Raw genomic sequence first — 43,817 nt, forward strand, 5'->3', positions numbered from 1 at the left:
TTAATATACTGAATATCAATATAATAAACTAAAATAAAAACACTTTTTTCTTATCCGAGATTCACGTTAATTACTTTTATCAAGTTAAACGAAAAAACATCAATTGCAAAATCTTTTGATTATAACAATTGATGTTCTTTATGTGAATTGATTAATAGCACTTTAATTTACAATTATTTATGCTTGATTTATCAATTTTTCGATGAAATGCCATTATAAAAGATTAAACGTAGTACGTTTTTTTTAAACAAATTTATCGAAAATCTCTTCAATAAAGTCTTACGCTACTTAGGCTAAATGCTAGTTATTAAATACGATATGGGAAAACTCGTTTTGCAACTGTTTTTTTTTAACCTCAAGATTTTTAAGAAATTTTTGATGCGCTTCAGAGTTATGGTTAAAGGGCTTATGTAACAGCCCTTTTTGTACGGCTTCCACCTTGTCCATCGTCTTAGTAGCTTCATCGACAACCCAAGTAGCTTTAAACTTCTCCCAAACGTAATCAATAGCTACTGTGTTAGGATGCAACATATCTTCTTTATAAAACCGATAATCCCTAAGTTCGTCCATAATGATTTCATAGGACGGAAAGTAAAACGATTTGCTTTTGGAAATAGGTTCCTGACTATTTAAAAATTGATGTATTGCAGTTATCAAATGTGCTTTGCTTTGCATATTTTCAATAAAACCATCTTTTATATGCCTAACTGGAGATACCGTAAATACAACCGTTGTATTCTGGTTTATTGAGTGTATGGCAGACATCATACTTTTTAATGACTTTATAAGCGAGGTAACCGACATTAACTCTTTCTTAAACTGTTTCTGGGGTACTTTGTGGCAATTAGCCACTATAGCATCGCTTGCAATAAAACGATACACCCAAGCCGTTCCCAAAGTAATTACTATGTGCGTTGCATCACAAAGTCGTTCAAATGTTATTTTAAGATTTGTGTTTAACTCATGTAACAATAAATCCTTAGAGGCATGACTCAATTTAGAATGCGCATCAAAACAGTGCCATTGCTCGTTATGTAAAAACACATCGTCTTTGGTATATTCCCTTTTATTAACAGCGTCTCTAAGTAAATTTTCGATTGCTTTTGGATGAAATAAAATACCAAATGGGTTTTGGGTACTCTTAAATTTAAAGTAATCTAATTTCCCTCCAATATTTTCAACAAAACACGACCCCAAGAGAAGTACACTAGATGTATAGTCTATTAGATTATTTGACTGTTTTTCTAAAGGTATTTGTGTTTGCAGCTTCATATGCTCGCCAAGGTGCTAAGGTCTCAAAATATTTTTAACGAAAAAACCATAAACCGTTTACTTACTATTCTAGTGCTTCCAGATTTAATCAACGGGCTATTAAAATTAATCAGCAAACCTAACTTTAAATTAGTTAATTTCAAATAAGTTAATAATTGTTTGGGATGAACTGGGTGAATCTCCATTACAGATTTTATTTCAACTATTACTTTATTCTCTACTATTACTGTTCTAAAACTGAGATCCAACTTACGTTCCTTTCAAACAACAGGCTGCCACTTTTGTCTTTCAAACTTCAGAATGTAATATCTTCATAATCCGACTCTAAAAACCCTACTCTAAATTATTAAGAGCACCAAGCTTAGTCTTTTATACCCATAGCCTTTGCGATTTTTTGCCTCCACAAGTTCAATTGTTTCATAATTGAATTGACCCTGCTAAGACGGCTTTATACTCTAGCGAGTCAATTATGTCAAGAATTCCTTAGCTGCCTCCAAAGCCTGTTCAATGCCATCAGGGTTTTTACCTCCTGCTGTAGCAAAGAAAGGCTGTCCGCCACCACCACCTTGAATAAACTTACCTAACTCACGAACTACTTGACCTGCATTAAGCCCGTTGCTAGCCACCAATGCCTTCGAAATATAGCAAGACAATAACGCCTTGCCGTTTTTAACAGTCGCCAACAACAAGAATAAATTATCAAATTCATTGCCCAACTCAAAGGCCAAATCCTTAATCCCTGAGGCATCTAAATCCAATTGCTTAGCCAAAAACTGCACTCCATTTATTGTTGTAAGTTCATTTTTAAGCGTTCCTTTCATATCCTTTGCCTTATCTTTCAATAAGGCTTCGATTTGCTTTTTTAAATCGGCATTTTCGCTTTGTAAACCCTGAAGTGCCTTAACAGGTTCTTTTGCATTATTCAAAAGCATCTTCATTTCAGAATAGGCCTTATTATTTTCTAAATAAAAATCTTTAACGGCTCTATTGGTTATTGCTTCAATACGACGAATACCTGCTGCAATAGCACTTTCTGAAACAATTTTGAAATGCCAAATATCGGCAGTATTCTTGACGTGTATTCCACCACACAATTCAATGGATTGTCCAAAACGAATGGTTCGCACCGCATCTCCATATTTTTCACCAAACAAAGCCATTGCACCTTCTTCTAGGGCCTTATCCATAGGGATGTTTCTATGTTCAATTAAAGGTAATTTGCCTTCTATTCGGGCATTCACAAAATCTTCAACCTCTGTTAATTGTTCTGGCGTCACTTTAGAAAAATGTGAAAAATCAAAACGTAGCCCTTCTGGTTTTACCAAAGACCCTTTTTGTTCCACATGATCCCCCAAAATGGTTCGCAATGCTTGATGCAATAGGTGCGTTGCTGTATGATTACTGGCAGACAACTCTCTAAGATCGTTACTTACAACGGCTTTAAACGTTTCATCAATACGATTTGGCAATTCTTTAGTAAAATGAATAATTACATTATTCTCTTTCTTCGTATCTATAATATAAATAACTTCACCATGTGTACTCTCTAAATACCCCTTATCACCTACTTGTCCACCTCCTTCAGGGTAGAAAGGTGTTAAATTGAAGACCAGCTGATACATGTCTCCTTCTTTTTTGGAAGTCACTTTTCTATATCTTGTAATTTTTACATTGGTTTCAAGATAATCGTATCCTACAAATTCCTGTACTGCATCATCAATTAAAACTGTCCAATCACCTGTACTTACTTCACTGGCAATACGCGAACGTTTTTTTTGTTTTTGAAGTTCTTGATTAAAGCCTTCTTCATCTAGTTTCAAATCTTTTTCAGAAAGAATAAGCGCTGTAAGGTCAATAGGAAATCCATATGTATCATATAGTTCGAAAGCCTTTTCTCCCGAAACCGTATCGCCCTTTGTTTCTTCTACAATTCTGTTTAAAAGCACCAAACCTTGATCCAATGTTCTTAAGAAGGACTGTTCTTCCTCTTTAATAACGTTTTCTATAAGCTGCTTTTGTATTTTCAATTCGGGAAAAGCTGCCCCCATTTTATTACTCAACACCTCAACTAATCTATAGATAAAGGGTTCTTTTTTATTCAAAAAGGTAAAACCATAGCGCACAGCACGTCTTAAAATCCTACGAATCACATAGCCTGCCCCATTATTACTTGGCAACTGCCCGTCTGCTATAGAAAATGCTACAGCGCGAACGTGATCGGCAATTACGCGTATGGCAACATCTACTTTATAGTCCTTAGCATATTGGGTATTGGTAATCGTTTCGATTTCTCTAATTATGGGTGTAAACACATCGGTATCGTAATTGGACTGTACGCCTTGCAACACCATACACAAACGTTCGAATCCCATTCCTGTATCGATATGTTTTTCTGGAAGATTTTCTAAACTGCCATTAGCTTTACGGTTATATTGCATAAAAACCAAATTCCATATTTCCACTACCTGTGGGTGGTCTTTATTTATCAAATCTTTACCTGGGACCTTAGCCTTTTCCTCAGCAGAACGGATATCAACATGAATTTCACTGCAAGGCCCACATGGCCCTTGATCCCCCATTTCCCAAAAATTATCTTTCTTGTTACCGTTTAAAATCCGTTCTTCAGAAATGTGTTCTTTCCAATAGTCGTATGCTTCGGTGTCTTTAGAAAGTCCATCCTCAGCACTTCCTTCAAAAACTGTTACGTACAATATATCTTTATCGATGCCATATACTTCGGTTAACAGCTCCCATGCCCATGCTATTGCTTCTTTTTTAAAGTAATCACCAAAACTCCAGTTTCCAAGCATCTCAAATAGTGTATGGTGGTAGGTATCGTAACCCACTTCTTCCAAGTCGTTATGCTTTCCAGAAACGCGTAAGCACTTTTGAGAATCTGTAATACGCTTACTCTTCGGCTCTGCATTCCCTAAAAAGTACTCTTTAAAAGGAGCCATCCCTGCATTTATAAACATTAATGTTGGATCGTCTTTAAGCACCATTGGTGCCGACGGAACTATACTATGACTTTTACTTTCAAAAAAACTTAAAAACTTCGATCGTATATCTTGTGACTTCATGTATCTATTTTGAAACTCTTGTTTCTGTTAAATTACTATTAAAGCGAAACATTTTTTATCTTTACCGTGCAAATTTATTTTAAATTTCGGACTGAGTAAACCAACTTAGAGAATATTATCGAATCTTACTGTAATAATATTTTATAGTTTTGTTCGTTAGATTAAAAATTAAAACATAACAAGGCTTATAACTTCTTGCAAAAATAGCATAAATTAAGGAATGAGTAAGGTTAAATATTATTACGATTCTGAATCGCTTTCTTACCGAAAAATAGAACGTAAAAAGCGCACAACACTTAAGTATGCGACAGTATTTATACTGGCCTCAGCATTGTTTGGTTTTTTGTCGGTTTTTATAGCCAGTCAATACATTGAATCCCCAAAGGAAAAAGCCTTAAAAAGAGAGTTGCAAAACATGCAATTACAATTTGAACTGCTTAACAAGAAAATGGGACAAGCTGAAGCTGTACTTGCCAATATTGCAGATAGGGACAATAACATATATCGTGTTTATTTTGAGGCCAACCCCATACCTGAGGAACAACGAAAGGTAGGCTTTGGTGGTATTAACAGGTATAAAGATTTGGAAGGTTTTGATAATTCCAAACTCATTGTTGAGAGTAACAAACGCATAGACATCTTGCAAAAACAAATTGTAATACAGTCAAAATCCCTAGATGAGATAGCTAAACTAGCTGAAGAAAAAGAAAAACTCTTGGCTGCCATTCCGGCTATTCAGCCAGTAAGTAATGAGGATCTTACTAGGATGGCCTCTGGCTACGGTATGCGCTCTGATCCCTTCACCAAAGTAAGGAAAATGCACTGGGGCATGGATTTCACAGCTCCCAGAGGCACCCCTATATACGCAACTGGCGACGGCATTGTTAAACGTGCTGATGCTGGTGCTACCGGATACGGGAAACACATAAGAATTGACCACGGTTACGGATACGTAAGTTTATATGCCCATTTGTACAAATACAATGTTAGAAGAAACCAAAAAGTAAAACGTGGTGACCTTATAGGCTTTGTAGGTAGTACTGGACGTTCGCAAGCCCCGCACCTCCATTATGAAATTTTTAAAGATGGTGCGCGCATTAACCCTATTAACTTCTACTATGGAAGTTTAACAGCGGAAGAGTTTAATAAGTTGTTAGAACACGCTTCTTTAGAAAATCAATCTTTAGATTAATAAAATGCATATAGAACTTCCAGAAAAACGCTATTATGGTATTGGTGAAGTGGCTCAAGCTTTTGGTGTTAATGCATCCTTAATTCGTTTTTGGGAAAAAGAATTCGACATCCTTAAACCTAAAAAAAATGCAAAAGGTAATAGAAAGTTTACTCCCGAGGACATCAAAAATCTCAAATTGATTTTTCATCTTGTTAAGGAACGTGGCTTTACGTTGGAAGGAGCTAAAATCCATTTAAAAGAAGAAAAACAGAAAACGCTTAATAATTTTGAGATAATAAACAAACTGGAAAACATAAAGAACCAACTCTTAAAGATAAAGGAGCACCTTTAAAATTAAGGTTATTATAAAAACAATTCTAATTATTGTCGTAAGCCCAGATGATTGAATTTAAATTTGCTTTCATCTAGCTCGACTTATATCAGGGATGCAGAGCAACTAACAAAATTACTTCTTACGCATGTACACACTTATGGGTACACCTTTAAAATCGAAATGCTCTCGTAATTTATTTTCCAAAAAGCGCTTATAGGGATCTTTAACATACTGCGGAAGGTTACAGAAAAAAGCAAACTGAGGCTGTGGTGTTGGTAACTGCATGATGTATTTTATCTTTACATATTTAGCCTTGTAAGCTGGTGGCGGGTAACTTTCAATAACAGGCAGTAAAACCTCATTTAGCTTGCTCGTCTTTATCTTTTTGGATCGGTTTTTATAGACTTCCACAGCTGTTTCTATCGCTTTGTATATGCGTTGCTTAGACAAAGCCGATATAAATATAATCGGCACATCTGTAAATGGTTCAATTTGCTTCCTGATAGCCTTTTCATATTCTTTTGTCGATTTATGGTCTTTTTCTACCAGATCCCATTTATTAACCAAAATCACAACGCCTTTGCGATTACGTTCGGCCAACCAGAAAATATTTTGTACCTGTCCGTCAAAACCACGCGTAGCATCCAGTACTAACAAACATACATCGGCATGCTCTATGGCACGAACGCTTCTCATTACCGAATAAAATTCCAAATCTTCCTTTACCTTAGATTTACGTCTTATTCCAGCCGTATCAACCAGATTAAACTCAAATCCAAAGCGATTGTATTTGGTATCTATAGCATCGCGGGTTGTTCCTGCAATGTCCGTAACAATATATCGGTCTTCACCTATCAAGGCATTAATAAAAGATGATTTTCCTGCATTGGGTCTTCCTACAACAGCAAAACGTGGTAAATCCTCCTCTTCTTTCTCTTCTTTTTCCGGCAAGGCAGCTACCAAGGCATCCAGCAATTCTCCAGTACCACTACCATTAATACCAGCTATGGTATAATATTCCCCCAATCCTAAAGAATAGAATTCAACAGCATCTTCAGCCCTTTGTCCATTATCTACTTTATTTACAGCTAAAAACACAGGTTTGTTTACTTTACGAAGTAATTTAGCAACATCCTCGTCCATTCCCGTAACACCAGTTTCTACATCAACCATAAAGATAATAGCATCGGCTTCTTCAATCGCCAATTCTACTTGCTTGTCGATCTCTGCTTCAAACACATCATCACTTCCCAGAACATATCCTCCAGTATCTATAAGAGAGAACTCTTTACCGTTCCAATCACTTTTTCCATAATGGCGATCTCTTGTTACACCACTAACGGCATCAACAATGGCTTCCCTTCGTTGAATTAAACGATTAAAGAATGTCGACTTCCCTACATTTGGACGGCCTACTATGGCTACTATATTACTCATAATCTTGACTTGTAACGGCTTAATGCCGATTGTATTTCTTTTATCTACACGAAATATTCTGCAAAAATAGGAAATATAACCAATGCCGAGCTTTTTTTCGGCAAAGATTAAAAGTATTTATATTTCAAATAAAAATAGTACTTTACTGTACTTAAAACATTTACTAAATGCCAGCAACCCAAGACATCATTTTGCGTCCTCGGTTTAAATTTGAATTACCACAAAATAACCAAACCATTCTGGAAGCCTTTCAAAAAACAAAAACAACGCAATCGGACTTTATAATAACACGTATAGACGATCATGTGTTTATTAAATTCCCTAAGCACAAGCAACATTTTTGGTCGCCACAATTACATTTAGAAATCAATGAAGTAGATGATTACAACTGTATAGTTTATGGCTTATTTGGTCCCAACCCAACTGTATGGACACTATTCATGTTTATCCACTTTTTAGTAGCTGGCTTATTTATAGCTTTTGGTATTTGGGCTTATACTAATTGGACATTACAATCATCGTACGCAATACAAGTTGGCATGATGTTATTAATGGTGATTATTTGGATTGTTTTATACTTAGGAGGACAAATTGGAAAATCTTCTGGCAAACAAGAAATGGTTTCCTTACGGAATTTTATGAACGGGATTTTAAATGATATTAGCCAAACTTAAGATCAACAAAAAAGCCCTGATCGAATTCCCTGTCAACCAAAGCTTTTTAAACTAACTCAAATAATTCTAACTAACATTGGCAAATGTCCTTCTTTTGCTTTACGTTAACGTTATGGAATTAAAAAGTTAGTATTATATTATTTATTGTTATAACCAAAACGCCTTAGTTGATTTTGGTTACTTCGCCAGTTTTTATTCACTTTTACATAGAGTTCTAAATGAAGTTGTTTCCCAAAGAATTTTTCCAGATCCTTTCTAGCTTCTATACCCACACGTTTTAAAGCACTTCCTTTATGCCCTATTATTATACCTTTTTGAGTTTCACGTTCTACCATAATCACAGATCGCACCCTAATAATACTCTCTTCTTCTAAAAACTCTTCTGTTAGTATCTCTACTGCATAAGGTATCTCTTTCTTATAGTGCAATAGTATTTTTTCGCGTATGGTTTCATTTATAAAGAAGCGTTCTGGCTTATCGGTTAATTGGTCTTTTGGATAAAAGGCTGGGGATTCTGGCAACAAGTCTACAATACGATCGAAAACTTCCTTTACCTGGAAGCCCTCTAATGCAGATATCGGAATAATCTCGGCATTAGGCACTTTTTGCAACCAAAGCTGTACCTGAGTCTCTAACTGTTCTTGATCGGACTTATCTATCTTATTTAAAAGCAGGAGTACTGGGATCTTAGAATTAACTATCTTATTGAAAAAAGCTTCATCTTTTAATTCCTGTTCGCCAATCTCAACCATATACAACAAGATATCGGCATCTTCAAAAGCCGATTTTACGAAATCCATCATCGATTCCTGCAACTCATAAGCTGGTTTGATAATCCCAGGCGTATCACTAAATACCACTTGAAAATCGTCACCGTTTACGATACCTAAAATACGATGCCGCGTGGTTTGCGCCTTCGATGTAATAATAGACAACCGCTCGCCTACAAATGCATTCATTAATGTAGATTTGCCCACATTTGGATTTCCTATAATATTTACAAAACCTGCTTTGTGCCCCATATATTTTCTTATTAAAAACGCTGCAAATTTACAACCTTGAATTGTTTATCCTACTATATATTAAGATTATAAACAAAAAAAACAGGAAGCTGAGCTTCCTGTTTTTAACACTTAAAATATCATAAATCAATTTTACTTGACAATCTCCAATAATTCAACTTCAAATATTAATGTTGAAAACGGCTTGATCTTAGCTCCTCTTTGTTGGTATCCATAAGCTAATTCCTGAGGAACAAAAAACTTATATTTAGATCCTACAGACATTAACTGTAACCCTTCGGTCCATCCTTTTATAACTTGTCCTACTCCAAATTGAGAAGGCTCTCCTCTATCTACAGAACTATCAAATACAGTACCGTCTATTAATGTACCGTGATAGTGCACTTTTACTTTAGAAGCCGCTTCTGGTTTTTCACCGTCACCTTCTTTTAAAACAATGTATTGTAAACCACTAGCCGTTGTTACAACACCATCCTTAGTCATGTTTTCCTCTAAGAACTTTTCACCTTCTGCTTTTTCATTAGCATAGGTCTCTTCTGCCTTCTTCTTAGCCTCTTCTTCCATTTTATCACGTTGCTCCTGTTGCTTTTTCATCATATAGGTTCTTATAATCCCTTGTGCCGCTTCTTTGTCAATTAGCACTTCAGAAGAATCTACTGCAGACATAAAGCCTTGAAGAAATAGGTCGTTATCAAACTCGGAAAAGTTAGCTCCAATATTACGAGCTACATCCATCCCTATGGCATAGCTTACAGAATCAACTTCCGTATTCAGCGATTTTTTCGTAAATCCACCTTTATTACATGAGCTAGCCAGTGCAGCCACTAATGCGATACTTAAAAACTTAGTTATTTTCATGTTGAATTTTGTTTGGTTTAAATTTCAGTTGCCAAAAGTAGCGATTTTTACTTCACTATAAAAGGACAGATGCGTTATTATAAGCTAACGCTTCCTTTATAACATTATTTTTATTAATAAACTTGTAATTTACAAGATTTCATCAAAAAAAAATCCTAACCAAAAACGATTAGGATTTACAATTAAGTTGGCCCACTAGGGCTCGAACCTAGACTCTTCTGGACCAAAACCAGACGTGTTGCCAGTTACACCATGGGCCAATAACCAATTGAGGCTGCAAATTTAAAACAAAGTTTTATTTCTACAAGAATTTTTTAAAAAATTATTTTGAAAACTTAAGGTTTACTTAAAAACATTTTGGATAACATATTTATTATTAAATTCGCCAAAGCAATAAACATAGATTTATTATGACACAGTTTAACTTTAAAAAATGGAATACCATCTTAGGATGGTTCTCTTTTTTAATAGCACTCATAACATATAGCTTAACCGTTGAGCCCACAGTAAGCTTCTGGGATGCTGGAGAATATATTTTAACTTCGTCAAAATTACAGGTAGGCCACCCTCCTGGTGCGCCTTTGTTTCAAATGCTAGGGGCTTTCTTTTCTATGTTTGCTTTCAAAGCTACGCAGATTGGTTTTATGCTAAACATGATGAGTGCAGTATCCAGTGCATTCACTATTTTATTTATGTTTTGGACCATTACCCTGCTTTTAAAAAAGTTGGTCGCTTCAAAAAATGATATCAATCCATCACAAGCTATGGCCATTTTAGGCAGTGGTCTTGTTGGTAGCTTGGCCTTTACATTTACAGATTCATTTTGGTTTAATGCTGTTGAAACTGAAGTATATGCCATGGCCACTCTTATTATGTCCGTATTATTTTGGTTGGGCTTACGATGGGAACAGGACATGAACACACCACGAGGCAACCGTTGGCTCATTTTAATTGCTTTTATAATTGGCCTTTCTTTTGGAGTCCACTTTATGGGGCTCCTCACTATTCCTGCTCTTGGCCTTATTTATTACTTTAAGAACTACAAAACCATTACCGTTAAGAACTTTATTATAGCCAATGGCATTTCTATAGGTGTTCTGTTATTTGTTTTTAAACTTTTAGCTCCTAACATCCTTAAGTTTTTTAGTGCTTTTGAAATATTTTTTGTGAATACTGTGGGACTCCCTTTCAACTCAGGATCCATAATTGCGGGTATCGTACTGGTAGCTGCAATACATTATGCCCTTAGATATACAAGAAAGAAACAGTATGTCCACATCAATACAGGAATCCTCTGTATTACGTTTATTATTATAGGTTTCTCGACATGGCTCATGTTACCCATTCGTGCGAATGCCAATGTTGTGATTAATGAAAATAACCCATCCAGTGCAAGAGAGCTATTAGCATATTACAATTTAGAACAATACCCCGAAACCCATTTATTTTACGGGCCTTTATTTACCGATCAATACGCCTATTTGGATGAGAACAATCCTTACAGTGACGACAAACCCAAATATGAGAAGGATGAAGAAAAAGGAGAATACGTTATTGTAAACGATTACAAAAACGCCAAACAAAACTACAATTCCAAACACGCCTCCATATTACCTAGAATGTGGAGTCCCGAACACGCCGAGAACTATATGATGTTTACCGGATTTTTAAACTTTAAGTTAAAACCAGAGCATCAAATGGACAACAATTACCGTTCTGCCATAGCCAATTTTAAAAATGAAATTGCTCAAGGTAATATTGATTATGAAGATTTCAATAACTTTTTAAAACAGTTTAAAAGCATATTAGATATTGAAAAACCATCTTTAGGCAGTAACATAGCCTACATGTTGGAATACCAGTTAGGTTACATGTACTGGCGTTACTTTATGTGGAATTTTACGGGAAGACAAGATGATATCCAAGGACGTTATGACAATCACGGTAACTGGATTAGTGGCATTAAACCAATTGACGAATGGCACTTAGGGTATCCTCAGGAGAATTTACCTAGTGATGTAAAAAATAACAAGGCCAGAAACACCTATTATTTCCTACCTCTTATTTTAGGACTTCTTGGCTTTTTCTTTTTGTTTAATACCGACAAGAAACTGTTTTGGACTATGCTGGTGTTTTTCCTGTTTACAGGTCTGGCCATTCAGTTTTACACCAATGTACGTCCTTTTGAACCAAGAGAACGCGATTATTCGGTAGTAGGCTCATTTTACGTTTTTGCACTTTGGATTGGCTTTGGCGTATATGCTATTTTTGATACACTAAAAAAGCAACTGCCACAAAAAATTGCCGCCCCAATAATTACTATTGTTTGTTTAGTTTTAGTACCTGGTATTTTAGCTGCCAACAATTGGGACGACCACGACCGATCTGATAAATACACAGCTCGATCAATGGCAAAAAAATACCTGGATTCCTGCGCCGAAAATGGCATCTTATTTACCATTGGTGACAACGATACGTTTGCCCTTTGGTATGCCCAAGAGATTGAAGGTTATCGAACCGATGTTCGCGTGGTTAATACCAGTTTATTTCAAACGGACTGGTATATAGACCAAATGAAACGTAAAGCTTATGAAAGTGACCCCATACCGTCTCAACTAAAACATGAACATTATAAATTTGGCACCAACGAATACGTAGTGAAAGACCCTGTTATTCAAGACACTTTAGAAATTAAGGAATTCTTAAGCTTTTTCATAGAAAGTAACAGCCCTAAATCCAAATACAAGTACATTTTGCAACAACAAGGTGTCGATATTTCTAATTTAAGAAGCCAAGATTTAAATGCACGTTATTTACCAACCGAGGTTTTACGCCTTCCGGTAAATAAGGAAAATGCTTTAAAATCAGGTATCGTAAAACAAAAAGATGCAGACAAGATTGTACCTTATATTGACATTAAGATAAAAGAAGGTGCTATTTATAAAAACAGATTATTAATGCTAGATGTTGTTGCCAATAACAATTGGGAACGCCCAATTTATTTCACTGGAGGAAGCTTTGGTGACGACGATTACATCTGGATGAAAGACTATCTGCAATTGGATGGTTTGTGTTACAAATTAGTACCTATTAGAACACCTGTAGACAAAGCTAATCCGTTTGAAATGGGACGTGTTGACACTGAACTTATGTACGAGAAAGTAAAAAAATGGGATTGGGGCAACAGTGGTAGCCCAAATATTTACCACGATCCAGAAACCCGTAAAAATGCGATTACCTACAGAAGTAATTTGGCACGTTTAATAGAAAGACTTATCAACGAGGACGCATTGGAAAAGGCAGAAGAAATTGCGGATATTGCTATGACCAATATGCCTGTAGACTACTTTGGGTACTACACCCTTTTAGAGCCTTATATTACTGCTTATTACGAAGTTGGCAACAAAGAAAAAGCACAACAACTGTTTAAGGAGGTAGCAAAAAAATATCAGGAAAATCTAAGCTATTACAGTCACTTAACAATAGACAAGCAAGAACGTTTGTTTGAAGACATTTACACCGATATACAACGCTACAATAGCATTGTAGAAGTATTAGTTAAACATGATCCTGAATTTGCTGAAACTGAAGGCGACATATTTAACAACTACTTAAATTTGTTTAGTAGCTTTTATGGAGGCCAACCAAAAGAAGAAATGGCTCCCAGAACAGACTTAGACCTTCCTATTGAAGACACCAGTATCCCCACAGAAGAAAATCCAGACGACACGATACAACAACAATAATGGGCTTAATACCCGCAAAAACACCGTTAGCGATAAAAAGGATGTTCCCAAATTACACTTGGGACATCCCTAATGCTAATAAAACGATCTACCTAAGCTTTGATGACGGCCCCACTCCAGAAATTACTAATTGGACACTAAAAACCTTAAACGACTTTAATGCGAAAGCTACATTTTTTTGTATCGGTAAGAACATTGAAAAACACCCAGAAATATTTACGAATATATTAAGCAATGGACATGCTATTGGCAACCATACCTACAACCACTTGAAGGGGTGGAAAACCCCAATTAAAGATTATTTAAAGAATGTTTTTGAAACCCAAGAAATTATGGAAAAGGAAGTTCTGAATTCTAAATTCAAAATTCAGAATTTATTCAGGCCTCCTTATGGTCAACTAAAATCAAGTCAAGGAAAAAAACTTATCACTTTAGGCTACAACATCATTATGTGGGATGTATTATCGTTTGACTGGAAAAAAAGCATAACGAAGGAAGATTGCCTAAAGCATGTATTAAACAATGCCACAAATGGCAGTATTGTTGTATTCCATGATAGCGTAAAAGCTTCAAAAAACATGCAATATGCATTACCAAAAACGTTGGAATATTTCGGCGATAAAGGCTATTGTTTTCAAACGATACCTACAAAACAGATAGCTTAGGTTAAAGGTATTTTTGAATAATCCCTATAAGGGTATTGGCATCTTGTTCTCCACTTTGACGCCACTTCATCTCCCCATCTTTATAAATAATTAATGTAGGCAAACCCTTTACCCGTAAGGCTTCAGCAAGCTCTTGATTTTTATCAACATCAATCTTAATTACTTTTGCTTTATCACCAAGTGCTGCCGCTACATCTCTAAGTACTGGGTGCATGGCTGTAGACTGCTCGTTCCATTCTGTGTAAAAATCTAACAGAACAGGAACATTAACATCAATAAGTTCCCCAAATTTTGACATATTTTAAAAGTTTTAGTCAAACAAGTATTACAAACCTACAATTTTTATCCTTTAATTAAAAGTAGTTAAAAATGGTGTAGATAGGTTACTTCTTGGTAATAAAAATAAGTTTTTTTTGCAGTAAATATAATATTTCCATACAATTATACTTCTTTTACCGCTTTTTTAAGCTCTATCACAGTTATTTCAGGCCAAATGCCAACACGCCCGGGAAAGGCCAAATAACCAAATCCCCTATTAACATTTATATATTGTTCCATTTCCTTATAAACCCCAGCCCAATATTTATAGCGCCACTTAACAGGACTCCATTTAAACCATCCCGGGATTTCAATACCAAACTGCATACCATGCGTATGGCCACTTAAAGTTAAATGATAATGGTAATCGTCGTGAATTACTTCTCGTTCCCAATGAGAGGGATCGTGACTCATCAACACCTTAAAATCATCTTTATCGACATTCACCGACGCTTTTTTTAAGTCACCCGCTTTTTTAAATCCACCAGCACCCCAGTTTTCTACACCCACTAAAACAATGCGCTGGCCATTCCTTTCAATAAAGCGGCTATCATTTAGCAATAAGTCAAAACCTATTTGCTTTTGATAATTCTTTAAATCTATTAAATTTTGTGCCTTTGCTTCTTTAGACCCCCAACCAATGTAATCGCCGTAATCATGATTCCCCAACACCGAAAACAAACCATCTTTAGCCTTTAATTTGCTAAAAGTTTCTATGTAGGGTTTTAACTCATCTGCACTATTATTTACTATATCCCCAGTAAACAATATCACATCACTCTGCTGGGAATTAATCAAATCCACACCATAATTAACCTTATCAATATTATCAAAACTCCCGGAATGAATATCACTAATCTGGGTTATCTTATATCCATCAAATGCTTCAGGCAAATCTTCGAAAGACAAGGTATATTTTAAAACTTTATAGTTGTACTTTCCCCTATACATACCATAGATAATCGATGCCAATGGTATGGCTGCAATACCCAACGCTACTTTACTTAGAAACTGACGGCGTGCAGCAAAATAGTTCCCTTTAGCTGTGTCGCCTTCAGTAAAATAACGATAAATGGCCTGAGGCACCCTAAACACGTCTTCACCAAACATAACAACCAAAAGCACCATTTTAGGAATTAAAAGCGCAATAAGAAAACCAAAAGCATACCCATGTGCCTGTGTAAAACCATCGCTTCTGTTAAATCCATAATAATGAAATACAAAATTGCCTATAACCAAGACGGTAATGAGCCAATATAGTATTAACAACCAATTATTTTTAACTACCGTCTTAAATGCCTGAAAGGCATAAAGGTCTATAATTCCAAAAAGAACAAGAAAAAATATCCAACGAAGCATAGTAATTTTTCACCAAAGATACTTCATTTTAAAACAGCATAGTAAATACTCAAACAGATTTAACGCTACCTTAAGAATTGATACAATGCAATTTAGAAAACACTAACCAGAAGGATTCGTTTGCTTTAATATCTTTTGAATGGTAGCAACATCGGAATACGAACGAATAGTTTCATCAAAAAACTTATCACTGTTCATAGGAACCTCAGGTCTTTCACTAACCGTTTCTATGGTTGAGGCAGATACATGTATTTCTGAAAAATTGGCATTTTTAAACAATGCAGCGTTTTCTGGTTTAATCCCCCCTCCCGGAAGAATCCCTATACCATCTTTAGCTAAGGCATTTAACGTCTGTAGTAATTCAACACCCTTTTCGGCAGACGCTTGCTGACCGGATGTGAGCACACGATTAGCTCCCATTTCCATTAATTGTCCTAAGGCCAATTTGGCATCAGGAACCCAATCGAATGCACGGTGAAACGTAAAATTTAAGGGGCTTGAAAGCGCGATGAGTTCTCGTGTACGCGTAATGTCTATTGTTTGATCTTTATTTAAGACACCCGAAACAATTCCAGCGCAACCTAATTCTTTACACAATATGATATCTTGCTTCATTATTTCAAACTCACCCTCATTATAAGTAAAATTGCCACTTCGTGGTCTAATCAAAACAAATACAGGAATCGATAACGCTTCTGTTACTTTTTTAATCAGTCCAAAAGACGGCGTTACACCTCCAACCGCCAATTCCGAACACAGTTCAACTCGGTGCGCACCTGCTTTTTCTGCATTTACAGCCGATTCTAATGAATTTGCACAAACTTCTACAACCATAATTCTAAATAATCTAAGACAAATATATGAATACGCGTTCATATTAGTTAGCTAAAAATAAAATGAGATTGTAAAATTGTAAGTCAATTAATTTCTAAGAGGTCATAACTTTTTGTAGTTTTATAAACTTCAAAAAAAACAATACATGTCAGATCAAAAACGTCTTTTTTTAGTCGATGCTTATGCGTTAATCTTCCGTGGCTACTATGCCTTTATTAAAAATCCGAGAATCAATTCCAAAGGTGTGGACACATCTGCCATTATGGGCTTCATGAACTCGCTTTTGGATGTTATAAAACGGGAGCGCCCAGATCATTTAGCTGTTTGCTTTGACAAAGGCGGTAGTACCGATCGTGTGGACATGTATGAAGCTTACAAAGCAAACCGCGACGAAACACCGGAAGCAATAAAGGTAGCCGTACCATATATCCAAGACATCTTAAAGGCTATGCATATTCCCATTATGGTCAAAGAAGGCTATGAAGCAGACGATGTTATAGGCACACTATCTAAACAAGCCGAAAAAGAAGGCTATCAAACTTTTATGGTTACTCCAGATAAAGATTTTGCCCAATTGGTTTCGGAAAACATTTTCATGTACCGTCCAAAATCATTTGGTGGCGGTTACGAAACTTGGGGCATTCCAGAAGTACAGAAAAAATTTGAAGTCACAGACCCCCTGCAAGTTATAGACTTTTTAGGCATGATGGGTGATTCCAGTGATAATATTCCAGGACTTCCTGGTGTAGGAGAGAAAACAGCCAAAAAGTTCTTGGCGCAGTATGGCAGCATGGAAGGTTTATTTGAAAACACCCATGAATTAAAAGGCAAAATGAAAGAAAAAGTTGAAGCCAATAAAGAATTAGGCTTACTTTCAAAGAAACTGGCAACTATTATGTTGGACGTTCCCGTGACTTTTGACGCCAAAGATTTTGAGCTTGAACAACCAGACATCCCAAAGGTTACAGAAATTTTTCAAGAACTGGAATTTAGAAGACTTATCGATAATTTCACAAAGACCTTTACCGTTACGGCTTCCGAAGAGAACCAAAGCGCACCTGAAACAAAAGGAGACAACAAAGCAACACCTAAAGAACAGGTAGCAGCCGGTGCTGGACAGTTTTCGTTGTTTGGTAGTAACGACTCTCCTGAAAGCTCAACTGAAACCGTATCAGAATATACCAGAAAAACGGCCACTACTACATCTCATTTTTATCAAAGCCTTACATCGAATCTAGCTATCAAATTGTTTCTAAAAAACTTAATGAACCAAAATAGCGTCTGTTTTGATACTGAAACTACCGATATCAACCCTTTGGCTGCAAGCTTGGTAGGCATTGCTTTTTCATGGGAATCTGGTAAAGGTTTTTATTTGCCGTTTCCAGAAGATAAAGCAGCAGCACAAGAACTCATAGAACAATTACGCCCTTTCTTTGAAGCTGAACACATCGAAAAGATTGGCCAGAATTTAAAGTATGATATTAAAGTTTTAGCGAAATACAATATTACAGTAAAAGGCAAGCTATTTGATACCATGCTAGCGCATTACCTGATCAATCCTGATATGCGCCATAATATGGACGTACTGGCCGAAACATATTTAAACTACACCCCTATTTCCATTACTGAACTTATCGGCAAAAAAGGAAAAAACCAGTTATCGATGCGAGAAGTACCTGTTGAAAAACAAACGGAATACGCTGTTGAAGATGCCGATATCACATTACAACTTAAAGAGCATTTCGCTAATGAGCTAGGTCAGGCCAACACCCAAAAATTGTTTGACACCATAGAAGTTCCACTACTAAAGGTATTAGCGGCTATGGAGTTAGAGGGCATAAATCTAGACAAAGACTTTCTGGCTTCTTTAGCCGAACAATTAAATAGTGACATAAAGACTTTAGAAAGTAAAATATATGCTGAAGCTGGAGAAGAGTTCAACATTGCTTCACCAAAGCAATTAGGAGATATCTTATTTGATAAACTAAAACTGGTAGACAAGCCTAAAAAAACCAAAACAGGACAATATGCGACATCGGAAGACATCCTTTCCTATTTAGCAAAAGACCACTCCATTATTCAGTATATTTTAGATTTTAGAGGACTTTCGAAACTAAAAAGCACTTATGTTGATGCTTTACCGTTACAAGTAGACCCCACAACAGGCAGGGTTCATACAGACTATATGCAAACTGTAGCCGCTACTGGCAGATTAAGCAGCAACAACCCCAATTTACAAAACATCCCTATTCGTACAGAACGCGGTAGACAAGTACGTAAAGCATTTGTTCCCAGAAACGAAGATTACATACTACTGGCTGCCGATTACTCTCAAATAGAACTGCGCATTATTGCGGCATTAAGTGAAGAAGAAACCATGATTGAAGCCTTTAAGCATGGTGAAGACATTCATGCCTCGACCGCATCAAAGGTATTCAATGTTCCTATTAGTGATGTTACCCGTGAACAACGAAGCAATGCCAAAACGGTTAATTTTGGTATTATCTATGGTGTTTCTGCATTTGGACTGAGCAATCAAACGGATTTATCCCGCAGTGAAGCCAAGGCACTTATTGACACCTACTATGAAACCTATCCAAAATTAAAAGCCTACATAAGCAAACAAGTCGATTTTGCTCGCGATCATGGTTATGTACAAACCGTTTTAGGCAGACGTCGTTATTTAAAAGACATCAATTCCCGTAATGCTGTAGTACGAGGAGCCGCAGAACGTAACGCAGTGAATGCTCCCATTCAAGGAAGTGCTGCCGACATCATTAAAATAGCCATGATAAACATTTACAAAAAATTAGAAGATGGCGATTTTAAAACCAAAATGCTGTTACAGGTACATGACGAATTGGTATTTGATGTTTACAAACCAGAACTCGACCGTATTAAAACTTTAGTGAAAACTGAAATGGAAAATGCCTATCAATTAGAAGTCCCTCTAGATGTAGATCTAGGCACCGGTAACAACTGGCTAGAGGCGCATTAAAGTTTTGCTGCCATTTTATTCAAAATGTCTTTAACTCGAATTTTTAAGCTTTCAGGTTCAATAATTTCGGCATAATCGCCAAACATAAGATACCATCTTGGGAAACCGTTTTCCAAATCGGAAGTTTCAAAGGTCATCTCTACTTGATGGCCTTTAACTGTTTCTGAAACAAAACCGTAATATTTCCTATTACCATTTATATAGCGTGCTATATTTTTATCGACCAAGATCTTAACCTTTGTTTTTTGAACGGTTTCATCCTTTTGCCTATACTCATCTATTGTACCGTGTTTTTTAGTAAAAATGTGCTGCGTCCTTTTAATCATTAACATTCTATCGGTTCTAAATTGCCTGTAATCATTTCTTAAATGGCAATAGCCCAACACGTACCAAAAGCTATTTTCATGGAATAAACCAACCGGCTCTATACACCGCTCGGATGGCAATTCACTATTTAAGGCATGGTATTTTAAAAACACTTGCTTTTTTTCAGCTACACTTTCAAAGAGTATTTCCAGTGCATTTGGTAATTTCTTGTTAAACAACTCACGGGAAGGGTCTACAACTATTTGCGATTCTAAAGCAGAAATCCAGTCTTTTTCTGCCCCCCTTAACACAGATTTCACTTTATACATTGCAGATTCATGGTAACTACCAAGTGATTTATCTACAAATTTTTGCATAAACTTTTCGGCCGCAACAAAACTTCCTGCTTCTTCCCGTGTAAACATAACAGGAGGCAATCGGTATCCCTCCATAATAGAATACCCAACCCCAGCTTCACTAATAATTGGAACCCCGGAAGCCTCCAAGGTTCTAATATCTCTATAAATAGTTCGCAAACTTACTTGAAACCGATCTGCCAACTCTTGTGCTTTCACAATGCGTTTGGCTTGTAGTTGCACAAGAATTGCTACAATACGGTCAAAACGCTTCACTGTATCTAAACTCATAATAGCATTGTATATCTCCCAAAGATAGGTCTTCAAATTAATGCATAGGTCGAAATTAAACTTCAATTTACCCATAATAATTCAACTTGACTACAATACAAAATAAGGTATTGCGAGTGACAACCCTTTGTCAACAGAGTGTCAATCTTTAAAAGAAGATAATTAAAAACAACCTATATCATATTTTAAAACGCTTATTTGCAGACACTTATAATAAAAAATGAAAATTATTTTTTTCTACTGACAAAGGGCTGTCATACACCAATTTTAATTTTGTTCAAGATCTTAAAATCATTAAAAAATTAGAGTATGGAAACCACATTGAACAAAAGCAAAAAAGCAGACCTGGTGATATCACCTACCCAACTAATCAATCATTGGCAAGGACATAGAAGTCTTACGCGACGCGTTATTGAAGCATTTCCTGAGGATGCATTTTTTAATCACACTATTGGTGGCATGCGCCCCTTTTCGGAAATGGTCATGGAACTTTTAGGTATTGCGAGTCCCGGTATTCAAGAAATTGCCACAGGAAAAACATCTCCACTTAACGAGCACTTTGAACACGGCAACAAAAAAGAGCAATTACTTGAACTCTGGGATAAATCCACAGACGAAATCAATAGGTATTGGGCTCAAATAAAGCCAGACCAATTCCAGAATACTATCAAACTATTTGGACAGTACGAAGGCACAGTGCAATCATCTATTTTTTACTTTATAGATAACGAAATACACCACCGCGGACAAGGTTATGTGTATTTGCGGTCTTTGGGTATTGAGCCACCAGCTTTCTACGAACGCTAATCAATCTTAAAAACGAACAGCCAATGAAAACCGTTTTAGTATTTAAAACTTCTATTTCGAGACCAAGACATGTAAAACTACTACAGCCACATTTAGATGCATTGGTCGCAAGGCAGGGTCGTTGGAATTTTGACTTGGAGGATTGTGATAATATTCTCCGAGTCGAATCCAAAATACTCAAAGCACAAACGGTATGTAATGCCCTAAAGCGCTATGGATTTTATTGTGAAGAATTGCATTAAAGCATTTAATTTGGCTATGAATTAAAATTAAGGACAACCTTTTGACACAACCTGTAAGGTAGTTGAAATACTCAAGACAAACTCCAACAAATCTCACCTTAAACAAATAATTTTTCAATCGTTTACACTAACACAACATAGATGGTCAATTCTTAAAACCAGTAAGGATACTCATATAGTAACGACTCCTTATATATCCACAAGAAACTTGCTATGTGTTTTAAAGAATTGCTTTCGATTGTTTGTATGCTCCCTATTTTACATATTAATGCCCAAACATGTTGCTCGGGCGGTATACCGCTTTCAAATAATATTGGCCTTCCCATATTAGAAAAAGGAAGCTTACAAATAGGCATCCACTACGACTATAATAATTTAAATACCCTAAACAATGGCAACGAAAAACTAGATGATAATGCTAGATTAAGAGTTACCCATTCTATTTTAATAAATACCAACTATGCACTTACCAACAATTTTTCTATTGAGGGCTTATTTTCTTGGGTCAACCAACGACTTACAACAGGACGATGCAGATAGTCATTTAATTTTAAAGTCAAACAAAGGCGAAACACTTTTGGAATATCACAGAGCAAGCAAAGGGCTGTTTACCTACGATTCTAAGTTTTTAACCTTTACAGCTAAGTACATGACAAAAAATGAAATAGGTTGATATTGTTTTGATTCTTAGTGTTCAATAAACAGTTTGCAACGAAATTGAGTCCATATTTAAAAATGCTTTTAGCTTTTCTGCCATGCTTTTTAATAGTAATAGGGTTTATACGGTGTAGATGTATGCCAATTTTATAACACCACACAAAAGCAATCATTACCAAGAGGAATGAACTACCCCGAGGCAGAGCCATCGAGGTATCAAAACAATGTTAGTTGATTTGAATGCAATTTCTTATATTCTTTTTCCATTCCTTGATTTTTAACATATTCCCTAATCACTTCTTCGTTTGAGTATTGTCCAACTGTATTTACATAAAAACCACTAGTCCAAAACTTACCTCCCCATAGTTTTTCCTTAATCTCTGGAAATCTCTGAAACAATTGTTTTGCAGTGATACTTTTTAACATTCTAATCATTTTTGAAACCGAATAACTTGGAACACTTTGAACTAAAAAATGTACGTGATTAGATTCATAACCTATCTCTATAAAATGTACCTCATAACGTTCTGAAATTTCCAAACAAATACTTTTTAAACCCTCGCCTATTTCTTCTGTTATGACTGATTTTCTATATTTCAATGGAAAAACTAAATGATAAAGTAACAAGCTTTTATTATGCCTTTTTAAAATATGTTCACTCATTTCTCGAAAGTACACTTTTTCAAAGTGTTTTGAAAAACTCTCCGTTTTTCAAACTTTTCAGCTAAACCCCGAGGCAGAGCCTCGAGGAATTCTTTAGATTAATTTTTCTATTCTATCAATGTCTTTTAGATGGGTCTTTTCAATATCAAACCCGCTAGATTTCATTGCTTTAAAACACATTTCAATCTGCCATCGCTGTTTATAATCTTGTTGGGCCTTTTCAGGTTTGTTAAACGATACAATTATTAAGAAATCTTGTTTTCTGCTGTTATTGCCCAATTTACATCCTGATAAATAGCAGAGTGCTCCATTAACACGTACAATTTTATTGTAATGAACAAACTCATTGACCTTAAACCTATTGAACAAATGAGAAGCTTTAATGGTTTTGTTTTTATGTGGAAGAAATACTTTAAAATTATTACGAATACGGATGTAGTACCGGATCTTGTTTGTGTTAAGAAACCCCAACCATTGTTCACCTACAAACTCTCTATCGGCAACAACAGAATCAATAACATCTTTACCAAAAAGACAAATAAACCTGTTCACCAGTTCAATACGCTCTTTACTATTAGAATTACCTCGTTTATCAAGCATGGCAAACAACAAAGGGAAAGCAACTCCCTTATATACAATAGCGAGCATGAAAATATTAATGTTGGTTTGCCCAAACTTCCAGTTGGTCCTGTCTATGCTTAAGATTAATTTGTCTTGCTTGGGAAGCAGGTTAAAAACAAGACGCGCTATAAGGTTAGAATCTAAACTATAGTTCGCAATAAACCGTTGTATACGTCTCAAAGAAGACTCGGGGTTTGCCCTGGCATCAAAAGCATTGGCTAGTTTCTCAAAAGTAACTGTTTGCACTTTACAAAGCGCAATGATAAAGTGAGAAATGAGTTTTACCCTAGCTAAATTTAACTTTCCTTGGAAATGACTGTTGAGAACTAAGGTCAATTCACTATTTTTAGTGACAGCATTGGTTTTCTTCATTAGAAAAATAAGTGGAATTATTTATCTAATATACTGAAAATCAATGCTTTAGTCAAATAAATCAACACTTAATTTACTGATTATCAGCAGATTGTATTTTTGTCATGTACTAAACCTTTACAGTAAAAATCACACCTTCTAAGAAGGTGGCTTTGAATTGCCCCTAAAAGGGGCTTCGAGGGCCTGGTTCAAAAATCAAATTTCTGTTGATTCTCTTCAACTATTCTCTCTTCCTTTTCCTGATGTTTCACATATTTTCTTATCATTTCTTCATCTAAGCCTACAGTACTTACAAAGTAACCTCTCGCCCAGAAATGATTTCCCCAATATGGCTTCTGCTTTAATTCAGGATAACTCTTAAACAGCTTTATTACTATTTTCCCTTTTAAAATTCCCATCAGTTTAGAGATGGAAACTTTTGGCGGAACCGATACCAACAAATGTACATGATCCTCTTGAATGTTCAATTCTTGAACCTCACACCCTTTCCATTCGCACAAAGAGCGTATATCCCTTTCAACCAAGGTCTTTATTGTTCCTTTTAATATTCGCAACCTATACTTTGGAACCCAAACTATGTGATATTCACATTTATATATAACATGACTAAGTTTCTTATATTTGCTCATAGTACAAATATAGGCATAGCCTTCAGAACATGACCACCAGCAAAGCAGGTGGTTTTATAAGATGAAATAAAACCCTTAAAGGAAAGCCTTGACAACATGAAGCGTCGAAAGGTAAAAAAGGAGAAACACCTAAAGACACTTTGGCTGTTTACAACCTTAAAACCAAAGAACTATTCAAGATACCTAATGTAAAATCGTATAGTTTCCCCGAAAAATGGTCTGGACAACTAGCTTATTATCTGGAGGAAATAAAGACAGATAAAAAAGAAACCAAAAGCGACAGCACTAAAATCAAAGAAAAAAATATAACGAACCTCTTTGACACAGCTCATTCAGAGCAAAGCGAAGAATCTCAAAAATGAACACAAATCAACCTCATATAATCGTCGAAAAAGGCGTCCAATACAAACTTGGCGAACTCAAAGACAACCACATCCATTACGATTTTAAAAGTATACTCATTTTCCTCGATGCAAAGGGAAAGTTGCTATTTGGCAAAAATTTCAAGATATATGAAGAAGACGAGGTGGTACTTTATAAGTTATGCATCTATTTCATTCGTGATTTTGAAGCTTGCGAAAAACTAAATATCGATCCGAATAAAGGGATTCTGTTATCTGGTCCGGTAGGTTGTGGCAAAACCAGTTTGATGAAGCTGTTAAGGTACATAGTGCCACATCATAAGTCTTACGAATTAATTCCAGCAAGAAATATCACATTTACTTTTAACAACATTGGTTTTAAAATTATTCAAGAATATGGCAATAGCAACTTTTATTGTTTTGACGATTTAGGAGTAGAAACAACAGGAAGGTATTTTGGTAAAGATTGTAATGTCATAGGTGAAATTCTCTTATCGCGTTATGATTTATTTCTTCAGCGAAAAATCAGAACCCATGCAACCACAAACCTCAACGCTCAAGAACTGGAGGAATGTTACGGTAACCGTGTACGCTCCAGAATGCGTCGGCTTTTTAATTTAATAGCTTTTAATGGTAATGTTGTGGACAAACGTATGTGATTTGCGTAATTAAGTTTGGTAGGTACTATCAAACATGACTTTTGCAGAATATTTTTGAGAATATAACCTATAGGCATTTTTAGCAATTTCATTTCTTAACTTATCATTTTTGAGCATAGTCAATAACTGTTTTTTAAAAGAAAAAGGATTTAGTTCCTTTTGTTTGTTTAGACTTATTTTTAAGCAAGAATTATTATGCTCAAGCATTTCAAAAATATCAGTATTTGTTACAATCATAGGGACTTTAAAAGACATGGCTTCCAGCATAACATAACTGCTTTGTTCATTTAGAGATGGAAATATTAGGGCATCGGCAAGCTTATAATATAGTTTAACCGAATTAGCTGGTAAATACCCGGCGAATATTATCCTCTTTTTTATGCTTTCGTACTTCTTAACAAGAGATGCTTTCATTGCTCCGTCCCCAACTATAAGCAACTTTACGTTTTCATATCCTTTTTCAACAATATCCTTAAAAGTACTTAACAATTGTGCTATCCCTTTTTGAGGAGTTAGCCTGCCCACATAAAGAAATATAACGTCTTTTTCGGTAATTAATACATCTTTCTTTATCGTTTCAATATTTCTAAAGTCCTCATCGGTAAACTTTTGTTGCTTTATACCGTTGGGTACTTCAAAAACCTTTTCGCTTGGTATTTTATATACTTTTAACATATCCTTTTTCATGCTTTCTGAAAGACATATTACCTTATTTGAAAGCTCGCAGTTTTTCATTTCAGCCCTTATATTATTTATATGAAAGGAGTCTTTTTCAGAATTGGTGAAATCTTCTATAAACTTGCTGTAGTTATTGTTATAATGGACTTTCCATAAAGAAACATGGACAGTATAAATCAGGAAAGCTCTTGTATGTTCTTTAATTAATGCAATTAAAAAATATTGCATATTGCTATTGAAATGAAATATATCTGTTTCACTAAATTCATAAAAGTCATGCAATAATATAAATACAGCCTTGGAATACACATAGGATAAGCTCCTGATATTTTTTTGATAGCCACAAGGCTTGGGGATTTTTAAATAGGCAATATTTTCAACTTTATCGTGCTGTACTGCAGATATATCAGAAACGCCGACTAGAACGTAAACCAATTCCAATTCATTAGATTTGGATGAGGCCTGATCTATTATTTCGTTTATGTATTTTCCAACCCCATACTTATGCGAGTCATCAGCTTGATTTACAATAAAAATCCGTTTTCTTTTCATTTGTACCTATGGTTAATAAGGGATACGTTTAATAAATATCATTCATGGTTTACCATATCTTGTAAAAACGTAAGCATATAAAACTCATTAGAATTTGTCTTAATTTCTAAACCCTGATTTAATAATCGAATAGCATACATCATTAAATTTTGAAAGTATTTTTTTTCGCCTTGGTTAGCCTGTGTTGTTTCCTCGATAAGATTTGGAAAAAACAAATCATTGGTTGTTATATCATCAAACTTCTGCTCCTCAAGTGGATTTTTGTGGTCATTTGCCATAAACCCTTCATTATTTACTATGTTTAAATCATTTAGGCTTTTTGCCTCTGTTTTGCTGAACTTAACAACAGCTTTATCACTAATGACAGATTTTATAAAAGAACGGTAAAGTCCAAATAATCCAGCATCCTTGACTAATGCCAAATCCATTTCTATAAGTAAAACAAAAATTTTTGAAAGCGAGGCCTTGGCTTCAACCTGTTTCATTTCACTTCCTGCTACTCTTAACCTCAACACCAAGTACAGCCCCAAAACGATCAGTTGAGGCAAATGGTTTATTAAAACATCCTGTTTGTTAAGCATTTTTACTTCCCGGAAAACGCTTTTATCCATTATAGCCAGGATATTATCCAGATCATCAGATTCAAAATAGCCTTTTTCAATAAATTGCATCAATGCCCAACCTATTTCTGCTATTTTAGGGTTGTTTTTTTCTATATCGTTTTCTATAGTATGCAACTCAGTGATTAAGATGTCTTCTAAAATCTCAAACGCGAATTCTGTATACAATTCCTTTGAATATATTCTACTATACTTAAAAAAAAAGTATAGTAATGGAATTTTTCCTTTAATACCATTGTCCTGAACAGTTTCGGTATTTATAAGTAAAAAACGGGCAAGATAATGTGCTTTTGCTTCTAAATTCATAGATTGATACAAGAAAAAGTATTAGTCATTAAAATCTGGACACAAATTGAAATCCAACAAGCTATAACCAAAATCATTCAATTTTTTTTCATACTTTTTAACTAACCCGTTTTTATCGGCTACTGATATATAATTTGAATTCCACATATCCAAATACCTGATATTGTTATCGACAAATTGATTTTCATATTCAATCTCCGTCCCCAAAAAACTATCAATCAATTGCAATACTTTCCCTGGAGATTTTATCAATTCCTCATAACATATTGTTATGCTTTTTTTTAAGTGACTTTTATCGTGGAAATATATCTTATGTGCACAAATCCAATGCTCTAAGAGATTCTCGATAGGTGCTCTTGTCCACTTTTGTGTTGCAAAAGACACAAATAGGGGATGCCTTATAATTGTAACGAAATATGTATTTGGGAACAAGCTTTGAAGGAATCTTGTTCTGATCATGTTTGGAGGTGATTTTTCCAACAAAATTTCTTTGGATAGATCCCAATAACTTGACCATTCTTGAAAAATAGTTTTTTTATTTTTTTTATTAATCAAATGGCTTTTTTCAGTTAATATGGCAGTTTCATCAAAGGCGAATTTTCCTGGGCCTCCATGTTCGTGTGCTGGTTTGTATATTGTCTGCAAATGCTGCCCTTCGTTTTCTGGAACACTTGTGTTGTTAAAGGCACTTACATTTTTTGAACTTGAAATCATACTGCTTAGAATGGAAGTGCCACTTCTGTGCAAGCCACCTATAAATAGAATTTTGTGATAGTTACTCATAATGTAATACTTGAATTTTTAGATTAAAATACTTCTTACTTAGAAAGTCCATTATTTCATAATCGTCCCTATACCAATTCATTAGATTTTAGCTAATTCGTTAGGTGTTTCGAAGTTTTTAAATACAACCGTCTCCTCGTTTATCCAAGGTGCATAATATCTAGGGCGACCTAAACGCAGCCTAGAATAAAAAGCATTAATAAACCTCAGAATTGGACCCCTAACACAAAAGAATACTTTTTCTCCTTTAGGAACATCCATTAATCCTAAATTATGTTTATTTAATACTATTTGATGCTTTTTGGTGAAGCTATAAGGCTCTAGGGCATATTTTATAGCCGTACCTCCCGTTTTACCAATGTGTATAAAATGTATCTTTTTTATAGAGCTCATTGTTGATAGTCTTATTTTAACATCACAGTTATCAAACAAAAAAAGGTTGCCCTGTTATTTTTATGCCATAGTCTTTTTCATAAAGCGCTTTTATCCTATTGACATGCTCTACTTTACTAATATTAAAGTTTACATCTGTTTTATTGGAAGCTTCTTTAATAAAGGGGATCTTTTTTGATTCCAAATAGTCATATAAATCCTTTAGATGTATAACATCATCAATTTCTTGACAATTGTAATATTCAACTTGCTTTCTTATATGCTCATCGATGTGAAGGGGATCTGATTTCCTTAGTTCAAATTCTACAAATTCCATAAATCTATCAAATGAGTCATCTTCGTAAAAGTTTAAAATAGAGAAATACCATCTATACTCTCTTTCTAGGACAAATAACTTATATGTTGATACTATTCTATCTATTGGGTCTCTCCAAACGGCAAACTTATGTATCTTTCTGTTTTGTTCGCTTTCCAGTTCCTTTAGTTGCTCAATTGTAAAAAGATAATCGGATTGCTCTGGATTACAACCAATTATTCGATGGGCTTCCCATACATTTGGAATATCCGGGACCCAAAGATGTTCTTTGTTATAAATGGCTACTTTTTTTAAAAATGTGCACGCATTTTTACTTATAACAATAAAGGCAAAATCAGTATTAGGTATCAAGCAATAATAGTTTCCAAAAAATGGAGATTCTATTTTTTCATCTTTTTTAAGTCTCATATTTCAATTTTAATCGATAAAGATTCTAAAAGCTTATTAATAGAGGTATCTATTGAATCTTCTTCAGTATTAATTGTTAGAGAAGCTATTTTTGTGTTTTCGTAAGTGTCTGAAATACCTGTAAAGTTTTTTATTTCCCCTTTTCTAACCAAGGCATATAACCCTTTAGGATCTCTAGATTCACAAGTATCAATTGGGCATTTTACGTGCACCAATACAAGGTTCTCTTCTCCGATAACTTTCATTATTTTGAGTCTATCAGACTCATAAGGTGTGATAGCTGAGACAATGGGTACGGTACCAACTTGCAACATAAGTTTACAAACCTCGGCTATTCTCCTAACATTTTCAGATCGATCTTCTTTACAGAAACCTAATCCCTTATTGATGCCGTTTCTCAGTATATCTCCATCCAATAGAATAGTTTTTATGTTTGCTTTCTCATACGTTTGGGAAACTTGTTTGGCAAGCGTGGTTTTACCTGCTCCAGATAAACCAAATAACCATATCGCTTTATTTTTTATCATAATATGCTTAATTATAAGTTAATACTTCTTTAAACTTATAAAATAACCGTTCTGCAACGCTTAAATCTTCTGTAACAATTTCGGCATTGCCCAAGAGTTCCTGGGTAAAGACAAAGGTTTTATTGTATGAGGTTTTGGTGCCATTGGGTAATTCTATAAATACCGTATAATTACCTTCTTCGTTAGGTGAAATAGAAAAATTGGTCACCTTTCCGATTAGCATACCGTATTGCTGATAGGGATAATTGTCCAATTTTATAAAAACCTTTTGCCCAACACTAACCTTGCCTGCGTTTTGGGCAGGTATAACTAATTTACCCACCAAATGAGATGTGTCTGTAGGTAAAATGGAAAACACGACACTGCCGCTACTTACAAATTGGTGCCTTCCCCAATAATCCTGAAAGCTCACAACACCGTTAATAGAAGATTTTAATACATAATTGTATTCCCAATCCCTGATGGCTTCTTTGAGCAAGTCAAAAGACTGGTTTAAATTTTTTAAAAATCGGGTATTGTCTTCCTGTTCATTTATTTTGGTTGTCTTCAACGTTCTACTCGCAGATGAAATGGCCTCTCGCATTTGGGAAATGGAAATGGCCATGGTACTGATGCTTTTTTGTATTTGCAAAAATTCCAATTGTTTTTGTTCATAGGTCAGTTTTGAAATAATCCCTTTTTCAAATAAAAGTTTATTCCTGTCTAAATCCGTTTGTTTTAACAAAAACTCCTGCTCTAAAAACCGCTTTTGGTTAATTTGATCTTGAAGCCTGTTTTTTATTTCATGCAATGCCACCTTATTGCCCCCTAACCGATTGGTGTAAGGATCAAGCTCTTTTAACAGAACATAATCTGTATAGCTCTTTTCAAAACTTAAATAGGCAGGGCTTATATCTCCTAAAATAAGGTTTGAAGTTTTCTCAAAAGGAAACTTTAAATCCTTTAGGCTATAGGGCAAAGTGTCCATAATTCCTTTTAAATAGTAGACATCATCAAAACTGGCCGTATTCTTTATTATCGCCAATTTTTGACCAATTTTAACCGTGTCCCTGTTTTTAATAAAAATTTTATCCAACTGTCCCGAATATCTGGACACCACTTTTTCTGTAGGCTGTTTAGTTGTCACCAAAACCTTTGCCGTAACCACATCGGGGTACTTGATCATGAAGGACAATGCTAAAATGATGACAGTAAACATAAAAATAAGGGTAATTCCCCAACGTACAATCCAAACCGGAGGGTTGGCAAGGATTTCCTGAACCTCTTCCGATCGTAATTCTAAATTATCTTCGAATCTATTTTCAGGCATTATTCTAACTATTTATTCGTTCCAATTCCAACTGATTCTTCACTAAATTGTAATAAATACCTTTCTGGTCTATTAGTTCATGGTGCTTGCCAGATTCCACTACTTTTCCTTCATCAAGTACTACGATTTGATCGGCATGCTTTACGGTACTTAGGCGATGTGCTATTATGACTACCGTTTTACGCTTAAAAAACTCATTTAGGTTTTCCATAATTGTACGTTCGTTTTTGGCATCTAACGCCGACGTTGCTTCATCAAAAAATAAAAGATCTGGATTTTTATATACAGCCCTAGCGATAAACAAGCGCTGCTTTTGTCCCGTACTCATTCCAGTACCTTCATTACCTATTTTAGTATTAAAACCTAAAGGCAAGGATTGAATGAATTCATAAATGTTGGCTACTTTTGTAGCTTGCACCAATCGTTTCTGGTCTATCGTATCTTCGCCTACGGCAATGTTATAAGCAATGGTATCGTTAAACACATAACCTTCCTGCATAACCACGCCACAATTGGCCCGCCATACCTTGTGGGAAATTGTATTTAAGTAGTGCTCCCCATACATGATACTGCCTTTTTCGGGATTGTAGAATTTAAGAATAATTTTCATTAAAGTGGTCTTTCCACTGCCACTGGCACCTACAATGGCTGTTATTTTATTGGCTGGAATTTGCATGGTGATGCCCCTGATAACATTTTCGTCACTCCCTAAATATCGATAGTTAATATCGTTGATCTTTAAATCTTGATTGGGCTTAATAGCTGAGATTAAATGTTTTTCTTTACTTTCCTCATCGTCTTTATCATGTACCTCTCCCAAGCGTTCCAAGCTTATCTTGGCATCTTGAACTGACTGTATAAAGCCTACCAATTGACCAATGGGACCATTCAATTGGCCAATAATATATTGGATAGAAAGCAGCATCCCCAGGGTAATATTGCCTTCTATGACTAACAGTGCCGAAGTGAAGGTTATGAATATATTTTTTGCTTGGTTGATAAATGATGATCCAGCCCCTTGAGTTTGCTCTAGGGCTAAGCTTTGCATGGACACTTTAAACAGTCTAGCTTGGACATATTCCCATTTCCAACGCTTTTGTTTTTCGGCATTGTTCATCTTTATTTCTTGCATCCCGTTTATGAGTTCGATCACGGTACTTTGGTTTTGGCTTAATTGCGAAAACCGTTTATAATCAAGCTCCTTACGTCTCTTAAGAAAGAATAGGATCCAAATCACATAAATGATACTCCCAACGGCAAAAATGAAAAAGATAGAGGTGCTGTAATAAATAAGTACGGCCCCAAATATGAATAGGTTGACCATAGAGAACAGAGTATTCAGTACTGATCCTGTTAACAGGCTTTCAATACGTTTATGGTCATTAATCCGCTGCATGATGTCCCCTGTCATGCGGGTATCAAAATAAGCAATAGGTAGGTTCATGAGCTTGATAAAAAAATCTGATACTAAAGATATATTGACACGAGTACTTAAGTGCAACAAGATCCAACTCCTAAATATACCCACACTAGTCTCCCCCAAAAACAACATCACCTGCGCAATAAGCACCATATAGATGAAGTTAACGTCCCTGTTTTGTATCCCAACATCTACTATGCTTTGGGTAAGGAACGGAAAAATAAGTTGCAACAAGCTACCAACAATCAAACCAATAATAAGCTGTATAAGTAACTTCTTATATTTGAATAAGTACTGAAAGAGAAACCTAAACGATTTTTTATCGGTTTCATCCCAGTTAAGCTGATTAAACTTTGGAGTTAATTCTAAAAGTAATGCAACCCCTTCTTTAGTATCCTCTGTGGCATTATTACCTATCCATCGAGGGATGAACTCATCCCTGCCATAAGTGATTAGTCCATAGGAGGGATCAGAAATATAAACCATATCATTTTTAATTTTATAGACCACCACAAAATGTTTTTTGTTCCAATGGACAATAAGTGGTAGCGGAGCTTCTTTAAGTTTTCTATAATCTATTTTGACCCCAATACTTTTAAAGCCAATGGCCTCGGCCGCATCGCTTAACTTTAGCAGATTACTACCTGCCCTAGTGGTTTCAGACAAATCCCTAATATCTTCTAAGGAAATAAGTTTACCATAATGTTTGGCAATAATGCGTAGACAGGTAGGGCCACAGTCCTTACTATCTGGTTGCTTGTAAAATGGAAATGATTTTTTCAAAAAATGACAACTGTTAATAAAACTCCCGTTATATTATCAATATTTTTCGCGGAAAAAGTTCTTGATAATTTGTTATTGGTTGAGCCTTTTTAAAAATACGAAGTATGCGCAGGGAAACTACTTAAAAGTAACCTGAAAAGAGGCTTTTCAATGACAAAAGCCTCTTTAAAGCATCACTTCTTGGAAGTTAATAGGCCCAACAAAACTTATTTGGCTGGCCTGGACCAGCATTTATTGGTGCGTGACAAAATGCATCAGGATCACAGTCAGCATCTGTTTCACAATATTGGACCTCTCCGGGAGTGCTGTAACCAATATAACCGCCTAAAATAGTTTTTAATTGGTTTGCCTTAAGCATGGATCCATCTTCTAATTTTAGATCTTTTAAACTTAATTTTTTCATTTTTTAAAGTTTTAAATAATTATTTTTGCCTTGAACAGTTAAAGACACTCAAGGTTTGTGTCTGCCCTTCGCGAAAGGATATTGTTCATGCCCAAAGTGACAGCTTTGGTTTTTTTTAGTGAAACTCAATTTTAAATAAGTTTCACTTAATATTTTACTGTCAATAATAATCTTTAAAATTCTAACTTCATCTTCAAAAGATTACCACGTCACTTTGCTCCTCGTAATGACATATTTATTTTTTACTATAATACCTCTCTTAAATCCTCTACACTATACTCCTTTGGCAGTTCATGCCCATTAATAAATATGGTCGGGGTATGGGTTATGTGTTCAGCATCACACCAAGCCCGCATGGACTCAATTTTTTTGCTTTGCTGTTTTAGTTCACCATTCATAGGGTACTTTTTTGCAAAAACCTCATAATCTTTTTGATCAGCCAGATACCAGTCGTCTAAGGCTTGCTGGGTTTTGGGGCTATCTCCTTTTTCATCTATAGCCAGAAAATGGCTTACAGGTTTCCTCATTCTGTCTTCTCCCGACCTGGCTGTAAACAAAATCTGTAAATTTATCTTACCTGCATTTACCAAATCCTCTAGTGCCGGATGCGCCTTAGCACAAGGACCGCAGTAGGGATTGCATACTTTTATTACATGGTATTTTGCTTCGGCATTCGTTAAGGAAATGCCTAAACCTTCTGTAGATGTTTTAATTTTTCTGGACTTTACCAATAAGCCTTCCAATACATCAGGGTTGTGCTTTATTTTTTTTAGACCTCGTTTATGGACATTCACTTCCTTTTCTTGTTCCAAAAGAGGCCTTAATAGTTTCCATCCTAACATAGGAATTAATAAAAGTGCTAGTAATAAAGGAATTGTTTCATATCCTATTGTGTTTTTATAAAAGTCACTAAAAAATGAAACACCTATTTCGGCTAGCAGAACAGCCTGAATGATGATACAGAACTTACACCATTGCTTTATAACAACCGCTTGACAATAGATTGAAATAGGAATAATGGGCAAACTAATAAAGCTTAGCCACCCTAAAATGGACAAGACATTCAATGAAAAACCACTAATCATAAGGCAGGCAAGCGATCCAAAAAAGTATGAAAACACCAAAAGGCTTAAGCTTAATGTACCATTTAACAATTTAGCCTGCTTGGAATTTAAAACGGCATTGCAGTTGATTTTACTTCCAGCTCCCCCTGTACAGAAATTTTGTAGTGTTGGATTGTATTGGTCTACTTCAAACCACAACAGAAATACACCAACGATTAATCCAATAATTTTTAAGAGAATACAGGCGATTGTATAAAATAAATGTAGAGGTACATTATTGAAAACTTCAGAGGCAGTAAAATTAAAAATGCCCCATACCAAGATTAATAGTATAATACTGCTCATTAAAACATTTTGTAAATCCCTAGTAAACAGTTTTTTTTCTATGTCTTTCTCTTTTGAGTTTTCGTTTGTTTCAACCAACAAACAAACCCCAGTCCATTGTTTTGAAAAATCTTTTAGGTCTATATCAATACGCTTATCCCCATGTCCATAATAAGAAACATTTTTATTGGAAATATTTTGCAGGACAAAAAACATGTGCTGGTTATTTTCTTCAACCTGAACCACACAAGGCATGGGCATATCCTTAAGCTTGTCAAGATCAATTTTCACAGCTAAGGTGTCAATTCGGTATTTTTTCAAAGTATCGAAAATCGACAATAAACTTGGGTGATCTGGATGGGACAAAACACAGTCCTTTAAATACTTTTTAGTATATTCAATATTAAGCGAAGTAAGAAATCTCTCAGTAGTGTTTACACAATTGTCTAACATAATAAAGCTAGGTTTAGATATGTTTAACAATAATTTTCATCCTTTTCCAGAAAATCAATGTTGAACAGTAAATTTTAGAGATTTCAAATATATGTTTTATCTACATAAAATTAGTAGGTATATTCATCAAAAAAGACGGATTTTTCTGTTTTTTTTATGTGGTTTAACACATGCCTTTGTAAATTAATTGGTAGTGTATTTTAAAAGCGTTAATTTTTAATTGACGACATTTTTAATGAGGCCTTGTTAATTCAATGAGCCATTTTTAGGAAGTAACCTTTGATAAGATGACTTTGAAATATAAATATACCTGCCTTTTTTGATCAAAAAACACCCGAGTTGTAATTGTGGTTTTTTTTTCTTTGTATAAAAGATTATTCTTTCATTAACTTTTGGTGTTAAATTAATAAAAGATTATTCTAGTAAAATTTTTTGAATGAAATGCTTATGATGAAAAAGCGATGTTTATTATTCCTGCTTAACCTGATATTGATTAATTCATGTTTGTCTCAGGCTCAATCATTGGAAAAAAATCTATACAATTTATATGATAATTTAACCCAAACCCAAAACAATGAAGTCTATAATGGACTTGAATATGTAGATTTAGATAGAAGGCTTTCGCCAGATGACCATAAATTTTATGGTTCCTTCAATTTAATACCTGGAAGTGTTATTTATAACAGGCAACCTTATTACAATTTAAAGTTAAAATATGATCTTTTGGAGGATGTTGTTGTCGTTCACTTTATAGATGCCAATCACATACGCCTAAACTCTAAGCTAGTAACATCATTTGCTATTGGAGACAATAATGCCTTTGTGCGATTGCCTTTTAGGAAGTCATTGGCATCGTTTTATGGTCATGGTTTTTTTAAAGAGGCGTATAAAGGAAATGGGTATTCCTTATATATTAAGTACATAAAAAAAAAGGTTGAAAAGATTAAGGATCAAAAGATCTATAGTGTTTTTAACGATAGTGAAGTTTATGTGATACAAAATGGAGAGACTTTTTTTGAGGCAAGTAGGATTAAAGAAGTCACGAAAGCTATTCCTGAAAAGGAAGACTTAATAAAGCTGTTTTATAAAAATTACAGCAGACTTTACAGAAGCAATAGAAGAGATTTTCTAGTCAGACTCCTTAAGAGTCTGGATAACTAATGCCAAGGCAACTAAATTAATATGTTTATTAAAAGGAACTTTATAATATACTTTTTGCTTCTTGTTTGTCAACTTTTTTATGGTCAATCCAAAAAGGAAATATCCATAAGTTTTAAAAAAGTGCATTGTGTTGAAGCGATAAAACAGTTGGAAAATGAAATAGATTTTATCTTTTATTTCGATAAAGATTGGTTTAGCGGTTGTGAAATAACCAAATCCTTTAAAGATGCTAGCTTAACAGAAGTTATTGATGGTCTGTTGGATGGCACATCAATAAATTATATTTTTCTAGATAAAAGAATTATTTTAACAAACAATAATGCTGTGTTTACAGAACTGCCTATAGGATATTTTGGAGACACCATAAAGGATGAGGAAGAAATTAAAATGCCTACCGCAAAGCAAAAGCAATTTGAGAAAAGAATTGTTGGTAGTTCGGGTATAGTGTATTCGGTGGGAAAAGAGAACAAACGGTCTTCAAAAAAAGTATTTACGGTATCGGGTATTATTAGGGACTCAAAAACTGGAAAGCCAATTGAAAGTATGACGGTTTTCGTAGCTGGCATAGGAGCGAATACATTAACTGGTACTGATGGCTTTTATACCTTAAACCTGCCCTCTGGATACTATATTTTGGAACTATCTTCGTTGTCTTACGGAAAGGACAAAAAGCAGATTATTGTCTATGGCGATGGTATATTAAACTTAAATATTCAGGAAGTTGTAGAACAGCTGGATGAGGTTTTAATTGAATCGAACAGGGACGATAATATAAAAAAGGTCGCAGTTGGGGTAACAAAAATAGATGTTGAAGGTATAAAAAACATCCCTCTCGTTTTGGGTGAAAGGGATATTTTAAAAGTAGCAACGACCATGCCGGGTATCAAAACAGCAGGAGAAGGGGCATTGGGTTATAGTGTAAGGGGAGGCAAGGTCGATCAAAACCTAATTCTTTTTGATAATGCACTACTATATAATCCCTCACATTTTTTTGGGGTGTTTTCGGCCATTAACCCTTTTGTTACTGATGATGTAGATATTTATAAAGGGAGTATTCCTGCAGAGTTTGGAGGGCGCTTGTCATCTGTAATCGATATAAAAACCAAGGAAGCCAATATGAAAAAGTTTTCCGGCGAAGGCAATATAGGGCCCATTACAGGAAATTTAACTTTTGAGACTCCAATTGTAAAGGACAAGATTTCTGTTATGGCAGGGGTAAGGGCAACCTATTCAGATTGGATATTAAAAGCAATTTCCGAAGAGTCTGTTAAAAACAGTTCAGCCTCATTTTACGATGCTGTTTTAAAATACGACCATAAAATAGATAACAAAAACACATTACAGGCAACGGGTTACATGAGTCGTGATGAGTTCAGTATATCTTCAGATTCTACCTATGCTTATGCCAACCAATTGGCCTCTATTAAATGGGGACATCAATTTAACGATAAAAACAGGCTTTCGGTTAGGTTGGCAAACAGTAACTATAAGTTTAATATCATTAACGAAGGAAATTTCAATAGAAATTTTGATTATGGTTTTAGTATAAACGAAACACAACTTAAACTGCTGGCAAACTATAATCATAGTAAGATCCATAAGTTTACCTATGGTATAGGTAGCAAACTGTATAATATTCAACCGGGATATATAAAACCTTTGGGTAATGAGTCAGATATTGAGCGTAAATCCTTAGATAAAGAAAAAGGATTGGAGTCCGCTGTGTTTTTATCTGATTTATTTAGCGTTAATGAAAAATTACAATTGGATGCGGGACTAAGGTATTCCGTTTATACAGCATTAGGAGAAAGCAGTCAGAATATTTACAATCCAGATGCTCCAAGAAGCGAAGAAAGTGTAATATATACTAAGTTTTATAAAAACAATGAGGTTGTTAAATCTTACGGAGGTCTGGAATTACGACTATCGGGAAGATATTATTTGTCTTCAAGCATGTCCTTAAAGTTGGGATATAATAATACCATTCAATATTCACATTTATTGTCTACAAATACCACGGCATCACCCGTAGATTCGTGGAAGCTGTCCGATCTTAATATTGAACCGCAACGGGCAGATCAATTTTCCTTGGGGCTGTTTAAAAACTTTAAAGAAGACCAATACGAAGCGAGCGTTGAGGGCTATTATAAAAACATGAAAAACTTATTGGATTTTAAGGTTGGCGCCAACCTAACCTTAAATGAAAACATTGAGACAGAATTGTTGTCTGGCGACGGTAAGGCCTATGGCGTGGAGTTCCTCATAAAAAAGAAAAAAGGCAGGCTTAATGGTTGGTTGGGATACTCCTATTCTAGAACGCTAGTAAAATTAGACAGTAAATTTTTAACCGATAAGGTTAACAATGGCGAATATTTTCCAGCCAACCAAGATCGCCCCCACGATTTAAGTTTAATTTCTAATTATAGAATAACCAAACGATATAGTGTTTCGTTTAATTTTAATTATCAGTCAGGAAGGCCGGTAACCTATCCTGTGGGCAAGTATTATTACTCAGGAAACGAACAGGTGTTGTATAGCGATAGAAATAAGCATAGAATACCAGATTACTATAGACTCGATTTGGGTATAAATATTGAAGGAGACCATAGAAATGAGAAACTGGCGCATAGTTTTTGGAATGTGTCGATCTATAATTTGTTAGGTCGAAATAATCCGTATTCGGTATATTTTGTAAATGAAAAAGGCCGAATAAAAGGGTACAAATCATCTATTTTTTCAGTGCCAATACCAACTATTACATACAATTTTAAGTTTTAGAAATGAATAGAAAAATAATATATAGGGTTTTAATAGTTGGGCTGGTTGTTTTAGGCTGTACAGAACGGTTTGAATTGAAGACAGAAACTTTTGAGGATAGGCTCGTAATTGAAGCAACGATAACCAATGAGGTCATGTCTCAAGAAATTAAAATATCCAGAACCCATGTTTTAGAAAGCACTGAACCAAATTATGAACATGGGGCTACAGTTAAAATTGAAGATAGCAACCAAAACACGTATAGCTTTACAGATGAAGGAGATGGACTGTATGTCTCTACAATACCGTTTATGGCCGAAGCTGGGGTGTCTTATAAGTTGTTTGTGGAAACTCTAGATGGGAGAAAATTTGAATCCTCACAAGAACAATTGGTGCCATTGGCAACTATTGATAATTTGTACGCAGAACTCATTGATGTAGATGGGGTTTCTGGTATTCAGGTCTTAGCCGATACTAATGAAAATTTAGGAGAGGCACAATTTTTCAGATACGAGTATGAAGAAACCTATAAAATTGTTGCGCCTTTTTACACGAGTTACGATGCCCTAATTACCAATTTGGTGGTTAGTCCTTCACTGTCGTATGATATTGAATTAGTGCCGCGTCCACAGGAACAAAAAATATGTTATTCAACTCATAATTCTGAGGAAATTCTTTTAGACAATGTTAATGGGCTAGCAGCGAGTGCATTAAAGAAAGTTCCAATACGATTCATACCTATTGAAGATCCTATATTAAGGGATCGTTACAGTATTTTGGTCAAGCAATATGTCCAATCAGCCAATGCGTATAATTTTTATAAGATATTAAGGGATTTAGGTTCGGACGGAAGTATTTTTCTTGATAATCAACCAGGGTTTATTCAAGGAAATATTGTTTCCAGTCTTTACGAAAATGATAATGCTATTGGTTTTTTTGATGTGTCTTCGGTATCTTCAAAAAGAATTTATTTTAATTATTTAGACTTCGGTATTGACAAGCCGCCATATTTTTATGACTGTGAGGTAATATTATGGGATTATTTAAATACTGGTCCAGAAATAAACGAACGCTATTATTTATATCAGAATTTAACGTTTGATGATTATATATATGCAAGTGTAGCAGGTTATGAGGAGTCCGTGTATGGGCTTACAACACCTCATTGTGGTAATTGTACAACATTTTCATCTGGTAAAAAACCTGAATTTTGGGAAGATTAATGGGAAATATGGGTTATAAATGTAGCATTATCATGTGCCTAGTCGTAAACTTTGTGTTTTCACAAGGCGTTAGCGAGGTGTTTCCTGTACAGGCAAGGGAAGCTGTGATTCTAAGCTCGAATGCGACTGTATTTGTTGTTGGCGAAGAGCTGTATTATAAGTTCTATGGTTTAGTTGGGGGTAACCTACCTAGCTCTATTAGTAAATTAGGCTATGTGGAATTGCTGTCTTCAGGCAAAGAAAAGCTCTTTAGCCATAAATTAAAACTGGATAACGGTGTGGCGCATGGTGATTTTTTTATCCCTACAAATGTTAAGACAGGTCACTATAAATTAATAGCTTATACTAAGTGGAATAGTAAGTCCTTTTTTCAAAAGGATGTTTTTATAATTAATCCATACACAGCTGGTAATGCGGTTGAAAAAGATTCTAGCAACAATAATTTTGTAGAAATAGCTTCTATTACTGAAAAAAATAGTCTGTTAACGGCAAATAAAGCACCGCAGAGTATTATCAAAACGGATAAAAACAGTTACAGCCTCAGAAGTAAAGTGGTTTTGCAAATAGATAATGGCACTAAAGAATTACCCCATGGACATTATAGTCTATCTGTTAGGAAAATAAACCCGATACAAGTTTTAAACAAAGAAGACCTAAAAAGCACAACTATTGCCCAAACGTCGCGTAAAGCATTGCCAGAGATTAGGGGAGAGATAATTTCGGGAACTGTAAAATCTAAGCAGGACAATTCTGTGGTGCCCAATAAAATAGTTTCTATATCATTTCCAGGTAAAAATTACATCTATAAAAATAGTATAACCGACAGTTCAGGTAAGTTTTATTTCAATGTACTAGAGAATTATAACGATACCAATGCGTTAGTTCAGCTTTCAGATAAGAATAAGGAAAATTATAGGATAGTGTTGGATGATAATGGTTTTCAAGATTATGGCGAATTGACCTTTGAAAAAGTAAAGCTAGACCCCAATATTAAAGATTGGATCTTAAGGGAGAGTATCTATAACCAAATTGAAAGTGCTTACTATAAAACAAAAAGGGATAGTATTGTGGCAAAGCAATTGCCTTCTGTGTTTTATGGTGAAGCCAGTGTCGATTACGTATTGGATGATTACAAAAGATTTCCGTCTTTAAGGGAAACATTCATTGAAGTTGTAGAAAAGGCCGCTATTAGAGGGGAGAATGGGGGCTTTAAGTTTAAGGTGTTTGATTATGAAGAAAAAAGGAGTAATCGTTTTAGTGAATTAGAACCATTGGTTCTTTTTGATGGCGTGTCAATTCAAAATGCAGATGCTATTATTGATTATGACGCAGGCAGGATAGAACGCATTAGTGTAGTTAGGGGCATATATTTTTATGGCCCGAGTATTTTCAACGGCATAATAGATATCACATCCAAAAAGGGAGATTTTACCTTAATGGCAAATGGAGATAATGTGGTTAAGTTAAAGCTTAGTGCGCCAGAGCATTTAAAGTTGCATGATCGTCCCAATTACTCCGATATTAAGCGGGAGTTAGATAGAATTCCCGATTACAGAAGGCAACTATTATGGGAGCCCAATATTCGTGAGACTAAACAATTGGATAAACTAGAATTTTATACTTCAGATGTAGAAGGTGTATTTGAAATCCTTTTAGAGGGCTATACATTATCAGGAAAGCAATTTTATTCAAAATCTTATTTTGATGTTGAGAATAAACTCTAACTCACTATTTTTTTAACTTTACACACTTCAGCTTCATTAACAGCTTTTTTATCAACACCACAGAAGAAAATGGTTTTTTGCCCATATGTAAAAAACAACTTCAAAGCAGAAAGCAAATTCAACACATTTTCAGGTTCACATCTATCTAAGTCATCAACAAATACAATATTATAATCATATGGTTTTGTAACTGTTTTATTATCTTCCCATCTAATAAACTCTTCCTTAAATCTATTTTTTAACAGCAAAAAAGTTTGACCTAGTCCTTCATCAAGTACTTCAACTATTTTACTTCCATCTATTCTCAACCCAGGTATAGAAACACTCACAGAATTAGAAAACCCTTTAAATAATTTAGCCGCAATATTAACAATCTCTCCAAAAGTTTCTTCCGTCGAATCCCGACTCTCAGCAACAAAATACTCAAGTAAAGAAATTGATAAATTGGCATCACTCTCAAATTCCCATGCCTCAAAAAAGAAAGTATTAAAACTGCCTTTTAACTCCTTTTCGAGGTACTTCATTAAAGTACTCTTACCACTTCCCCAGTCACCATAAAGAGAAAACATTTTAATATCAGGAAATTCGCTTGTATTGCTTTTTAAAAAAGTTTTGATAATCTCTCCTTTATCTATAATTCCAAGATAATCATTTTCAAAAGTTAAATCTTCTACCGGAAGATTAGGCAATAGTCTAGGCATGTAATTGATTTTCTTTAAAAGTAAGAAAATTCTATTGATAACGAAATTATAGGCTCAAAGTAAAAATCACACCTTCTAAGAAGGTGGCTTTGAATTGCCCCTAAAAGGGGCTTCGAGGGCCTGGTTCAAAAATCAAATTTCTGTTGATTCTCTTCAACTATTCTCTCTTCCTTTTC

The 43,817-nt window shown here is 35.0% G+C and carries 38 protein-coding genes and 1 tRNA gene; 14 read left to right on the forward strand and 25 right to left on the reverse strand.

What is annotated here, in order from left to right; translation table 11 throughout:
• Window positions 1–300: 300 nt before the first annotated feature.
• The 3 genes from ABD792_RS06450 to alaS all read right to left on the reverse strand — a co-directional run bounded on the left by ABD792_RS06450 (window position 301) and on the right by alaS (window position 4,352).
• Complete coding sequence (locus ABD792_RS06450; protein WP_345005043.1) at window positions 301–1,272, reverse strand: GSCFA domain-containing protein; 972 nt, start codon at window positions 1,270–1,272, stop codon at window positions 301–303.
• A gap of 23 nt (window positions 1,273–1,295) precedes the next feature.
• On the reverse strand, window positions 1,296–1,520 hold the full coding sequence (locus tag ABD792_RS06455) for a GxxExxY protein (protein WP_345005044.1): 225 nt from the start codon (window positions 1,518–1,520) through the stop codon (window positions 1,296–1,298).
• A gap of 219 nt (window positions 1,521–1,739) precedes the next feature.
• Window positions 1,740–4,352, reverse strand: coding sequence for an alanine--tRNA ligase (alaS, locus tag ABD792_RS06460; RefSeq protein ID WP_345005046.1), 2,613 nt, complete (start codon window positions 4,350–4,352; stop codon window positions 1,740–1,742).
• A gap of 220 nt (window positions 4,353–4,572) precedes the next feature.
• Between alaS and ABD792_RS06465 the strand changes: the two genes are divergently transcribed.
• Together ABD792_RS06465 and ABD792_RS06470 are read left to right on the forward strand one after the other, a co-directional pair.
• On the forward strand, window positions 4,573–5,544 hold the full coding sequence (locus ABD792_RS06465; RefSeq protein ID WP_345005048.1) for a M23 family metallopeptidase: 972 nt from the start codon (window positions 4,573–4,575) through the stop codon (window positions 5,542–5,544).
• 4 nt (window positions 5,545–5,548) lie between these two features.
• Window positions 5,549–5,878: a MerR family transcriptional regulator gene (locus ABD792_RS06470; protein ID WP_345005049.1), complete on the forward strand. Its 330-nt coding sequence runs from the start codon at window positions 5,549–5,551 to the stop codon at window positions 5,876–5,878.
• A gap of 114 nt (window positions 5,879–5,992) precedes the next feature.
• Here the strand turns inward: ABD792_RS06470 and der are convergent, their stop codons facing one another.
• Window positions 5,993–7,297: a ribosome biogenesis GTPase Der gene (gene der, locus ABD792_RS06475; RefSeq protein ID WP_345005050.1), complete on the reverse strand. Its 1,305-nt coding sequence runs from the start codon at window positions 7,295–7,297 to the stop codon at window positions 5,993–5,995.
• A gap of 167 nt (window positions 7,298–7,464) precedes the next feature.
• Between der and ABD792_RS06480 the strand changes: the two genes are divergently transcribed.
• Window positions 7,465–7,971, forward strand: a complete 507-nt coding sequence (locus tag ABD792_RS06480) for a GTP-binding protein (protein WP_345005051.1) — start codon at window positions 7,465–7,467, stop codon at window positions 7,969–7,971.
• A gap of 137 nt (window positions 7,972–8,108) precedes the next feature.
• Here the strand turns inward: ABD792_RS06480 and era are convergent, their stop codons facing one another.
• From era to ABD792_RS06495, 3 genes are all read right to left on the reverse strand, one after another.
• Window positions 8,109–8,993, reverse strand: coding sequence for a GTPase Era (gene era / locus ABD792_RS06485; RefSeq protein ID WP_345005052.1), 885 nt, complete (start codon window positions 8,991–8,993; stop codon window positions 8,109–8,111).
• 132 nt (window positions 8,994–9,125) lie between these two features.
• Window positions 9,126–9,851 carry a BamJ family beta-barrel-assembly machinery protein gene (bamJ, locus tag ABD792_RS06490; protein ID WP_345005053.1) on the reverse strand — a complete coding sequence of 242 codons (726 nt, stop codon included), beginning with the start codon at window positions 9,849–9,851 and terminating at the stop codon, window positions 9,126–9,128.
• 187 nt (window positions 9,852–10,038) lie between these two features.
• Window positions 10,039–10,111: transfer RNA gene (locus tag ABD792_RS06495), tRNA-Gln, on the reverse strand.
• A gap of 150 nt (window positions 10,112–10,261) precedes the next feature.
• On the opposite strand from ABD792_RS06495, the gene ABD792_RS06500 reads away from it, so the two are divergent.
• Together ABD792_RS06500 and ABD792_RS06505 are read left to right on the forward strand one after the other, a co-directional pair.
• Entirely contained in the window at window positions 10,262–13,597 is a 3,336-nt protein-coding gene (locus tag ABD792_RS06500) for a protein O-mannosyl-transferase family (RefSeq protein ID WP_345005055.1), read from the forward strand.
• On the forward strand, window positions 13,597–14,262 hold the full coding sequence (locus ABD792_RS06505) for a polysaccharide deacetylase family protein (RefSeq protein WP_345005056.1): 666 nt from the start codon (window positions 13,597–13,599) through the stop codon (window positions 14,260–14,262). The genes ABD792_RS06500 and ABD792_RS06505 overlap by 1 nt, the downstream gene beginning before the upstream one ends.
• 1 nt (window position 14,263) lies before the next feature.
• Here the strand turns inward: ABD792_RS06505 and ABD792_RS06510 are convergent, their stop codons facing one another.
• From ABD792_RS06510 to ABD792_RS06520, 3 genes are all read right to left on the reverse strand, one after another.
• Entirely contained in the window at window positions 14,264–14,560 is a 297-nt protein-coding gene (locus ABD792_RS06510; protein ID WP_199115860.1) for a thioredoxin family protein, read from the reverse strand.
• 143 nt (window positions 14,561–14,703) lie between these two features.
• Entirely contained in the window at window positions 14,704–15,939 is a 1,236-nt protein-coding gene (locus tag ABD792_RS06515) for a metallophosphoesterase (protein ID WP_345005057.1), read from the reverse strand.
• A gap of 102 nt (window positions 15,940–16,041) precedes the next feature.
• The gene (locus tag ABD792_RS06520; RefSeq protein ID WP_345005058.1) at window positions 16,042–16,773 is read right to left on the reverse strand and encodes a copper homeostasis protein CutC; all 732 of its coding nucleotides are present in this window, start codon (window positions 16,771–16,773) and stop codon (window positions 16,042–16,044) included.
• 145 nt (window positions 16,774–16,918) lie between these two features.
• Here ABD792_RS06520 and polA point away from each other — a divergent pair, with 145 nt between their 5' ends.
• Complete coding sequence (polA, locus tag ABD792_RS06525) at window positions 16,919–19,771, forward strand: DNA polymerase I (RefSeq protein WP_345005059.1); 2,853 nt, start codon at window positions 16,919–16,921, stop codon at window positions 19,769–19,771.
• Here polA and ABD792_RS06530 read toward each other — a convergent pair.
• Entirely contained in the window at window positions 19,768–20,724 is a 957-nt protein-coding gene (locus ABD792_RS06530) for a helix-turn-helix transcriptional regulator (protein ID WP_345005060.1), read from the reverse strand. The two genes, polA and ABD792_RS06530, sit on opposite strands and share 4 nt — an antisense overlap.
• Window positions 20,725–21,033: 309 nt before the next feature.
• Here ABD792_RS06530 and ABD792_RS06535 point away from each other — a divergent pair, with 309 nt between their 5' ends.
• Window positions 21,034–21,531 (forward strand): DinB family protein, encoded by a 498-nt coding sequence (locus tag ABD792_RS06535; RefSeq protein WP_345005061.1) that lies wholly within the window; start codon window positions 21,034–21,036, stop codon window positions 21,529–21,531.
• A 488-nt stretch (window positions 21,532–22,019) separates the two neighbouring features.
• Window positions 22,020–22,313, forward strand: a complete 294-nt coding sequence (locus tag ABD792_RS06540; RefSeq protein WP_345005063.1) for a hypothetical protein — start codon at window positions 22,020–22,022, stop codon at window positions 22,311–22,313.
• A 333-nt stretch (window positions 22,314–22,646) separates the two neighbouring features.
• Here ABD792_RS06540 and tnpA (ABD792_RS06545) read toward each other — a convergent pair whose 3' ends face one another.
• The 3 genes from tnpA (ABD792_RS06545) to tnpA (ABD792_RS06555) all read right to left on the reverse strand — a co-directional run bounded on the left by tnpA (ABD792_RS06545) (window position 22,647) and on the right by tnpA (ABD792_RS06555) (window position 24,715).
• Window positions 22,647–23,093, reverse strand: a complete 447-nt coding sequence (gene tnpA, locus ABD792_RS06545; protein ID WP_223552304.1) for an IS200/IS605 family transposase — start codon at window positions 23,091–23,093, stop codon at window positions 22,647–22,649.
• 93 nt (window positions 23,094–23,186) lie between these two features.
• Window positions 23,187–24,086: an IS4 family transposase gene (locus ABD792_RS06550; RefSeq protein WP_345005064.1), complete on the reverse strand. Its 900-nt coding sequence runs from the start codon at window positions 24,084–24,086 to the stop codon at window positions 23,187–23,189.
• Between the two features lie 188 nt (window positions 24,087–24,274).
• On the reverse strand, window positions 24,275–24,715 hold the full coding sequence (gene tnpA / locus ABD792_RS06555) for an IS200/IS605 family transposase (RefSeq protein ID WP_345005065.1): 441 nt from the start codon (window positions 24,713–24,715) through the stop codon (window positions 24,275–24,277).
• A 140-nt stretch (window positions 24,716–24,855) separates the two neighbouring features.
• On the opposite strand from tnpA (ABD792_RS06555), the gene ABD792_RS06560 reads away from it, so the two are divergent.
• Entirely contained in the window at window positions 24,856–25,077 is a 222-nt protein-coding gene (locus ABD792_RS06560; RefSeq protein WP_345005066.1) for a hypothetical protein, read from the forward strand.
• Complete coding sequence (locus ABD792_RS06565; RefSeq protein WP_345005067.1) at window positions 25,074–25,736, forward strand: P-loop NTPase family protein; 663 nt, start codon at window positions 25,074–25,076, stop codon at window positions 25,734–25,736. Before ABD792_RS06560 ends, ABD792_RS06565 begins: the two co-directional genes overlap by 4 nt.
• Window positions 25,737–25,745: 9 nt before the next feature.
• On the opposite strand, the gene ABD792_RS06570 is transcribed toward ABD792_RS06565, so the two are convergent.
• The 10 genes from ABD792_RS06570 to ABD792_RS06615 form a co-directional block, all read right to left on the reverse strand.
• Window positions 25,746–26,966 (reverse strand): glycosyltransferase family 4 protein, encoded by a 1,221-nt coding sequence (locus ABD792_RS06570; protein ID WP_345005068.1) that lies wholly within the window; start codon window positions 26,964–26,966, stop codon window positions 25,746–25,748.
• Window positions 26,967–27,004: 38 nt separating this feature from the next.
• A complete protein-coding gene (locus ABD792_RS06575) occupies window positions 27,005–27,892 on the reverse strand; it encodes a hypothetical protein (RefSeq protein WP_345005069.1) in 888 nt (295 codons plus the stop codon).
• Window positions 27,893–27,913: 21 nt separating this feature from the next.
• Window positions 27,914–28,675: a sulfotransferase gene (locus ABD792_RS06580; protein ID WP_345005070.1), complete on the reverse strand. Its 762-nt coding sequence runs from the start codon at window positions 28,673–28,675 to the stop codon at window positions 27,914–27,916.
• A gap of 81 nt (window positions 28,676–28,756) precedes the next feature.
• Window positions 28,757–29,068, reverse strand: a complete 312-nt coding sequence (locus ABD792_RS06585) for a hypothetical protein (RefSeq protein WP_345005071.1) — start codon at window positions 29,066–29,068, stop codon at window positions 28,757–28,759.
• A 31-nt stretch (window positions 29,069–29,099) separates the two neighbouring features.
• Window positions 29,100–29,792, reverse strand: coding sequence for a sulfotransferase family 2 domain-containing protein (locus ABD792_RS06590; protein ID WP_345005072.1), 693 nt, complete (start codon window positions 29,790–29,792; stop codon window positions 29,100–29,102).
• Entirely contained in the window at window positions 29,789–30,319 is a 531-nt protein-coding gene (cysC, locus tag ABD792_RS06595; RefSeq protein ID WP_345005073.1) for an adenylyl-sulfate kinase, read from the reverse strand. The genes ABD792_RS06590 and cysC overlap by 4 nt, the downstream gene beginning before the upstream one ends.
• 7 nt (window positions 30,320–30,326) lie before the next feature.
• Entirely contained in the window at window positions 30,327–31,628 is a 1,302-nt protein-coding gene (locus ABD792_RS06600) for an HlyD family secretion protein (RefSeq protein WP_345005075.1), read from the reverse strand.
• Between the two features lie 4 nt (window positions 31,629–31,632).
• Complete coding sequence (locus tag ABD792_RS06605; protein WP_345005076.1) at window positions 31,633–33,831, reverse strand: peptidase domain-containing ABC transporter; 2,199 nt, start codon at window positions 33,829–33,831, stop codon at window positions 31,633–31,635.
• 187 nt (window positions 33,832–34,018) lie between these two features.
• Window positions 34,019–34,234: a hypothetical protein gene (locus ABD792_RS06610; RefSeq protein WP_345005077.1), complete on the reverse strand. Its 216-nt coding sequence runs from the start codon at window positions 34,232–34,234 to the stop codon at window positions 34,019–34,021.
• Window positions 34,235–34,479: 245 nt separating this feature from the next.
• On the reverse strand, window positions 34,480–36,075 hold the full coding sequence (locus ABD792_RS06615) for a cysteine peptidase family C39 domain-containing protein (protein ID WP_345005078.1): 1,596 nt from the start codon (window positions 36,073–36,075) through the stop codon (window positions 34,480–34,482).
• Between the two features lie 447 nt (window positions 36,076–36,522).
• On the opposite strand from ABD792_RS06615, the gene ABD792_RS06620 reads away from it, so the two are divergent.
• The 4 genes from ABD792_RS06620 (at window position 36,523) to ABD792_RS06635 (ending at window position 42,940) form a co-directional block, all read left to right on the forward strand.
• Complete coding sequence (locus tag ABD792_RS06620) at window positions 36,523–37,236, forward strand: hypothetical protein (protein WP_345005079.1); 714 nt, start codon at window positions 36,523–36,525, stop codon at window positions 37,234–37,236.
• Window positions 37,237–37,383: 147 nt separating this feature from the next.
• Window positions 37,384–40,014 (forward strand): TonB-dependent receptor, encoded by a 2,631-nt coding sequence (locus ABD792_RS06625; RefSeq protein ID WP_345005080.1) that lies wholly within the window; start codon window positions 37,384–37,386, stop codon window positions 40,012–40,014.
• A 2-nt stretch (window positions 40,015–40,016) separates the two neighbouring features.
• On the forward strand, window positions 40,017–41,216 hold the full coding sequence (locus ABD792_RS06630) for a DUF4249 domain-containing protein (RefSeq protein ID WP_345005081.1): 1,200 nt from the start codon (window positions 40,017–40,019) through the stop codon (window positions 41,214–41,216).
• Entirely contained in the window at window positions 41,204–42,940 is a 1,737-nt protein-coding gene (locus ABD792_RS06635) for a hypothetical protein (RefSeq protein WP_345005082.1), read from the forward strand. The genes ABD792_RS06630 and ABD792_RS06635 overlap by 13 nt, the downstream gene beginning before the upstream one ends.
• Here ABD792_RS06635 and ABD792_RS06640 read toward each other — a convergent pair.
• On the reverse strand, window positions 42,937–43,641 hold the full coding sequence (locus ABD792_RS06640; protein ID WP_345005083.1) for a KAP family P-loop NTPase fold protein: 705 nt from the start codon (window positions 43,639–43,641) through the stop codon (window positions 42,937–42,939). The genes ABD792_RS06635 and ABD792_RS06640 overlap by 4 nt on opposite strands.
• Between the last annotated feature and the right edge of the window lie 176 nt (window positions 43,642–43,817).

Origin of the sequence: Snuella lapsa, from assembly GCF_039539345.1 — a bacterium.
GTDB lineage: Bacteria > Bacteroidota > Bacteroidia > Flavobacteriales > Flavobacteriaceae > Snuella > Snuella lapsa.

What these genes read in the sequence shown, in the direction of transcription:
- ABD792_RS06515 (WP_345005057.1), bottom strand. Translation starts at nt 15,939, where the DNA reads ATGCTTCGTTGGATATTTTTTCTTGTTCTTTTTGGAATTATAGACCTT.
- ABD792_RS06585 (WP_345005071.1), bottom strand. Translation starts at nt 29,068, where the DNA reads ATGAGCTCTATAAAAAAGATACATTTTATACACATTGGTAAAACGGGA.
- ABD792_RS06500 (WP_345005055.1), top strand. Translation starts at nt 10,262, where the DNA reads ATGACACAGTTTAACTTTAAAAAATGGAATACCATCTTAGGATGGTTC.
- bamJ (WP_345005053.1), bottom strand. Translation starts at nt 9,851, where the DNA reads ATGAAAATAACTAAGTTTTTAAGTATCGCATTAGTGGCTGCACTGGCT.
- ABD792_RS06450 (WP_345005043.1), bottom strand. Translation starts at nt 1,272, where the DNA reads ATGAAGCTGCAAACACAAATACCTTTAGAAAAACAGTCAAATAATCTA.
- tnpA (WP_223552304.1), bottom strand. Translation starts at nt 23,093, where the DNA reads ATGAGTGAACATATTTTAAAAAGGCATAATAAAAGCTTGTTACTTTAT.
- ABD792_RS06620 (WP_345005079.1), top strand. Translation starts at nt 36,523, where the DNA reads ATGATGAAAAAGCGATGTTTATTATTCCTGCTTAACCTGATATTGATT.
- ABD792_RS06530 (WP_345005060.1), bottom strand. Translation starts at nt 20,724, where the DNA reads ATGAGTTTAGATACAGTGAAGCGTTTTGACCGTATTGTAGCAATTCTT.
- ABD792_RS06570 (WP_345005068.1), bottom strand. Translation starts at nt 26,966, where the DNA reads ATGAAAAGAAAACGGATTTTTATTGTAAATCAAGCTGATGACTCGCAT.
- ABD792_RS06580 (WP_345005070.1), bottom strand. Translation starts at nt 28,675, where the DNA reads ATGAGTAACTATCACAAAATTCTATTTATAGGTGGCTTGCACAGAAGT.
- ABD792_RS06615 (WP_345005078.1), bottom strand. Translation starts at nt 36,075, where the DNA reads ATGTTAGACAATTGTGTAAACACTACTGAGAGATTTCTTACTTCGCTT.
- der (WP_345005050.1), bottom strand. Translation starts at nt 7,297, where the DNA reads ATGAGTAATATAGTAGCCATAGTAGGCCGTCCAAATGTAGGGAAGTCG.
- ABD792_RS06520 (WP_345005058.1), bottom strand. Translation starts at nt 16,773, where the DNA reads ATGGTTGTAGAAGTTTGTGCAAATTCATTAGAATCGGCTGTAAATGCA.
- ABD792_RS06575 (WP_345005069.1), bottom strand. Translation starts at nt 27,892, where the DNA reads ATGAATTTAGAAGCAAAAGCACATTATCTTGCCCGTTTTTTACTTATA.
- tnpA (WP_345005065.1), bottom strand. Translation starts at nt 24,715, where the DNA reads ATGAGCAAATATAAGAAACTTAGTCATGTTATATATAAATGTGAATAT.
- era (WP_345005052.1), bottom strand. Translation starts at nt 8,993, where the DNA reads ATGGGGCACAAAGCAGGTTTTGTAAATATTATAGGAAATCCAAATGTG.
- cysC (WP_345005073.1), bottom strand. Translation starts at nt 30,319, where the DNA reads ATGATAAAAAATAAAGCGATATGGTTATTTGGTTTATCTGGAGCAGGT.
- alaS (WP_345005046.1), bottom strand. Translation starts at nt 4,352, where the DNA reads ATGAAGTCACAAGATATACGATCGAAGTTTTTAAGTTTTTTTGAAAGT.
- ABD792_RS06540 (WP_345005063.1), top strand. Translation starts at nt 22,020, where the DNA reads ATGCTCCCTATTTTACATATTAATGCCCAAACATGTTGCTCGGGCGGT.
- ABD792_RS06610 (WP_345005077.1), bottom strand. Translation starts at nt 34,234, where the DNA reads ATGAAAAAATTAAGTTTAAAAGATCTAAAATTAGAAGATGGATCCATG.
- ABD792_RS06630 (WP_345005081.1), top strand. Translation starts at nt 40,017, where the DNA reads ATGAATAGAAAAATAATATATAGGGTTTTAATAGTTGGGCTGGTTGTT.
- ABD792_RS06480 (WP_345005051.1), top strand. Translation starts at nt 7,465, where the DNA reads ATGCCAGCAACCCAAGACATCATTTTGCGTCCTCGGTTTAAATTTGAA.
- ABD792_RS06550 (WP_345005064.1), bottom strand. Translation starts at nt 24,086, where the DNA reads ATGAAGAAAACCAATGCTGTCACTAAAAATAGTGAATTGACCTTAGTT.
- ABD792_RS06470 (WP_345005049.1), top strand. Translation starts at nt 5,549, where the DNA reads ATGCATATAGAACTTCCAGAAAAACGCTATTATGGTATTGGTGAAGTG.
- ABD792_RS06535 (WP_345005061.1), top strand. Translation starts at nt 21,034, where the DNA reads ATGGAAACCACATTGAACAAAAGCAAAAAAGCAGACCTGGTGATATCA.
- ABD792_RS06600 (WP_345005075.1), bottom strand. Translation starts at nt 31,628, where the DNA reads ATGCCTGAAAATAGATTCGAAGATAATTTAGAATTACGATCGGAAGAG.
- ABD792_RS06565 (WP_345005067.1), top strand. Translation starts at nt 25,074, where the DNA reads ATGAACACAAATCAACCTCATATAATCGTCGAAAAAGGCGTCCAATAC.
- polA (WP_345005059.1), top strand. Translation starts at nt 16,919, where the DNA reads ATGTCAGATCAAAAACGTCTTTTTTTAGTCGATGCTTATGCGTTAATC.
- ABD792_RS06505 (WP_345005056.1), top strand. Translation starts at nt 13,597, where the DNA reads ATGGGCTTAATACCCGCAAAAACACCGTTAGCGATAAAAAGGATGTTC.
- ABD792_RS06640 (WP_345005083.1), bottom strand. Translation starts at nt 43,641, where the DNA reads ATGCCTAGACTATTGCCTAATCTTCCGGTAGAAGATTTAACTTTTGAA.
- ABD792_RS06510 (WP_199115860.1), bottom strand. Translation starts at nt 14,560, where the DNA reads ATGTCAAAATTTGGGGAACTTATTGATGTTAATGTTCCTGTTCTGTTA.
- ABD792_RS06590 (WP_345005072.1), bottom strand. Translation starts at nt 29,792, where the DNA reads ATGAGACTTAAAAAAGATGAAAAAATAGAATCTCCATTTTTTGGAAAC.
- ABD792_RS06465 (WP_345005048.1), top strand. Translation starts at nt 4,573, where the DNA reads ATGAGTAAGGTTAAATATTATTACGATTCTGAATCGCTTTCTTACCGA.